Source organism: Spirosoma humi (genome assembly GCF_054776575.1).
This window is the reverse complement of record NZ_BAAHBR010000002.1, coordinates 57,672-115,342: the sequence shown is the minus strand read 5'-3', so window position 1 is coordinate 115,342 and position 57,671 is coordinate 57,672. Positions and strand designations below refer to the sequence as shown.

At 49.1% G+C, this 57,671-nt stretch carries 40 protein-coding genes (2 of these 40 cut by a window edge); 15 read left to right on the top strand and 25 right to left on the bottom strand.

From position 1 onward, the window contains the following. From ACYU8Y_RS02295 to uvrA, 9 genes are all read right to left on the bottom strand, one after another. A protein-coding gene (locus tag ACYU8Y_RS02295) for a DUF4126 family protein (RefSeq protein WP_460933779.1) crosses the window boundary here: on the bottom strand, positions 1-268 show its 5' portion. The gene continues 227 nt to the left of window position 1, outside the view; 268 of the gene's 495 nt are visible here — the first part of the coding sequence; it begins with the start codon at positions 266-268; the stop codon falls past the left edge of the window. A 27-nt stretch (positions 269-295) separates the two neighbouring features. After that, positions 296-1,384, bottom strand: coding sequence for an NAD(P)-dependent alcohol dehydrogenase (locus ACYU8Y_RS02290; RefSeq protein WP_460933777.1), 1,089 nt, complete (start codon positions 1,382-1,384; stop codon positions 296-298). An 88-nt stretch (positions 1,385-1,472) separates the two neighbouring features. Then, entirely contained in the window at positions 1,473-2,519 is a 1,047-nt protein-coding gene (locus ACYU8Y_RS02285; RefSeq protein WP_460933775.1) for an SDR family NAD(P)-dependent oxidoreductase, read from the bottom strand. Positions 2,520-2,552: 33 nt separating this feature from the next. Then, positions 2,553-3,710, bottom strand: coding sequence for a zinc-dependent alcohol dehydrogenase (locus tag ACYU8Y_RS02280; RefSeq protein ID WP_460933773.1), 1,158 nt, complete (start codon positions 3,708-3,710; stop codon positions 2,553-2,555). A 242-nt stretch (positions 3,711-3,952) separates the two neighbouring features. Beyond that, positions 3,953-5,236, bottom strand: a complete 1,284-nt coding sequence (locus tag ACYU8Y_RS02275; protein ID WP_460933771.1) for a citrate synthase — start codon at positions 5,234-5,236, stop codon at positions 3,953-3,955. Positions 5,237-5,482: 246 nt separating this feature from the next. Then, positions 5,483-6,757: a metal-dependent hydrolase family protein gene (locus ACYU8Y_RS02270; RefSeq protein WP_460933769.1), complete on the bottom strand. Its 1,275-nt coding sequence runs from the start codon at positions 6,755-6,757 to the stop codon at positions 5,483-5,485. A gap of 10 nt (positions 6,758-6,767) precedes the next feature. Then, positions 6,768-7,418: a transposase gene (locus tag ACYU8Y_RS02265; RefSeq protein ID WP_460933767.1), complete on the bottom strand. Its 651-nt coding sequence runs from the start codon at positions 7,416-7,418 to the stop codon at positions 6,768-6,770. 98 nt (positions 7,419-7,516) lie between these two features. Beyond that, complete coding sequence (locus ACYU8Y_RS02260; protein ID WP_460933765.1) at positions 7,517-7,909, bottom strand: hypothetical protein; 393 nt, start codon at positions 7,907-7,909, stop codon at positions 7,517-7,519. 57 nt (positions 7,910-7,966) lie between these two features. Further along, positions 7,967-10,873 carry an excinuclease ABC subunit UvrA gene (gene uvrA / locus ACYU8Y_RS02255; protein ID WP_460933763.1) on the bottom strand — a complete coding sequence of 969 codons (2,907 nt, stop codon included), beginning with the start codon at positions 10,871-10,873 and terminating at the stop codon, positions 7,967-7,969. 112 nt (positions 10,874-10,985) lie between these two features. Here uvrA and ACYU8Y_RS02250 point away from each other — a divergent pair, with 112 nt between their 5' ends. From ACYU8Y_RS02250 to ACYU8Y_RS02235, 4 genes are all read left to right on the top strand, one after another. Further along, positions 10,986-11,606, top strand: coding sequence for a Uma2 family endonuclease (locus ACYU8Y_RS02250; RefSeq protein ID WP_460933761.1), 621 nt, complete (start codon positions 10,986-10,988; stop codon positions 11,604-11,606). A 319-nt stretch (positions 11,607-11,925) separates the two neighbouring features. After that, a complete protein-coding gene (locus ACYU8Y_RS02245; RefSeq protein WP_460933759.1) occupies positions 11,926-12,582 on the top strand; it encodes a DUF3427 domain-containing protein in 657 nt (218 codons plus the stop codon). Between the two features lie 237 nt (positions 12,583-12,819). Then, positions 12,820-13,110 carry an HNH endonuclease gene (locus tag ACYU8Y_RS02240; RefSeq protein ID WP_460933757.1) on the top strand — a complete coding sequence of 97 codons (291 nt, stop codon included), beginning with the start codon at positions 12,820-12,822 and terminating at the stop codon, positions 13,108-13,110. A 746-nt stretch (positions 13,111-13,856) separates the two neighbouring features. Continuing rightward, positions 13,857-14,906: a ribonucleotide-diphosphate reductase subunit beta gene (locus tag ACYU8Y_RS02235; RefSeq protein ID WP_460933755.1), complete on the top strand. Its 1,050-nt coding sequence runs from the start codon at positions 13,857-13,859 to the stop codon at positions 14,904-14,906. Positions 14,907-15,116: 210 nt separating this feature from the next. Here ACYU8Y_RS02235 and ACYU8Y_RS02230 read toward each other — a convergent pair whose 3' ends face one another. Next, complete coding sequence (locus ACYU8Y_RS02230; protein ID WP_460933753.1) at positions 15,117-16,289, bottom strand: glycosyltransferase family 87 protein; 1,173 nt, start codon at positions 16,287-16,289, stop codon at positions 15,117-15,119. A 278-nt stretch (positions 16,290-16,567) separates the two neighbouring features. Here ACYU8Y_RS02230 and ACYU8Y_RS02225 point away from each other — a divergent pair, with 278 nt between their 5' ends. Continuing rightward, a complete protein-coding gene (locus tag ACYU8Y_RS02225) occupies positions 16,568-17,365 on the top strand; it encodes an FkbM family methyltransferase (protein ID WP_460933751.1) in 798 nt (265 codons plus the stop codon). Between the two features lie 23 nt (positions 17,366-17,388). Here the strand turns inward: ACYU8Y_RS02225 and ACYU8Y_RS02220 are convergent, their stop codons facing one another. The 3 genes from ACYU8Y_RS02220 to ACYU8Y_RS02210 all read right to left on the bottom strand — a co-directional run bounded on the left by ACYU8Y_RS02220 (position 17,389) and on the right by ACYU8Y_RS02210 (position 20,039). Next, positions 17,389-18,453: a glycosyltransferase family 4 protein gene (locus ACYU8Y_RS02220; RefSeq protein ID WP_460933749.1), complete on the bottom strand. Its 1,065-nt coding sequence runs from the start codon at positions 18,451-18,453 to the stop codon at positions 17,389-17,391. A gap of 53 nt (positions 18,454-18,506) precedes the next feature. Beyond that, a complete protein-coding gene (locus ACYU8Y_RS02215) occupies positions 18,507-18,965 on the bottom strand; it encodes a regulatory protein RecX (protein WP_460933747.1) in 459 nt (152 codons plus the stop codon). A 75-nt stretch (positions 18,966-19,040) separates the two neighbouring features. Continuing rightward, positions 19,041-20,039, bottom strand: a complete 999-nt coding sequence (locus ACYU8Y_RS02210; protein WP_460933745.1) for a nucleoside hydrolase — start codon at positions 20,037-20,039, stop codon at positions 19,041-19,043. A 131-nt stretch (positions 20,040-20,170) separates the two neighbouring features. Here ACYU8Y_RS02210 and ACYU8Y_RS02205 point away from each other — a divergent pair, with 131 nt between their 5' ends. The 3 genes from ACYU8Y_RS02205 (at position 20,171) to ACYU8Y_RS02195 (ending at position 22,896) form a co-directional block, all read left to right on the top strand. After that, complete coding sequence (locus tag ACYU8Y_RS02205; protein WP_460933743.1) at positions 20,171-21,346, top strand: glutathionylspermidine synthase family protein; 1,176 nt, start codon at positions 20,171-20,173, stop codon at positions 21,344-21,346. A gap of 85 nt (positions 21,347-21,431) precedes the next feature. Beyond that, entirely contained in the window at positions 21,432-21,779 is a 348-nt protein-coding gene (locus tag ACYU8Y_RS02200) for a DoxX family protein (RefSeq protein ID WP_460933741.1), read from the top strand. 424 nt (positions 21,780-22,203) lie between these two features. Next, positions 22,204-22,896 (top strand): TetR/AcrR family transcriptional regulator, encoded by a 693-nt coding sequence (locus ACYU8Y_RS02195; protein WP_460933739.1) that lies wholly within the window; start codon positions 22,204-22,206, stop codon positions 22,894-22,896. Between the two features lie 192 nt (positions 22,897-23,088). Here the strand turns inward: ACYU8Y_RS02195 and ACYU8Y_RS02190 are convergent, their stop codons facing one another. The 5 genes from ACYU8Y_RS02190 to ACYU8Y_RS02170 all read right to left on the bottom strand — a co-directional run bounded on the left by ACYU8Y_RS02190 (position 23,089) and on the right by ACYU8Y_RS02170 (position 36,342). Continuing rightward, positions 23,089-24,444, bottom strand: coding sequence for a vanadium-dependent haloperoxidase (locus ACYU8Y_RS02190; protein ID WP_460933737.1), 1,356 nt, complete (start codon positions 24,442-24,444; stop codon positions 23,089-23,091). A 120-nt stretch (positions 24,445-24,564) separates the two neighbouring features. After that, a complete protein-coding gene (locus ACYU8Y_RS02185; RefSeq protein ID WP_460933735.1) occupies positions 24,565-27,927 on the bottom strand; it encodes a VCBS repeat-containing protein in 3,363 nt (1,120 codons plus the stop codon). Further along, positions 27,924-31,313 (bottom strand): VCBS repeat-containing protein, encoded by a 3,390-nt coding sequence (locus tag ACYU8Y_RS02180; protein ID WP_460933733.1) that lies wholly within the window; start codon positions 31,311-31,313, stop codon positions 27,924-27,926. The genes ACYU8Y_RS02185 and ACYU8Y_RS02180 overlap by 4 nt, the downstream gene beginning before the upstream one ends. Before the next feature lie 230 nt (positions 31,314-31,543). Next, positions 31,544-33,139: a RagB/SusD family nutrient uptake outer membrane protein gene (locus ACYU8Y_RS02175; protein WP_460933731.1), complete on the bottom strand. Its 1,596-nt coding sequence runs from the start codon at positions 33,137-33,139 to the stop codon at positions 31,544-31,546. Between the two features lie 89 nt (positions 33,140-33,228). Further along, a complete protein-coding gene (locus ACYU8Y_RS02170) occupies positions 33,229-36,342 on the bottom strand; it encodes a SusC/RagA family TonB-linked outer membrane protein (protein WP_460933729.1) in 3,114 nt (1,037 codons plus the stop codon). A gap of 485 nt (positions 36,343-36,827) precedes the next feature. Between ACYU8Y_RS02170 and ACYU8Y_RS02165 the strand changes: the two genes are divergently transcribed. After that, positions 36,828-39,785, top strand: coding sequence for an FAD-binding and (Fe-S)-binding domain-containing protein (locus ACYU8Y_RS02165; RefSeq protein WP_460933727.1), 2,958 nt, complete (start codon positions 36,828-36,830; stop codon positions 39,783-39,785). A gap of 205 nt (positions 39,786-39,990) precedes the next feature. Further along, entirely contained in the window at positions 39,991-42,567 is a 2,577-nt protein-coding gene (locus tag ACYU8Y_RS02160; protein WP_460933725.1) for a GEVED domain-containing protein, read from the top strand. Between the two features lie 34 nt (positions 42,568-42,601). Here the strand turns inward: ACYU8Y_RS02160 and ACYU8Y_RS02155 are convergent, their stop codons facing one another. Then, positions 42,602-43,975, bottom strand: a complete 1,374-nt coding sequence (locus ACYU8Y_RS02155; protein ID WP_460933723.1) for an APC family permease — start codon at positions 43,973-43,975, stop codon at positions 42,602-42,604. A gap of 203 nt (positions 43,976-44,178) precedes the next feature. Then, a complete protein-coding gene (locus ACYU8Y_RS02150; protein ID WP_460933721.1) occupies positions 44,179-47,196 on the bottom strand; it encodes a TonB-dependent receptor in 3,018 nt (1,005 codons plus the stop codon). Positions 47,197-47,412: 216 nt separating this feature from the next. Between ACYU8Y_RS02150 and ACYU8Y_RS02145 the strand changes: the two genes are divergently transcribed. Beyond that, positions 47,413-48,768 (top strand): Gfo/Idh/MocA family protein, encoded by a 1,356-nt coding sequence (locus ACYU8Y_RS02145; RefSeq protein WP_460933719.1) that lies wholly within the window; start codon positions 47,413-47,415, stop codon positions 48,766-48,768. Between the two features lie 8 nt (positions 48,769-48,776). Here the strand turns inward: ACYU8Y_RS02145 and ACYU8Y_RS02140 are convergent, their stop codons facing one another. Continuing rightward, positions 48,777-49,790, bottom strand: a complete 1,014-nt coding sequence (locus ACYU8Y_RS02140) for an FAD:protein FMN transferase (protein ID WP_460933717.1) — start codon at positions 49,788-49,790, stop codon at positions 48,777-48,779. A gap of 38 nt (positions 49,791-49,828) precedes the next feature. On the opposite strand from ACYU8Y_RS02140, the gene ACYU8Y_RS02135 reads away from it, so the two are divergent. Continuing rightward, positions 49,829-50,032 (top strand): hypothetical protein, encoded by a 204-nt coding sequence (locus ACYU8Y_RS02135; protein WP_460933715.1) that lies wholly within the window; start codon positions 49,829-49,831, stop codon positions 50,030-50,032. A gap of 56 nt (positions 50,033-50,088) precedes the next feature. Here ACYU8Y_RS02135 and ACYU8Y_RS02130 read toward each other — a convergent pair whose 3' ends face one another. The 3 genes from ACYU8Y_RS02130 to ACYU8Y_RS02120 all read right to left on the bottom strand — a co-directional run bounded on the left by ACYU8Y_RS02130 (position 50,089) and on the right by ACYU8Y_RS02120 (position 53,326). Then, positions 50,089-50,661 (bottom strand): Uma2 family endonuclease, encoded by a 573-nt coding sequence (locus ACYU8Y_RS02130; RefSeq protein ID WP_460933713.1) that lies wholly within the window; start codon positions 50,659-50,661, stop codon positions 50,089-50,091. 53 nt (positions 50,662-50,714) lie between these two features. After that, the gene (gene aroC, locus ACYU8Y_RS02125; RefSeq protein ID WP_460933711.1) at positions 50,715-51,794 is read right to left on the bottom strand and encodes a chorismate synthase; all 1,080 of its coding nucleotides are present in this window, start codon (positions 51,792-51,794) and stop codon (positions 50,715-50,717) included. An 80-nt stretch (positions 51,795-51,874) separates the two neighbouring features. Next, positions 51,875-53,326: a BatD family protein gene (locus tag ACYU8Y_RS02120; protein ID WP_460933709.1), complete on the bottom strand. Its 1,452-nt coding sequence runs from the start codon at positions 53,324-53,326 to the stop codon at positions 51,875-51,877. Positions 53,327-53,446: 120 nt separating this feature from the next. On the opposite strand from ACYU8Y_RS02120, the gene ACYU8Y_RS02115 reads away from it, so the two are divergent. Beyond that, positions 53,447-53,650 (top strand): hypothetical protein, encoded by a 204-nt coding sequence (locus ACYU8Y_RS02115; protein WP_046578814.1) that lies wholly within the window; start codon positions 53,447-53,449, stop codon positions 53,648-53,650. A gap of 102 nt (positions 53,651-53,752) precedes the next feature. Here ACYU8Y_RS02115 and ACYU8Y_RS02110 read toward each other — a convergent pair whose 3' ends face one another. Then, a complete protein-coding gene (locus ACYU8Y_RS02110; protein ID WP_460933707.1) occupies positions 53,753-55,147 on the bottom strand; it encodes an MBL fold metallo-hydrolase in 1,395 nt (464 codons plus the stop codon). A gap of 101 nt (positions 55,148-55,248) precedes the next feature. On the opposite strand from ACYU8Y_RS02110, the gene pbpC reads away from it, so the two are divergent. Continuing rightward, positions 55,249-57,591 carry a penicillin-binding protein 1C gene (pbpC, locus tag ACYU8Y_RS02105; protein WP_460933705.1) on the top strand — a complete coding sequence of 781 codons (2,343 nt, stop codon included), beginning with the start codon at positions 55,249-55,251 and terminating at the stop codon, positions 57,589-57,591. A gap of 68 nt (positions 57,592-57,659) precedes the next feature. After that, positions 57,660-57,671, top strand: partial view of a nuclear transport factor 2 family protein gene (locus ACYU8Y_RS02100; RefSeq protein WP_460933703.1) — the 5' end (the start) only. Its footprint extends 423 nt past the window's final position; the window shows 12 of its 435 coding nt (coding positions 1-12); the start codon lies at positions 57,660-57,662; the stop codon falls past the right edge of the window.

Here is a 57,671-nt window from a genome sequence, read left to right as displayed (position 1 = left end):
AGGTTGCACCCGATGCGATGCGCGTAATAAATTGGGCGGGAACAGTACGATCTGGTGCAGCGGGAAACTTATCGCCGATTAATTCAGCACCGGCTACCACGTTTAAGCCGATCGATACGGGTGGCTGGGCCAGGTAATGAACCGGTTTCTGGGGTTGTTTGGTCGGAATTGTCCGAACCAGCTTATGGCTGAGTAAAGCCGGTGCTACGGCAGCGCGCATTCCGGCAATAACGCCAATTTGAAAGGCGCGTAAATACGATTGAATCATCAGTTCGTTGAGTAATAAGTGGGTTGCTTAGTTTTCGTTTTTCAAGGACTGCATATCGATCACAAAGCGGAAGCGAACGTCTTCATTCTGCATCCGGTCAAATGCTTTGTTAATATCTTGCATCTCGATCATTTCTATTTCAGGAAGAATCGAGTGTTCCGCACAAAAGTCCAGGACATCCTGCGTCTCTTTGATACTACCAATCAACGAACCCGATACGGTACGCCGATGCATGGCGACTTCCATGTTGTTGAGCGGACTTTTGTAAGGGCCTAACAGACCTACCGTTACAAGGGCACCATCGCGTTTGACGACAGTGACATAAGCATTGACATCGAACGGATCAGGAATGGTAATCAGGATCAGATCAAACGATAATTCATGGGCTTTCATGGCCTTCTTATCCGTCGAGATAATAACCTCATGCGCACCGAGTGCTTCAGCGGCAGCCCGTTTATCCTCCGTATGCGTGATTACGGCTACCTCCGCCCCCATTGCTTTGGCCAACTGAACGGCCATATGGCCTAGGCCACCCAGCCCAACCACCCCTACTTTGCTGCCCGCCTGAACGTTCCAATGCCGAAGCGGAGAATACGTTGTTACACCGGCGCAAAGAATTGGAGCGGCTGCCTTAACGTCGAGTGCATCGGGAATCTTCAGCACAAATGATTCTTTTACTACCAGGGAGGTCGAATACCCACCGAACGTATTAAATCCACTTCCATCGGGCTTCATGTAGCCGTTGTAAGTGGCGGTCCAGCTAACGGGCCCTTCGCAGTATTGCTCATCGCCCCCGGTACAGGAATGACACTGACCACAGGAGTCGATCATACAACCAACCCCCACCACATCACCTACGCTGAACCGGGTCACGTCTGTGCCCATTTGAACGATACGCCCGACCACCTCATGGCCAGGGATACAGGGATAAACAGTATTGGCCCAATCGTTTTTAACCTGATGCAAATCGGAGTGGCAAACCCCACAATAGAGCACATCGATCAGCACTTGATCCGATTCGGGTGCCTTTCGCTCGATATCCATGCGGGACAGGGTGCTCAAACTATCGATAAGTGATGCTTTGGCTCCGTAAGCTTTTGTTTTAATGGATTCCATAAAATTGAGTTCGTGTATCCGGGTTTAACGGTCGTGGTTTGTTGTTCATAATCACTTGAGTGAGTACGAACAACAAACCACAAATTAATTAGGCTACTACTTCTTCTACAGCGGCTTTAGCGTTATGATAGGCTCCTTTGACGCTATCGCCAACGGAAGCCAACGCATGCTTGGCTTTGTGTTCTGCCTTACCCGCCTTATAACGGTATTTGAGTTTATCGTACGAACTGATTGGTATCACCGATGAGCGGTTACGGGCCATAAACCAGATAGCGCCGACCACAACCGCCCCTATCGTCAGCGCGAGTGCCGTTTTCTTCTGTTCCTGTTCAGCCTGCTCTTTGGGTGTCATATCGCTACGCACGCTGGCTGCGACCAGTGGATCAGGCAAAATATGAGACATCGCTACCCGAGCTTTATTCATCCAGCCGGCCACAACATGGTCTTTTCCATTCATAAGGGCTTCGTATCCTTCCTTGGCCACCGTAGCCGGATCGGCCGTTTTGTTGGGATCAGCTCCTTTAGCTTCGGTGGCTCCAGCCGTTTTGAAGAAATTGGTGTTCGTCGCACCCGGCATCAACACCGTTACCGTAATATTGGTATCTTTCAGCTCATCGCGAATGGCTTCCGAAAACGATTTGATAAACGCCTTAGTCGCTCCGTAAACGGCCATCAGCGGATTAGGGGCCACAGACACTTCTGACCCTAGCATCAGAATCTTACCTTCGTTGCGACTAACCATGTCCTTTACGTATAACTTGGTCAAATGCATCAACGCTACGGCATTAACCTGCACGATGGATAACTCCTTCTGCAGATCGGTCTCTGTGGCAAACAAACCATACTCGCCAAAACCGGCATCGTTTACCAGCACATCGATTACCATGCCTTTGCCCGTTGTCTCGGCATAAATTTCATCAGGAGCCGTAGGACTTGCCAGATCTTTATTGATCAGGGTCGTTTGCGTTCCATACTGATTATAAAAGCTGCTGGCTAATTGCTCCATGCCTTCCTGATTAATATCAACCAGAACCAGGCTATAGCCATCTTTTGCGAACAGTCGGGTTAATTCGCGGCCAATACCGCTGGCGGCTCCTGTGATCAGAGCGGTTTTACCATTGTTTTGTGTTTCCATCGTTGAGTAGAAGGGGCAAATGCTCCCGTTGAATTAAGGTTTTAAAATAACTTTGGTGCAATCATCTTCTTTCTTTTTAAAAATGTCGTAGCCCCGTGATATCTCCGTCAGGGGCAACACATGCGAAACGATGTCATCCAGTACAACCTTACCCTGCACGACAAGGTCCAGCAGATGGTCGATGTTTTTATGAACCTGCGATTGTCCCTGCTTGATGGTTACGCCTTTATCGAACATTCGGCCCAAAGGGAAATTGTCGAAAGGAGTGCCGTAAACGCCAACAATCGTCACGATACCACCCCGGCGCACAGCCCGGAAACAGGTTTCGAGTACACTATCGGTGCCTTTTTCCAGATTGAAAACGGCTTTAGCTTTATCCAGTACCGACCGGCTAGCTTCCATACCAACCGCATCCACGCATAAATCGGGACCTCGTCCTTCCGTCATGCTGCGTAGGGCCTCTACGATATCGACGTCATTTGGATTAAGCGTCTCGACGTTATTGACCCGTTTGGCGCGTTCCAGCCGGTAATTGACCGGATCGATAGCAATTACGCGTCCCGCCCCCTGCAACCAGGCCGATTTCTGCGCCATTAGTCCAACTGGTCCAGAACCAAATATGGCTACCGTTTCGCCACCTTTGAGTTCACCCCACTCGATAGAACTCCAGCCCGTGGGAAAAATATCGGTCAGAAATAACACCTGTTCGTCTTTGAGTCCTTCCGGCACATGGCGCAGGCTATAGTCGGCGTAAGGAACGCGTACCGCTTCGGCCTGGCCGCCGTTGTAGCCGCCGTACAGGTCAGAATAGCCGAAAAGACCACCGCCTTTTTCGGTTAGCAGACCGCCATCCGGACCGTAATCTTCTTTGTTGGAGTTTTCGCAATGCATCTCCTGGTGGTGCTGGCAGAAAAAGCATTTTCCGCAGGCAATCGTAAAGGGTACCACAACACGATCGCCCTTTTTAAGATTGGTTACGCCCGAGCCGACTTCTTCAACGATACCCATGAACTCGTGCCCAAGTACTTCCGGTCGAAGCTGGGGCAGAAAGCCATCGTAGATATGAAGATCCGATCCGCAGATGGCGGTAGACGTAACACGAATAATGGCATCGCGGGAGTCTTCAATGGTAGGATCATCGAATTGTTCGTACCGGATATCGCCGGGTTTGTGAAATACTGCAGCTTTCATAGTTGAGGTATAAAACGCTTGAACGAATAAGTCTATTAAGGACTGTAACGCGATAAAAAGGTGTTGGTTTAGATAAACCAAGTAGACGGACCAAATTAGTAGAGTAATCACCTAACAGACCACTTGTGGAAAGGAAATGGGACTCTCGATGGACTATAGTTTCTCCGAGACGAGCTAAAAAGCAAAAAGCGCCGACCATAAGGTCGGCGCTTTTTGCTATGGAAGTTAGTTGCCTAACACAATTACCGTTTGTCAAGCGGCACAAACTCGCGTAATGTCGAACCCGTGTAAATCTGACGTGGCCGACCGATTGGCTCTTTTGTTTCGCGCATCTCTTTCCACTGGGCAATCCAGCCCGGTAAACGACCAATAGCGAACATCACCGTGAACATGTTTGTCGGTATACCCAGGGCGCGATAAATGATACCCGAATAGAAATCGACATTGGGGTACAGCTTGCGGGATACGAAATACTCGTCGTTAAGAGCAGCCTCTTCCAGTCCTTTCGCAATTTCTAAAATCGGGTCGTTCACGCCAAGCTTGGCTAATACATCATCCGCAGCTTTCTTAATGATCTTGGCCCGTGGGTCAAAGTTCTTGTATACCCGGTGACCAAAACCAAACAGCCGGAAACCCGTTGTTTTTGCGTTTTTAGCCATCTCTACGTATTTGGAAACATCGCCACCATCGGCTTTGATATCTTCAAGCATTTCAATGACTTCCTGATTGGCACCGCCATGTAGTGGCCCCCACAACGCACTGATACCCGCCGAAATAGACGAATATAGATTAGCCTGCGACGATCCCACAAGCCGCACTGTTGAAGTCGAGCAGTTCTGTTCATGGTCGGCGTGCAGAATAAGCAATACATTCAACGCTTCGGCCACTACCGGATCAACCTTATAGTCCTCAACGGGCAGCGAGAACATCATGTTCAGAAAGTTCGGGATATAATCGAGCGTGTTTTTCGGGTAGTTAGCCGGATGCCCCAATGCCCGCTTATACGACCAGGTTGCAATCGTTGGCAGTTTGGCCAGCAAGCGGATAATATGCCGATCAACATCATCGTCTTTTCCGCTTTCCAGATCAGGGTAAAAGGCGCTCATGGCGCTCACGAGCGAGGCCAGCACACCCATTGGGTGAGCCTTAACCGGAAAACCGTCAAAGATTTTCCGCATGTCTTCATTCACCAGCGTATGCCGACGAATGGCCGTTTCGAAGCTAGTAAATTCTTCCTGTGTCGGCAGTTCACCGTAAATCAATAGATAGGCAACTTCCAGAAACGACGCCTTGGCGGCCAGATCTTCAATAGAATACCCCCGATACTGCAGAATGCCCAGCTCACCATCCAGAAATGTGATGGCGCTTTTGGTGGCACCGGTGTTTTTATAGCCGCGGTCTAACGTAACATAGCCAGTCTGATCACGAAGGTTCGAGATGTCGAAGGCTTTCTCGTGTTCGGTTCCCTCTAGTGTTGGAAATGAATACGTTTTACCATCGACGGTTAATTCAGCGGAGTTTGCCATATAAAAAATCAGGGTAGAGTAATCAGAAACATTAAATTAGGTATTGATTGAGTATCAGGACATAAATTCACAAGAGAGCCTCATGCCGATCGCCTATTTATGCCCTTCAGAACACAGCCATATAGCCAGCGAACTGGTCGGGCGAAATTAGTCCAAAAACATAAACGACAGATGAAATCGTACAAAAAAAGCCGTATTACGTTTGCATTAAAGTGTAACCTAAAGATTTTACAATAAGTTTTCTCGTCACCGCTTAAAGAAATTACCCCCTTTCATCACCATTCGCACCCGCTGTACGTCGGTAATTGTTTTGGTTGGGTCGCCCTCCACGGCCACCAGGTCGGCCAGTAAACCAGCCCGTACGCGCCCCCGGTCAGCCAGGTGAAATACATCGGCATTGGTCGAGGTAACGGAGCGCATGACAGCGAGAGGCTTCATGCCGTAATCGACCATCAATACGAGCTCACGGGCATTATCGCCGTGGCTGAATACGCCAACATCGCCCCCCGCGCAAATAGTTACGCCCGCATCCAGAGCCTGTTTGAACGTAGCCCGCTTTTGTTTCATACGCTCAGGCTCCGCATCCTGCCCTTTCTTCCAGCCGCGATATTGGCTGATGGCGTCGCCCGCGGCTAGTGTAGGACAAAGTGCGGTACCATGTTGTTTCATTAACGCAAAAATTTCGGGCGTTCCGGCGTCACCATGCTCAACGGTTTCGCAACCAGCCAGAATGGCCCGACGCATACCCTCGGCCGTACCCGCATGGGCCACTACACCCCGGCCGCTGCTCCGGGCCACCTCCACAATCAGCTTTAGCTCATCGAGTGTGAAAGTTGGGCGTGCTTCGGCCATCAATCCCCAGCGGTAATCGGCATAGATTTTTATGGCATCGGCTCCTTTGCCAATCTGCCGCCGAACTGCCTGGATCAGCGCATCGTGTCCGTCGGCTTCTTCGGCCCCCTGCGGCACGGCAATGTCGGGGCCAAACCCTTTCGGACCATAGCTCCCCGTGGCAATGAGCGCTTTTGTCACCACAATCATGCGGGGACCGGCGATGATTCCCTGATGGATAGCTTGCTTCAGACCAACATCATCATATTCGGCACCTTCGGTCCCTAAATCCCGTACAGTTGTGAAGCCCGCCTGTAGTGTTTTCTGGGCATGAACCGTTGCGCGGGCTACCCGCAACGAACGGGCTTCTTTCAGTACCTGATCATCCCAGGGCGTTTCGTTGTAGGGGTGCAGCAACAAATGCGAATGCCCTTCGATCAAGCCCGGCATCAACGTCATTCCTTTCAAATCGACCGGTTCGACTCCATCGGCAGATACGGAGGCTGTTGGACCTACCGCTTCGATTTTATCCCCTTTCACACGGACCACCCATCCTTCGTGAACGGTTTCGCCGTCGAAAACCCGGTCGGGGCGGAGCAGGTACCCGACAGCATCTTGCTGTCGGTGTGTAATAAAGGGTTTTGTTGTATATGCCGACAGCAAGATGCTGTCGGGTACAAGCAAGAACATTAGTAGCCACTTACTCAAAGTCATTATAGTCAGGTTTTATGTAAGAGTATTCCCAATCTTGCCACCGTTGGCAGAGGCCCGCTTTTACAGGATTTTGTAAGATATATTGTACAATTCGGCAGAGTTCATTGCGGTCGCGCACGAGCCGGTCGTAGCTTTCGTGCTCCCAGAAAGCACCCGTTCTGTCAAGTAGCTCATTGCACTTATTAGCAGTGAAGCTTTTTAGGCTATGCATCACCTTATCAAGCGTGATACTTGGTTTTGCTTCAGAAGCTGAGTGAAGCGTAAAGACCGCATGTACATGATTTGACATGATGGTAAAAGCAATCAAATCGCACTTTTTTTCGTCAAAATAATGAAGTGCGTTAGCCACGATATGAGCAATTGCATCGAGCCTTAAGTAATGCGGGCCGTTGTCGATTTTATCGAGCACCCTATCATAGCGACCAAAGAACTGGCGATGCAACTTATCCAGTTGATCTGGGTTAGAATCAGGCTGCGTCAAAAGCTGTTTATACTGCCAATCAAACTCTTCCTGTAATGCCTTTTTGATTGATTGCGGCAGCGAATCGGCGAGCCGAAACGTCACAAAGAACGTTCCACCTAACGGCTGAATGTGCGGTAGTTTAGTCCGGTAAAAGTCACGGTAAGGCTCATTCATATATGCCCTTTTTGTACCCGACAGCCTCTTGCTGTCGGCGTGTAAACTACAGAAAACACACTACACACCGACAGCAAGAGGCTGTCGGGTACAATTAATTACCGCAATCGCCGAAGCAGGCTTTCGCCAAATACGAGGACAATCAGCCCAGGGAGCAGGATGGCCCCCGCCCGGAAACCAGCGCCCGTGAGTTTGTAGATACCTGTATTATACTGAGTGAAGCTTTGAAACAAATAATAGGCCGATGCGGCCAGTAAAGCAACGGTGACCCCAATGGATACAGGTTTGCTCAGTTGCCCGATGGCCCAGGAAATCAGCAGCGACAGTCCCACAACAACTGCCACGGTACCCAATGCTTTGGGAAAGGTTTCGAGATACGTATACTCAAAAAAGAACACCCCAGCCTGACCAATCAGGTTGGGGTGTGCCAGCAGCCAGGCGTCCAGAACGACCAGTACCAGTAATAAAATGTAGAAAGAGGAATTACGCATAAATCAATTTTCGCAGGTTGTTTTCGTACCAGCGAAGATACTGGATTTTGCGGCTTCTTACCCCTCCAACTCCATCTTCAAAAACTTGCCGGTATAACTTCCCTTCACCTCAGCGACTTTTTCGGGTGTGCCTTCGGCAATGATGAAACCGCCTTTGTTGCCCCCCTCGGGACCAAGGTCGATGAGATGATCCGATACCTTGATAACGTCCAGATTGTGCTCGATGATTAAGACCGTATTTCCCTTGTCAGCGAGTTTATTCAGCACGTCGAGCAGGTGCGCGATGTCCTGGAAGTGAAGCCCCGTAGTCGGTTCATCCAGAATGTACAGCGTCTTACCCGTATCTTTCTTGGACAACTCTTCGGCAAGCTTCACGCGCTGAGCCTCCCCACCCGATAAGGTTGTAGCGTGTTGGCCGAGCGTAATGTATCCAAGGCCCACGTCGTTCAGTGTACTCACCTTACGAAGAATTTTAGGCTGACTGGCGAAAAAATCAAGCGACTGTTCAACCGTCATATCGAGCACATCGGCAATGGATTTCCCTTTGAAACGAACTTCGAGCGTTTCCCGATTGAAGCGCTTGCCCTTGCAGGTTTCGCACATGACATGAACATCGGGCAGAAACTCCATCTCAATCTTTTTCATCCCCGCGCCTTCGCAATCTTCGCAACGGCCACCCTTCACGTTAAACGAGAACCGTCCCGGTTTGTAACCCCGAATTTTGGCTTCCGGTAGCTCAGCGAATAAGGTCCTGATCTCGGAGAACATACCTGTGTATGTAGCTGGATTGGAGCGGGGTGTCCGGCCAATGGGCGACTGGTCGACCTCGATTACTTTGTCCAAATGCTCCAGTCCGTCCACCGATTTGAAGGGTAATGGCTCCCGTTTCGACCGGTAGAAATGGCGGTTCAAAACCGGAAATAGTGTTTCGTGAATGAGCGATGATTTGCCGCTTCCCGATACACCCGTAATGGTCACCATTCGGCCCAGGGGTAGTTTGAGGGTTACGTTTTTTAGGTTGTTCCCACTGGCGTTCTTGATGATCAAAAACTTACCGTTACCTTTTCGCCGTTCGGCTGGTACCTCAATAGCCCGACGACCACTCAGGTAGTCAGCAGTTGTGCTGCTACCCGCATTGCCGACATACTGGTTTTTCAGAAATTCATCGGGTGTTCCCTGATTAACCACCTGCCCTCCATGCCGCCCGGCACCGGGGCCGATGTCGAGTATGAAGTCTGATTCGAGCATCATGTCTTTATCGTGTTCAACGACCAGAACCGTGTTGCCTAAATCGCGCAGATTTTTCAGCGAATCAATCAGTTTGACGTTGTCCCGCTGGTGTAGACCGATACTCGGTTCATCCATGATGTAGAGAACGCCCACCAACTGGGTACCGATTTGCGTAGCTAGGCGAATACGCTGCGCTTCGCCACCCGACAAGGTACGTAACGGACGATCGAGAGTCAGGTAGTCGAGGCCAATATCGAGCAGAAAACCGATGCGTTTCCGAATCTCTTTCAGAATTTCCTTGCCAATGATTTTCTGGCGATCTGTCAATCGATCCTCCAACCCGTTAAACCATTCCGTCAGTTCGGAAATGTCCATGCGAGCCAGCTCAGAGATGTTTTTCTGGTCAATTTTGAAATACAGCGATTCCTTTTTGAGCCGGGCTCCCGCACATTCGGGACAGGGCTTGATGACCATAAAATCTTTAAGCCATTCCTGAATTTTGTCGGTGCTATTTTCCTGCTGTCGTTTCAGAAAATTAACGATTCCTTCAAACTTAAAGCTGTAATAATCTTCACCAACGTACTTTTTCGAAGGCACCGTGGCTTCTTCTTCCGTACCGTGCATGAGTGCATGCAGCAGTTCTTCCGGAAACTTAACGACCGGCGTGGTCAGGTTAAGTTTGTATTTTTTCAGAATTGCTTCAATCTCTTTGAATATCCACAACTCCCGATACTCGCCCAGTGGCGCAATAGCACCACGGCTAATGCTCAGCGATTTGTCAGGAATAACCGATTCTTCCGTGATTTCCTCAACGACGCCTAATCCGTTACAGACCGGACAAGCCCCGTAGGGCGAGTTAAACGAAAACGAGTTCGGCGATGGCTCATCATAGCTAATACCGGATTCCGGATCCATTAGGTTCTGCGAGAAATAAACCAACTGGCCATTTCCATCCAGCATCTGCATAGCGCCTTTCCCCTGTTTCATCGACGTTTGAATCGACTGGCTGAGCCGGTACCTGTCTTCTACTTTTGGCACGAGTCGGTCAATAACAATTTCGATATCGTGGATCTTGTAGCGGTCCAGTTGCATCTTTGGCACAATGTCCTGCACCACACCATCCACCCGAACTTTCGTGTAGCCCGTCTTGGCAATCTGCACGAATAATTCGCGGTAATGCCCTTTCCGGCTTCTGATAATCGGTGCCAGGAGGGTTATTTTCTGACCGGCGTATTGCCCCAGAATGATGTCGATAATCTGATCCTGCGACTGGCGCTCCATTTTGCGACCCGTTACATACGAAAACGCTTCGCCGGCCCGGGCGTAGAGCAAACGCAGAAAGTCGTAAATCTCGGTCGTTGTTCCCACCGTTGATCGTGGGTTCTTGGACGTTGTTTTCTGCTCAATGGAAATCACCGGGCTGAGGCCGTTGATTTTATCGACATCGGGCCGTTCCATATCGCCGATAAACGAGCGGGCGTAGGCCGAGAAGCTTTCCATGTATCGGCGCTGGCCTTCGGCATAAATCGTATCAAAAGCGAGTGACGACTTACCACTTCCGCTGATGCCCGTTACGACAACCAGCTTGTTGCGGGGAATAACGACGTCAATGTTTTTGAGGTTGTGTTCGCGGGCACCCAGCACTTCAATCTGGTCGTATCCCGTTAGCTCTATATCAGTCAGACCGGCCTGACGCTCGGTCGCTTTTTCTTCTGTCACGTTCGGTTGGCTCATTCTAAACAACAACGTAAAACGGCCGGGGGTAGTTTCCCGGCAGACGACTGGTTTTTACACGAACCATGTGCTACGATTTTCCTATCTTTGGCTATACTGTCCTGAATTTGTTATGGCCGTTGCCTACGATACTCCCCGCCGACCGGCTCCCCGCCCTAAAGGCAAAATTCCTGAAAGCCTGATTTACGAAATCATGGACGGCAAGCCTATCTATCGGAAAGGCTATCGGGACGTATTGTCAGGGAAAAAAACAATCGAAGAAATTATGGGGGCCAGCACCTTGCAGTTAGTCATTGTATCGCATCTTATGAAGGTTATTTTCTCATTTTTAGATGATGATGTCTATTTTGTATTGACCGGCGAACCAGGAGTCCATATCGACCACCGCAATAATCTGGCTAATGATATTGCCATTTATGACCAGACCGTACTAACGCCCGCCAAAATCTCAAAAAAGTATGCAGATGTACCGCCCCGGATTGCTCTTGAAATTGATATTGAGGCCGATGTAACCGACATGACCGAGTCGGGTTATATTTACAAAAAAACGCGTAAACTCTTTGATTTTGGGGTTCATAAACTCATTTGGGTGCTGACCGACGCGCAGGTCATTATCGTTGCTACACCCGAACGGATTGAAACGGTAAACTGGGATAAAGACGTAGAAATCATGGACGGCCATGTGTTTAATATTGGCGCGTACCTGGCAAAGAAGGGAATAACTATCGTTTAATCGAAAGCAACGTAGTTATGCTAATCCCTATTTATAGGACGTATGACAACGGCCAAATTATTGGGGGCGAAACGCCCCCAATTCTCAAACGCACACCCAAAATACAAAACCGTTATTTTCGTACCTGGCTGCTTTCTTCATAGCCATGAAAGTTGCCTCTACTTCATTGTCCCTAAGACTCGTACAGATTGGTGGCATGAAAAAATCAACGGAAACAAACGCTGGGAGGCCGGAAATGAAAGTAAACTTATATCTACCATTAATGAGATACAATAAATATATTTGATCATAAATGTACGATTATCGGCTTCCTCTTTAAATGCTTGTTTCTTTCGATTTAATAATAATAGGCAAAGACTACTCTCGTAAATTTTTAGCAGAAGCGTGGGGCTATGCCGCCTTTCAAGCCCTCGCTCGTGGTGTAGTAACTCCCAAGGGAGACTCAAAAATTATTTTGTTTGTCACCGCTGAAAAACAAGGCTCTTTGGCTAAATACGCCGATAAACTATTAGATGAATATTTACATTGGGAAGTACCAAATGATCACTTTGCAGAAAGTCGAATGGTGAATGCGTGGTCTAATGGCGAAGAAATTCATCTATTCTTCAGAGCGATTCATCATACTGATTTTATATACTTTGGTAAGATTGAGATAGTTAGCATAGAATTAGAGTCTCAGCATCCAAGTAAATTCATATTTCACCTGAATGAGTACTACGCTGATACAACTCACAAAACAGTATCCGATCTTTGGACTAGAAATCAGCTACTAGCTGTTTTTAATTTATATTTAAAATTACCACCGGAAAAATTTGACCCAAATAATAAAGAAATTAAAATATTAGCGAGCTTACTTGGGAAAAGCGATAGCTCTGTTGCAATGAGATTAAACAATTTTGCTTTTGTTGATCCCTACAATAAGCAGCATGGCATGATTGGCTTAGAAGAAGGTGCAGAACAAATACAGTCAATATAGAATGTATTTACGTCTAATAAAGAAGATATAATTTGCGAAAGTGAACAAATAGTAGCTAGTTATCAACAAAAAACACTAGAAGAAATTTATACTAATACTGATTTTCTAGTTTCTGATTTAAAAGGGGACTACAAAATCAGATCTATCAAAACAAGAGTTAATCAAAACGTTTTTCGAAAAATAATTTTAAAAACGTATGCGAATCGATGTGCTATTTCGGGCTTAAACCAACCTGAGTTGTTAATAGCTGGACATATTATCCCTTGGGCTGTCAATAAAGAAGAAAGATTAAATCCAGAAAATGGTATTTGCTTGTCACATTTGTATGACCGCGCTTACGAAACTGGATTGATTTGCATTGACACAGATTATAAAGTGTTAATTTCGAGACGATTAAAAGAAGACGTCTCGAAAGATATTTTTCAGCGATTCTTCGGTCATTTTGAACACAAATCGATTCAACTTCCTAAGACATATCAACCGAGAAAGGAATTTCTCGAGTATCGTTTAAATCGTTTCAACAAATGACTTACGGCACCTTAACGAATCTTGCTTACCCTGAATACAAAACTATAGAGCCAAAAGTTGGCAAAGGGCAACATTGCCTCGCTGGTCAGACCGCCATGCTTATACGGTTATCGAGTTAAGAAAGGCTTTGTCCTTGTAACTCGTTACATCGCAGAACGTACCGATCTAAACGCCTATTCACTTGACCACAATGTTACACCTGTCAGGGCTAATTTGTGTGAAGACGGCAAGTACTACATCGGAAATCAAGTCTTAAAAATTGGTTATCGTGACGAACATTACATGACTATTCTTTTTAGTCTCACAATGTCGTTTGGCATAATTTAGAAAGCAGTAGCCCAAGGACATACGGCTCAGAGTTCTGTATGTTAAACATCATCCCCTTCTAAGAGAGTTTAAAGTAAGGCCAAAGACACTGATTGCGATGACAAGCAGTTAGTAGAAGGCAAATTGCCTTACTGATTCCCCGGGGATTCAGGCCAATTTAACCCACCCTTAACGTTAAGTCGGTTTCTATCTCAAATACTGAACTATTTCAAGAACTTCCTTACTACCCTCTGGTATAGTCTACTGATTACGTGTCCTTTGTCCCTCTCCACTATTTATCTCATGTCGATTACCCTACCAAATTAGCTTGCAGGAGTGGGCAGAAATCGTAATTTTGTTAGCTTGAACTTACTCATCAGTTATCGCTTTAATCAGTCTATCTGGCTGGTTATCTCCACATAAACCGCATTCCAATTGCTATGGTACAGAATGATGTGATCGAACCGATCTTAGAAGAAGACAAAGGCCGTTTTGTGCTGTTTCCGATTAAACACTGGGATATTTGGGAATACTACAAAACCCACGAAGCCTCGTTCTGGACAGCCGAAGAAATTGACCTTGGCCAGGATATGAAGGACTGGAACAGCCTGAACGATGGTGAACGCCATTTTATCTCGCACGTTCTGGCCTTTTTTGCCGCTTCAGACGGGATCGTCAACGAAAACCTGGCGGTCAACTTTCTGTCGGAAGTGCAGTATGCCGAAGCCAAATGTTTCTATGGATTCCAGATTATGATGGAAAATATCCACTCAGAGACATATTCGTTGCTAATTGACACCTACATTAAAGACGCGTCCGAAAAAGACCGGCTTCTGAATGCCATCGACACGATTCCGTGTGTGCAGAAAAAAGCGGAATGGGCATTGCGCTGGATCGACAATGGTTCGTTTGCCGAGCGGCTCATTGCTTTCGCCGTTGTCGAAGGCATTTTCTTCTCAGGCTCGTTCTGCTCCATATACTGGCTAAAGAAACGAGGCATGATGCCCGGCCTGACCTTTTCGAACGAGCTTATCTCACGCGATGAGGGCCTGCACCGTGACTTTGCCTGTATGCTCTACACAGATCACATCGCCAATAAACTGCCCGAATCGCAGATCTACGACATCATCCGTAACGCGGTCGAAATTGAGCAGGAATTTGTGGCCGATGCCCTTCCCGTATCGCTTATTGGCATGAACGCCGAGTTGATGAAGCAGTACATTGCTTTCGTGGCTGATCATCTGCTCACGACTCTTGGACTACGGAAACTGTACAACGTATCTAATCCATTCGACTTCATGGATATGATTTCGTTGCAGGGAAAAACAAACTTCTTCGAAAAGCGGGTTGGTGAGTACCAGCGGGGCGAGGTTATGTCCAAGTTCAAAGCCATGAAAGCAGCTGCTTCGCAGCCACAGGGCGTTGAAAATCCAGTGCCTATCGCCGTTGTCGAAGAGCCAAAAGGCATCACGTTCGACGCTGATTTTTAAAAATTGGTAAACAAAAGAAAGAAAAGTCCCAATCTGAAATTACTCCAGATTGGGACTTTTCTTTCTTTTGACCACAGTTCGTACACGGCTCCGCACAGTTTTGTGCCGAACGATACAGACTTTAATAAACTAATTAGTGAACGTACCGAGATAAACCACTACGTGGCTGAGAAAATAGACACCTTCGCGGATTACCAATTGTAGTAAGAACTATATGGCCGGTACTACCGACTGCTCTTTTCCGGCAGGCTGAGTCCATATCTGATACTGAACTCTTCCCCATACCAACAGACAAGCGAGTGCTTTGACATTATATGGCTGAAAGACTTGTTTCTGAACAACTTGCGGAAACAGATCCGTTGGCGAAAGCGAGGTGAACACGATGACCAGCGCCAAGAGTATTTTGTCAAGTTGTGTAGGTGTTGTAAGGGTCACCCACCAAAGAGCAACGCCAGTTACCGCTAATACATACGTAGGCGATTCCGCCATTTTATTGAAGACGATAATAAACAGGAAAAAGTAGGCGATCATACGCCGTTGAAATAATTTGTTATGCCAAAGGCTAAATCGAAGGAAGGGCAAGAGGAAAAGTGTTGCGCCAATCGATTCGATAATCCGGTAGTTTTCGTCTGTCTTGGCCATGCCGAACCAGGCCTGGGCTATACCCATTACTGAAACTTGTAAGCCTAGTTTACTGACGACAACAACATGAAACCACTCCTGGTATTCAGCCAATAAATGGTTGAGCGGAATAAGGGTTAACGGAGCAATACCGAACAGAACTATCCAACAAATCATGGCTAAAATAAACTGCGGTTTTCTGGGATAGAATAAAAAGAAACCTGCCGCTGCCATCCCGTAAAACTTAATAAAACCGCATAAAACGAAGAAAAAAGCGGCTTGCCAGACGCGCTCGTTTCGCAGGAAATACAACCCGAGCAACATGGAGCCGACAATAAGGTTGTTGCTTTGAAGATTTTGGGCCGTGATGAGCGCTTCAAGTATAATAATAAGGAGAGCAACCCGCCGTTGAACAGCGGGTTCTTTTTCATCGGACAAATAGAACCAAACGCCAGCCAGTAAGACAACGGTATTCAGCAGGTTCCACAAGATTGTTCCCAGCCAATCAGGCAGGTAGTAAAATGGGCCCATAAGCCAGGCAAACGTGGGACTGTACTTGTAATTATCTTCGTATAAATTCGGGTGTAAACCGTATATACTTTTATCTAATAGCAGGTTGTGAAATGGCCGGGCAAACATCAGGTAGTTATTGTATTGATGCAACAACAAGTATTGATGGACGGCAACCAGACAAAAAAGGCCAATGTAGAGCCGTATTAAACGGGGTAAGGTAAAATAGTCCAGTAATCGTTGAAAACGCATAGGTAGTCAATATGTCCTGTAAATTTAAACAGGTTTGATAAACTTACTAACTCACTCTTCTGAAGGAAACGTTGCTACCCTATTGGCAAAATCAACGTATGAAGGTGACCCGCGACTTTACCGTTGTATTATGTGTACTAGTAGTTTACTCAGAAATGCCCCCGGTTCATTAAGCAGACATAAACCGTTCGGCGGGCTTTCTTCCTTGAATTACAGTTTATTGTAGGATAGCTTCAGTTAATATTTTTTACTTTGTAGTTCATTACACGGACCAACGCATGGCAGTAGAGGGAATTAGCCGGTATTTCAGGCTGTGGAAACATATTGCAAATCCTGGCGAATACCTACTCCATAAAGTAGCCCGCCATAAACAGGACTTGTTTTTCACTACGAAACCGTTTCCCATTCGTTTTGAGGTGCCTCCAAGTCTTTACCTGATATTCAAAGAGATATTCATGGTAGATGTCTATGAGATGGACGACCTGGTTAGCACCTTACCCAAGGCGCCAGTCGTAATTGATATTGGTGCCAATGTCGGTTTTTTCGACATTCAGTTGTTGTCCAAAATTGAGAAGGCAACTATTTACGCCTATGAACCCGTACCGGCTAATGTAAAAACCCTGCAGCGTACGCTGCAACAGAACCCCCGACTTGCGCAGAGTATATACCTTTTTTCAATGGCCGTAACGGGAACGCCCATCGACCAACTGGAACTCTTCATTGAAGCCGAAGACAAGAGTCAGGTTGTGGCTTCTGTCTTTTCCGCCTTTCATGCAAACAATGGCCAAAAAATCATGGTGCCCTGTATAACCCTTACCGACATCATTGAGAAAAATAATCTGGCTGCCATCGATTTACTGAAAATGGACTGCGAAGGAAGCGAATACGATATTATCTACAACACCAGTCCTGAGCTAATCAGGCGGGCGAAAAAGATGGCAATCGAAGTACACAACCTGGACGAGCACCTGAACAATATCGATGCCTTTGACCGCTACATTCAGTCGCTGGGCTACACCACTACCCGCTCGCCTATCAACTCGTTTTGTTACGCACTGGAAGCCACGCGCCAGTAAGATTGTCACCCCGTCGGGCGTAGTCAGGGGTTGGGTATTCGCATAAGATCCTGATAGAGTTTCCAGTATTCGGTGGCAGCAATTTCCCACCGGAATTTCTGACTTTGCACCCGCAGACGGTCCGGCATTGCGGCATCATTTCGATACATTTCCATACCTTTCCCAAAGGTTTCGACCACTGTTTCAGCATCGAATGACGGGAAATAGAACGCTTCAGAACCGCCTACCTCCGGCAAACTTGTCAGGGTAGAACTAAAGACAGGCTTCCCGAAAGCCATCGCTTCAACGACAGGAATACCGAAACCCTCCAAAAGGGAAGGAAATAAAAATGCATCACAGTGGGTATAAAACCACCATTTTGTCGATTCACTGATGGGCCCCGGCATCAATAGTCGATTCGACACGCCCAGTTGCTGTGCCTGCTCACGGATTGTCTGGCTATAGTCCGGCTTGTCGGGACCAGCCAGCACTAGCCAGTAATCGGGATTAGCCGCCAGGATGGGCAGCATGGTGTGCACATTTTTGTAGGATTGCAGCATGCCGATAAAAAACAGGAACGGACCACCCGGCTCAACGGCCGGTGGCGTCACAGGAACCTGTTCCGGAATATCGACTCCACAGTAAATAACGTTCACGGGAGTTTGATCAGGAACTACCAACTGCCGGCGAACATCCTGCGCTACGTAAGCTGAAATTGTCGTTATGGCTTGTGCCTGATTGATCCGTGCCTGATACCGTTTCTTACGGCGCTCTTTGCGCTGGACCGAGTACTGGGTAAGCGCCAGATAATTAAGGTCCAGAATCGTATACATAAACCGGGTTGACCGAATCGGATAAATGTATGTATCCTGATACAGGCAATGCCAGATGTCGAATTTCCAGAAACGCCATATCCGATTCCAGCGACTGGCGATTCGGTACGTAACCGACGGCCCAAAAATACCCACCTGATCACGGGTAACCAAAAACGTCAGTTCCCAGCCGGGTGGTTTCTGGCGTACCAGTTCGCGGCCCAAATGTAAACAAAGCTGTCCGAGACCACTGGTCAGGTTGGCCATCCGTTCAGTTTCCAGAAATAGTCGAGGCATTAGGTGAGCAAATGAATGAATCAAAAATTAAAAATCTTACGGTCGGGCAGGCTCTACTCCTCGCCGTTCAATACGGTAAATATCAACTCCGATTCGTACCCTTTGCTGAGCGCATAACGAACGAGCTTCTGTTTCACAACGAGTGGATTGTCATCGCGCAGGCTTTGCCGTTTTTTAGTCAACAGATCGGCCAGTGTTTCGCGGTAGTCGTCCGGCGCAATTTCTTTCATGGCCTGATCGAGGTTATACCCCGAAATACCACGCTGCTGCAATTGTTGCTTGATCTTGCGCCGTCCCCAGCCTTTTACCCGAAATTTACCACCCGCAAACGATTTGGCGAACCGCTCTTCGTTCAGGTAATTCTGCTGGATTAATTCGGCAATGACCTCCTCGGCATCATCGCCCGAAACGCCCCATTCTTTGAGCCGCTCCCGAACCTCCTGCTGAGTGCGTTCCTGGTAGGCGCAAAACATAGCCGCTTTGCGAAGCGCGTCCTTTATTAAATCTGTCATATAACAAGAAAACACAAACGAGCCCAAAATCACTCGGTCTAACCCAAATAGCCGGAAGTATTTATGAGCTGGAAGCTACTTCCGGGGTTGATGCTGCATGAGGGTGTTGATCAGTTTCTCCACTTGAGAAACGGGCATTTTAACGACCAGATACTGATGCCCTTTTCCCGAACTGTCCCATCCATTTGACCCATCCGGATTCATGGTCAATCGGCCCGACTTAACAGTGTAATAAGGCTCATACCCGTTCACGCCAACCAAAACGGCGGTCTGATCCCAGCTCATCCGCCCGTTTTTATCTTCAGCCGCTTTGGGCAACGAAATCCGGAATACATCTTTCACGGGGCTATGCTGAATACGAGCGTTTTGCGTAAGTGGCAAGCCCGAATGAATCTGCTCGCCAATTTCAAATCCACTCATCAGGATCGGTGTCGGCCAGTTGGAAAATACAATTCTTGAGGATGTACTATCTCTGAATACGTTATACTCCCGACCCGCCGGAAATTTACCCGCCATGCTAACCACTTGTTTGATCTTTTGGGCAGCCAACGCTTTGCCCGACAAATTGGAATACTGATCGGCTGGGGAGTTGAGCAGATCAGCCAGATTTGTCAGAAAGCCAACCGTAATGACGGTAACACTATGGTCAGGCTGTTTGGCCAGAATCTGGCGATATAAAGCCACAGCATCGGGCGTAGCCTCGTTTGACTTAACGGCGTGTGGATAGCGGGCCACCAGTGTATCAGACCAATGCTGCGTGTCTCTGTCACTGATAGCCTTTCCCTTTGGCACACCGATGGGCACATCTGGCCGATTGAAGTATGTATTCAATACGCTCAGTACCGGCGCAACGTTCGAATAATTGGTGCTGGCTATAGTGGCCAGAATCCTGGCCTGGCCTACATCAGCGAAGGCGTGTAGCATGGTTATAGCCCCTACGTCGTCGTAATCGGGCCCCATATCGGTATCGAAAATAACAGAAACCGGTTGACTTTTGGTGGCCGGCTGTCCATTTACTCCACCGACTGTCAGGCAGAGTAACACGCCAACTAAAAATAAATACGTTCGAATCATTTGGTTAAGCGAGATTTACAGAACGATTAGGAACGATCGCAGGGCACGGCAGTGATCCTGGCCGTTCCAACACGAATTACGGTTTGTTTTTTCAGTAATCGTAATCCACCTACTCTAATTTATTGATGACGATGATTTTGCTAAAGAAACTAACGACACAACCCGATGCCCAGTTGCGAAACCTAGGTTGGGATTGGATGCTTGGTCAGGATACAGCTCCTTACTTGACTAATGAAGTTGTTACCGTAACACCGGCCGAAGCCGATGCCTATTATGAAGCCGCCAACGAATTGTTCGAGATGTTCATTGCTGCCGGGCAGCATGTGATCGACGAAAATCGTTTTGCGGAGCTGGGTATTCCTGCCAACCTTGTTGAGCTGATTACCCTGACATGGAATGATGACCGACACATTCATCTGTACGGCCGTTTCGATCTGGCCGGGGGCGTTGGGAGCAATGCCAACATCAAACTTATTGAATTTAACGCCGATACAGCCACTTGCCTGCCCGAAACGGCCGTTGTGCAACATGCGCATTTGCGGGCAAACGGTCTTGATGAAAGTCAGCAGTTCAACTCACTGTTCGAGACATTGACTGGCCAGTTTGAAGAATTGCTGGCGGTAAATCCGGACTTACAACCTACACTCCTCCTTTCGGCCATTCGGGACGTTCCCGAGGATGATGCCAATGTGGCTTTACTGGGCGAAGCCGCTCGTGAAGCAGGCTTCGACATAGAGCTCGACTTTGTCGATAATGTCGACTTTTCGGCGGAAGAAGGCATTTTCTGGCAGAATCCTAAAAACGGAGAATTCGAAAAACTGGATTTTTGGTTCAAACTCGTACCCTGGGAGTCGATCGCCGAAGAAGAACCCGAATTACTTCAAATCCTGACCGAAATTGTCCGTAAGCGGCTCGCCGTCGTGCTAAATCCAGCCTACACGCTCCTCTTCCAATCGAAATATATTCTGAAAATTTTGTGGGAGTTATACCCCAATCACCCCCTTTTGCTCGAAACAGACACCAAACCGCTGGTTGGCAAGCCCTGCGTTGAAAAAGTCTTGTTTGGACGGGAAGGGGCCAATACGCGCATCCTGAACACCGATGGCAGCGAGCGCCAGACTACAGAAGGCGACTACGGCGACTATCCGAAAATCTACCAGGAATACGTTGAGTTTCCGAAGGACCAGGCCGGTAACGCTTACCAGGCGGGTGTCTTCTACGCGGGCGAAGCCTGCGGATTGGGCTTTCGGCGGGGTGGTCTGATTCTGGACAATACAGCCGGCTTTGTGGGGCATATTATTGAGTAAAGATGAAGGAAAAGCGATGGTGGTACCTAATAAACGGATTCGTTTAACTAAGTAGCCTACTTGTACCAAACCCCTCACCATTTCTATGGCTAACCTAGGCCTTTATCTTCAGGCGATTGTCTATATTGCTGCTGGTGCAAACCACTTCATTAGCCCCAAGACTTATCTGGCTATTATGCCGCCCTATATTCCCGCTCACAATCTGATGGTTGTCTTGAGTGGCATTGCCGAAATCGTTCTGGGTATCGGGCTCCTCTTTCCGGCTACCCGAACACTATCGGCCTGGGGACTCATATTCCTGCTAATTGCCGTGTTTCCCGCTAATATCTACATGGCCATGGCAAGTCGCTTCAACAAGCTTCCTGCCTGGCTTCGTTGGGGGCGGCTGCCCTTACAGGGCCTTTTGATCTGGTGGGCTTATCAGTATACATGAACCCTGTTTATTCGCTTTGGGCAAACCGGTTCTATTGGTATTCCGAAGGTATGGTTAACGTTACCAATGCGCTCAATTTGTCTAGTATACCTAGGCGATGAGCATGGCCTACACGTACTTTTTAGGCTATAATTCTCACTTTTTCCCACATCAAGTAAAAATTGACTAGTATACCCGCTAGTTACCTTAATTAGCCAATTTCCGTTAAAATGCAGACTAATTACTGCAACTATAATTAAATAATATAATTAAAAATATCATAAATACAAATAATTGAGATTATTTTTTAACTACTACTTATAATGATGATTCTAGATAAGTTCTATATAGATAAACCATCATTGATAATTCAGTAAATAAAAGTTTACTAAAGTGACTTTGGCAGGTAGACTTAGTCCAAGGGGGTGACATATACTTAATTTCTATGAATACGATTAGTATGGAGACAGACGAGAAAGTAAGACGTAATCGGACAAAGACTACACAACGTATAGTTGAAGCCTTGGAAGAAGTGATCTCGGAGAGGGGATTGGAAGGGGTAGGTGTTAATCGCATTGCAGAGAAGGCGAATGTCAGCAAGGTTCTGATCTACCGATATTTTGGGGGAATGGAAGGCTTATTGGAGTACTATGTGAAAATGGGAAAACTATTTCCGGTCTTTACGCCAGCCATCCTGGACCAAATTCGCCCGCTTCACGACTCTGATGTAGCCAGGATCTGGTATCGTCAGGTTATTCAGACCTATAGATATTTCCGCACGTTCAAGGCAGCCCGCGAAGTGCTCAAGGCAAGTGTCATTGAGAACGATTCAATTGCCGAAACAACAGCCAAAGCTCAGGATGAAGAATTAACCAGGCTCGTTAGTCAACTTTCATTTGTAAAAGGAGCTGACACGCAGGCTATCTCAGCCGTTATCCTTGGTGCCATGACGTACCTGACCATAATGGCCCAAAACGATCGTACAATGATTGGTATTGATCTGCGAAGTGAAGAAGGCTGGCAGCGGATCGAGAGTGCGATAAAAACCATTTACATCTCTCTGAATAAACTGGCTGTTAGTGCAAAAGATGTCCAGCTGGAACTTCAGTCTACCCATATGCCCGTTGCGCAATGGTAAGAAAGATAAGCAGTTTACAACAGATTACCATCTCCTAACTTGTTGAGGTACTCTATTTGTAAACTGCCTATTTTATTTTATCAGCATCATTTTCAAGTATAGCGTGGCTGTTCGTTCAGGTGAATAACGGGATTTGTAACAAGCCAGACCTTCTTTCCCGACCCGTCAATATAGTATGTGGCAACGACGGTTCTATCGTTGCGCTACGCCCGTTTTGCGGGTACGAATTTTTTCGACGACCCACTTCCCTACCTTTTCACCCTCGACCTGTCCGTTCATAAGGGCTGATCGGTAATGAATGCCGCCGTATAACCGGCTGATTGACGCTTCGTCGGCGGCATTTCGGATAGAGGTGAAGGACCGAACGCCATGCCCATAGGCAAATTCTGTAGAATCGGTAAAGGCGATATTATCACCTATCAGATTGGTTAGAACCGTAGCGGCCGCGGTAGAAATAACACTGTGCCCACTAGGGTATTCGGGAAAGGGGGGGGTTTGCAGAAAAGGTGTCCATTTTGGATCAAACGATTTATTGATGACCGTTTCGGGCCGAACCGTTTTGCTGCGGTACTTCTCATCCCAGCAGGATATAAACCCGTCACTTAAAGCAAACGACGTAAGTGCGTAGGCTTCGACGGTTTGCATCATCGTGAGCTTTTGCTTACGGGCAATCGTCTGAGCAATTGCCAGCCAGTGACCACCCGGTGTCATTTTTTTGCTGGCATACATGACGTGCCCCGCCACATTCATAACAAAGGCATTATCGTCCCAGAAATAGGCAATATCCTGCTTTTGTTTGTCGAGGTTTTTACCAATCTGATAAACTTCATCCAGCTCTTTTTCGTAAGGGCTACCCTTGGCCAGGCTATAGGGAAAGGGCCGTGGCGGCATAAACTGATTGCAGGTATCCATAGCCCAGCAACGAAGCTTATTCCATTGAGGCTCAGCCGCGTCCATGTAAGCCGGTGGCGTAGGGACCCACGAGCCTTCTTCATTCGTAACGGTGTGTTTGAATCCTCGGGTTTGTTTGTAATTATCCTTGGCCGCGTAGTCCAGAATATGCTTCGCTACGGCTTCGCCATAGGCCATGGAGCGGTCATACACTTCTTCAGGAACACCGTCTTTTTTGTACTGCTCATAAAATGGCTTTTCGAATTCGTCGTAGAAATCAACCGAGAACGTCAGCGCCCGTGCAACGGTCATAAACGCGCGGGTACTGGCCAACGGGAAGCAGTACTCTTTTCCGGTTTCTGGCTTCGGTCCACTCTGAAATCGCTTTAATTTACCGCCCAGCGACTCGTATTGGGGATCGAAAGGAACGAGCGCTTCGTAGCCAGCTAAGTTTGCATACGAATAAATTCGGCTGGCAACGGGTGGCGAAAAAATGTCGTGGATAATAACTTCCGTTAATTTGTTCAAAGCCGAATTATAATATTCGGGGTTAGCAGCCTTTGCATTGTATTCAGCGGGAGATGCGGGCTTCTGGCAACCGGTTAATCCAACCAGCAGAAAAGCCAGCAGATAGCCAAAGCGAAGCGTATTATTCATAGTGCAGGTGACAAGTTTACGTGGAAATCAATCACACCGTAATTGATTCATTTTTACAAAATTAGTGGAAAATACCAGACCAAATAAAGATTGATCTTACTTACAAAAACAGCGTTTCTCTCACAACGGCCTGAATAGTTGCAAGCCAGCATCGTTTCGGGCAACCAGGATCAACGTACCTATGGCTGTGCGTACCGTGCGAATATCCCGGACTTCGCCAGTAAGCAGAAACCCCGAATCAACGGGCGAGAGCGCTACAAATTTACCATTGCCGTCGTTGCGCAATACCAGGCCATAATTGGCGTCGTAGCGCCCCTGATACGTACTTACGCCATAAAAATTACCACCACCCAGCACGTCCAGATCACCATCCTGATCAATATCAATTGCTTGTAGAGCGAATAATTTTGAGACCTGAGCCAGCATAGGTAACGCATGAACGACAAATTTTCCGTTTACATTTTCCAGGTATACGGATGCAAATTGGTTGACTGTAAGCTCATCGGCTCCTTTCAGATCATCGTCGGAGAAAACAGCGTTGATCGGTTTACCGGCAAAGGATACGTAGTCCGTAAATCGTTTGTTAACAATACTGGGCATTTGCTTACCCAACTCATCTTTAAACGCTAAGGGAAACCATTCTTTGCCACGATTGTAAGCAATAATCTGATCCGTGCTTTGGTTATTATCGACATCTTTCACCCACATCCGCAACTGCGAATCGGGCGTTTTGCGCAGCTTGGTGTTCGTCCCTAAATTACCTACCATCAAGTCAATGTCGCCATCTTTATCAAAGTCGGCCGCAATGATTCGCTGGAAGAACCCATTCAAGGGCGTACTCTTGTCTGTAATGGATTTCACCTCCGAGAGCTTTCCGTTCTCATTGGCAAACATGCGGATTGGCATCCAGTCACCCGCTACAATCAAATCGGCATCGTTATCCCCATCATAATCAGCCCAGACGGCGTCCGTTATCATGCCTGCTTTGCGCAAATCGGATGCTATCTCATCGGTTTTGTCTGAGAAGTGTGGTTGACTACCCTTCTTGCCATCATTAATCAACAAGTAAGAACTCGGTGATTTTCCATAGGCCATGCCAACCACCCGGCCCCCAACAAACAAATCCAAGTCACCATCTTTGTCAATGTCTATTGGCCGAACGCAGCTTTTATTGTCATACATGGGCGGAAGTGCACTGGCCAATCGGCTGAAATTACCCCGACCATCGTTCACATAAAGTCGGTCGAACTGCTCCGGCATTTTGTTATAAAACTCATTGCCTCCCGAAACAACGTACAAGTCCAGATCCTTATCGCCATCGGCATCGAAGAAAACGGCGTCTACATCCTCGTAGACAGAGTCCTTTCTAAAGTCAGGTTGAGCCGATGGAGTAAACTTACCGTTGGGTTGCTGAATCAGTAAACTCCCCGTCTGCCAGCGAGCCCCTCCGGCATAGATATCATCCCGGCCATCCCCGTTCACATCACCCACGGCCAGATGCGGCCCTTCGGTGGAGACTTTGAACGGCATTAACGACTCACGAACGAAGTCGAAATAATCGGCATTTTCGTGATGGTGGTATGGCATTGAATCGGCCTTTGTCACATCAGCGAACAGCGGCTTACCCGGGTCAATGGTGTAGCGATAGGCAGTGCCGTCCAGCCGGGCGTTTGCCTGCCGAAGGGTCACAACCTGATTCGCCTTAACATTCTGCTGAATTTCCATTCGCCCACTTGGCCAGATCACAATAAGCGAATCGACGACCGACCGTTTGCCCAGACCAAACAGTAATTCGGGGGCCACCGCTGATTCGAATCCTCGGGTGGGCATCAACTGCTGAAACTGCAGGGAGTCACTATATTTTAGGATGACTTTAGCCCCCACACCAAATGTGTTGGGCGAATCGCCCTTGAGCCTGACCGTCAAATGCGTATTCGTCGGAAACAACGTCGTTGCCTCATTCCGGTACAATCCGGCGAGATCGTTTATGTTGTTCGTAACCAAGTCCAGATCGCCGTCGTTGTCCAGGTCAGCGTAAGCGGCCCCGCACGAAAGCGTTGGCGTCTCGAAACCCCAGACCGCCGACTTGTCTTCGAACTCAAGGCTGGGTGTTCCCCGATACAGGTAATTGTGAACTTTGCCCTCGGGCATGAGCTGAATTGCTTTATCATCCAGTCGCGAAGAAGCCCTCAATTCGCTCTGCAACGAGCCGTTGGAGATGTATTTAATGTAATCGAGGTTGTTTGGCCGACGGGCAATACCGTTGGCAACGAATAGATCTTTAAGGCCATCATTATCGTAATCGGCCAATAAAGGTGCCCAGCTCCAATCCGTTGCGGCTACCCCGGCCATTACGCCAATATCCATAAATCTTTTTCCAGACAGGCTAAGCTGCAGGCAGTTACGGCTATACTGATTCATGTAGCCATACGAAAGTTTATAGCGATAAATATCCAGCGGATCTTCGCCCTGAGAGGATTTCTCGACGACCTCATCAGCCGGATACATGTCGAGGGTCATCACATCCGGGAAACCATCATTATTCACATCGGCTACGTCGTTTCCCATCGAGAATCGGCTCGTATGCGCAAACGCCTGCCGGACCGACTCAACAAAGCCCCCCTTGTGGTTATTGACGTAATAATAATCATCCTCGTGAAAGTCGTTGGACACATACAGGTCTTCCCAGCCGTCATTGTTTAAATCGGCCACGGCAATGCCCAGGCCATAGCCCATGGCTGCGCCAAAAATACCCGCCTGCTCACTTACGTCCGTGAAATGCGCCCGGCCAGTCTGAACGCCATCGTTGCGAAACAGGTAATCGCCCGATTCGCGATTCCGGTTATTACGGGTCGACACCTTATCGAAACTGCGGGATGTATGAACCGCATGGTTCAGCAGAAAACAATCTAAGTCCCCGTCGTGATCGTAATCAAAAAAAGCAGCCTGGGTAGAAAAACCGGCAAATGCCAGTCCATACTCAGCGGCTCGTTCGGTAAACGTCGGGATACCATCCTTGCCAGGCCCATTGTTGATGTACAGTTCATTAACGCCCTTTAAGCCTTTGAACTGATTAACGGCACACACATATATATCGAGCCATCCATCTCCATTGACATCAGCCATCGTTACACCCGTTTGCCAGTCGGCCCGGCCCGTTGTCCCGCTCTGGGTAGTTATATCCGTAAAAACAAACTTCCCCTTATTTAGGTAAAGTTTGTTGGATCCCTGGTTGGAGACGAAGTAGAGATCGGTCAATCCATCGTTGTTCAGATCACCAACGGCAACACCGCCACCATTGTAAAAATAGAGGTAATCCAGAATAGACAGGCTATCGGTATTACGTAATTCATTGCGGAAGCTAACACCCGTTTGTGCCGAGTCCAGTGGCAGAAAAAGTGGCTTTTCCTGCACCGTTGGCCCCGACGAGCAACCCGCCAGGAAAAGCATGCAACCAGCAAAAACGAACAGGGATCGTATCATGGTTTACCGCCTTTCGAGATCGCGAGGACCTGCGCACGATCGTTATTTTTGGCCAATACAATAAACTGGCTTCCATTTGCCCCACGGGCAGCTAGCATCCGCCGAATCTGCCCACGCACGAAAAAGCCCGTCTGCTCGGGTTTCGTGCCGGTAAACCTCAACTTGCCATCCTTTCCCTGCCCGTTGCCGAGTAATAGCAATCCATAGTTGGCATCATACCGGCCCACTTCGGTCAGCACATCGAAGAAGTTTCCCGTCAACAAAATATCGGTTTTCCCATCGTGGTTATAGTCTCCCGTTAAGATGGCCTGAATGGGCGACGTTTGCGCCTGTATGGGTAAAGCTTCGAGCGTAAAATTACCTTTTCCGTCATTGATCAGGACAGATGTTTCGGCCATTTGAGCAGTCTTCACGGTCATTCCCTCTCGCTGCTGGGCCGAGAAAATATCGGTAAAGCTGGCTTTTGCGTAATCAGTATGCTTTATGTATTTCGTCTTAATGGACGGAATCCGTTTTTGTAAATCAGGCTTTTGCACCACTACACACTCGTGCGCTTTTCCGTCGGGGCCCGGCCGATAGCACGTGATAATTTGTTCATAGGAGCCATTGCGGTCAAAATCATTGCCATATAAATGAGCCGGTTGCGTACCCGTCGCCATCATTCGACTGTTCAGACCAAGGTTGCCAAGTACAAAATCCATATCACCATCATTGTCGAGGTCGGCCGCATGAATCGTATTCCACCAGCCACCCGAATTGGCCAGCATGTCATTTTCGACACGTTCAAACCCTTTCCCCTGTTTATTTTTCAAAATAGTGATGGGCATCCAGTCGCCCACCAGGATCAAATCGGGGTATTTGTCATGATCGATATCCGCCCAGACGGCGTCTTTCACCATACCAATCTCCTTGGCGAATGGCATGAGTTCCGGCGTTGCTTTCCTAAAATTTCCTTTTCCATCGTTTACCATGAACAACTGGTCAGGATTCTGGCCGTACTGCCCCGACACCATCCGGCTACCCACGAATAAATCCTGATCGCCATCCAGATCGAAATCGGCGGCAGCAACACAGGAGTTGTTGTTCAAACTACGCGGCATGGTTCTGTCCCAGGTAAGATTTCCTTTTCCATCGTTTCGATAAAACCGGTCTGCCAGGTATGTAACATCGTCGAATTCGTTGCCACCCGTTGCCACATATAAATCCAGATCATTGTCGCCATCAGCATCAAAAAAGGTGGCCGCGACATCTTCAGAATAGATCGCATCAAGCAGAAACGGCTGTTTCTGGAGAATAAAAGTGCCTCCCGGTTGCTGCACATATAAAGACCGGGGCATATTAGCCGCACCACCCAGAAAAACGTCGTCCAGGCCATCGCCGTTAATATCGCCAACCGCCAGCGCGGGCCCTTCGCGCGAGAGGAGTTGCTTCAACAGACCATCCCGATTGTAGTCGACGAAGTCATTTTCCTTATGCACGTAATCGAGCTTAACGGCCTGCGTTACGTCGGTAAATAAGCGTGTAGCCGCATTTGGTTTGGCAGGTGGCAACGCTATTTGATCCGCATTTTTGTACGACAGTTGCAGCGTAGTATTGATAGCGGGTTTCCGAATGACCTGTTTCTTATCGACACCATTAAAACGGTCGGGCCAGACAACAACGAGCGAATCGATACTTGGCCGCTTCCCTGCCACATCCCCCCCCAAACCAAAGACCATGGTCAGGTCTACCGACGACTGAAATCCCCGGTTGGGCATTTGCTGCAGGTATTGCATTTCCTTACCCTGATAGACATATACTTTGGCTCCAATAGCGTTTGGATTCTGAGCTCCCCCTTTAAGCTGTACGCGCAAAAAAGCCTTCTTCTCTTTTTCTACCGACGTATTTTTGAAGATCGACACGGGCGAATCATTGTTATTCACCACCAGATCGAGGTCGCCGTCGTTGTCCAGATCGCCGTAGGCCGAGCCATTTGAGAAATTAGGCTCGCCCAAACCCCAATCGGCGGCTTTGTTTTCGTACTGCATGCCGTTGCCGGTGTTCCGAAAAGCATAGTTCGGAATGGGGCTAGAACTCATTTTGTTGACATAGTCTTTGTAATCAAACTTTTTGGTCCCCTGGATCATGGATTGCAGATCGGGGTTGTCAGCCAGATAAGCGATATAGTCCTGATCCGTCAAATCTTTCAGGATACCGTTAGCCACAAACACGTCCTTCTTTCCGTCCATGTCCATATCGAACAACAAGGCCCCCCAGCTCCAGTCGGTTGCGCTGGTGCCCGCCATGCGTCCGATCTCCGAGAATGTGCCGTCGCCGTTGTTGAGGTGAAGCATATTTCGGGAGTCCTGATGATAAAAATCACGGGTTTCTTTCAGTTCATTCAGCTCATAGCTATCGAAGGCCGTCGTGGTTTTCAGACGGTAATCATCATCCGGCAACATGTCTGTTACGAAAATATCCAGATTTCCATCGTTGTTGACATCGGCAATATCGGCCCCCATCGATGCCAGGCTGATATGTCCCATCTCGTTCTCGATATCTTCTTTGAAGGTGCCGTTCTGCTGATTTATGTATAAGTAATCGCGCTCGTAGAAATCGTTCGAGATGTAAATATCCGGCCAGTTATCGTTGTTCACATCGCCAATGGTAATGCCCAGCCCGAAACCGATCAAACTACCGTAAATCCCTGCTTCGGCGCTCACATCCCTGAACGGCTTACCTGGTCCTTCATTACGAAACAGCTTATCCCCGCCCAGTCGGTCGCGGGTATCCCGCATGTTAGCAAATCCCAGCCGATCCATGGGCGTGAAGCTATTGTTGAGCAAATACATGTCCAGGTCGCCATCACGGTCATAGTCGAAGAAGGCCGCGTGGGTCGAAAAGCCACCGTCAAACAACCCATATTCCCTGGCTTTTTCGACAAAGACGGGTACGCCGTTCTTTACCCCCTGGTTGATGTATAACTGGTTGCCACGTTCATCGCGGCTACCCGAATTACAGACATAAATATCCAGTAATCCATCGCCGTTGATATCCGCAAAGGTGACGCCTGTCGACCAGAACTTTTTACCGACAATGCCTGCCTTCGTGGTTACATCGTCAAACTTCATCCCGCCTTTGTTGAGGTACAATTTGTTGGCTTCGAAGTTGGAGGTCAGAAACAGGTCCGGCAGTCCATCATTATTCACATCGCCGATCGCGACGCCCCCACCGTTGTAGAAATTGCGGTAGTTGAAAATATTGAAGTCTTTTTTATCCAGACTCCGGTTTACGAAGTCCACCCCGGTTTCAGAGGCTGGTAAATTCTCAAAAAGTGGTTCGGGATCCGTATGACATGCCAGTAGTCCACTCAGGCAGATGACCAGCAAGCCTAATTTCTTATTCATTTTTTCGGTAAATTAATCAAGCTACGTATTCAATCGAAGCCGCCAGTGTGTCAGAATATCGATTTCTATCCCACATGGCTTTTTTTAAAACGTCAATATCTTTCCTCCGTTGATGCAACAACGATATAATTGTTTACTTTTTTATGGCCACCGTCGCTATTTCTATGGCTAAGAAACCAAAACAGCAGCCCAATACCGGGCTGCTGTTTTGGTTTTCGAACCAGGCTCGTTTAGTACCCGGTATTCTGCGGCTGCAGATTGGGGTTACTGTCGATAGCCTGTTGCGGGAATGGGAACAATACGGCAGTATCAGGCGATTTGGTTGGGCGCTGATCAACCGGGTTTGTAAATACCCCAAAGCGAATCTGGTCGCTCCGGCGCCAGCCTTCCCAGTACAGTTCACGGCCACGTTCGGCCAAGATAGCAGGCAGGTCAACGGTTGACAGCGTCGACGCGCCCCGTGTTGTCCGCAGGTTATTTACGATACCAGCGGCAGTCTGCCCCTGCGGATCGGTACCACCGCGCGCAATCGCTTCAGCTTTCATCAGCAGAACGTCCGCATAACGCAGGAACACGTAATCATTGGTCGGGTTATTGTAGCTGAGCGGATTGGGCAGGTACTTGAGCACCCGGATACCGGCCACTTCGTTGGCCAAAGCGATGTTAACGGCTGGCGTGAAGACCAGTGGGTTACCACTACGATCCTTCAACGGAACCAGTGCGGTGCTCCCTGAAGCAGGCGCTCCATACTGCTGACCAACCTGAAAACCAGCGGTCAAACCAGTTTTGGGCGTCAAGTCAGAAGGAGACGCGCTACGGCGTTCGTCGGTTGCTTCGAAGCTGTTATAGAAGTCTGCCAGCGTTGTGAAGCCGTTCCAGGCACCGATGTACTGGTTGTAGTGCTCCGTCATGAAATAACGGTTCTGAACGCTGCCTGGCTGGGCCGTCGAGGTGTTCTGAATGGTAAAAATCAATTCCTGTGAACGGGCATCGTTGTCCCAGTGGAAGTTATCGAAGTATTTACCTTTTGCAGTCAGGGCAAACTTGGCTGAAGAAATCACCTGATTAGCAAAATACACGGCTGAGTCCATATCTGCTTTCGCAAACGTGTAGGGACCCGCCGGGCTGGTTGGGGCGTTGTTATAAACGGCCCGGTTCAGGTACATTTTAGCCAGCATAGTTGCGGCTGCTTCTTTGGTAGCAACGTTAGCTGTTCCAGTGGTATATGTAGGCAGCGCGTTGAAGGCAGCACGCAGATCAGAAATAGCGAAGTTAGACGCAGCCTGACGACTCAGCACGGCTGGATTGGCGTCGGCAGCATCCGTAACTTGACGGACAGGTGTGCGGCCGAACAAATCCACGATGTAAGACGTAAAGAAACCGCGCAGGAACTTTGCCTGAGCAACTAGCGCCTGATTCGATCCTGCGGCATAAACAGCCTGTGTAGCGCGGAAAGCGCCCGTGTTCAAGTCATTCCAGGCATTCAGGACCTCCACGTGTTGCGAGTCCCAGGTGTGCTGGTGCAGTTTACGCCAAACACCAAAATCGTCCCAGTCGGTGCCACGCGTTGGCCCCATCATCTCATCAGAAGGGTGTTCTTCCAATGCGTAAGCACGGCCCTGACTATTGGCAATGGGATACAGGGCCTGATAAGCCCCCTGCAACGTAGCAGCCGGGTCCAATGTAACAGCCCCGAGTGTAGCATCCGTCGATGAAAGCGATCCAAACACTTTATCGTCCAGGTTTGTGCAACCATTGATACCGAACGAGCCAATCAATAAGGTGGCAGTCAGTATTCCAATGGTCTGATATTTAGATACGTTCATTTTGTATAAAAATAAGTAGTGTGTTGTGCCTTCTGTCCATGTCCAACCCATCTGGTCAGTAGATACGAACAGAAGGCCTTTAAGATTGCTTAAAATCCAACATTTAATCCCAGTGTTACCGTACGGGGCGTTGGGTAAGGCGTATAATCGATACCCAGCGATGGAATACCATTACCATTGTTGTTGAACGTAACCGTGTTAACATCTGGATTCAACCCTGTATAGCCCGTGAAGATGAACAGGTTCTGGCCCGTGAGCGACAGCGACAGTGATTTGGCAAAGCCACCCTGAGGTAGGTCAAACCGACGTGAAATTGTCAGGTTCGTAATCCGCACATAATCACTCTTCTCCAGGAAACGAGTCGATACCGAAGCCGGGTTCAGGCCATTCTCTGGGCTGTTTGCCACATCGTAGGTGACGTTGCCAGCATTCTTAAGCGCACCTTTCGCAAACAGGGCGTTGGCAGTGTTGTTGTAAATTTTTCCACCAAACTGACCGTTCACAAAAAGGCTGGCGGTCCACTGACCAAACGTGAAGTTGTTCGTTAAACCTAGGCGCAGTTTAGCAAACGGACTTCCCTGATAATTGGACCGGCCGTTATCGGCATAGGTCGAGTATCCATTGGCATCATAGCCCGTAAAAGTCGGGATAAAGAAGGCAAATGGGGGATAACCGCTGGTAATCCGTTCTGCGTAGGCCCCCGATAGGCCCTGTCCGCTAATCGCGCCCACAGCCTGGTCGGTAGAAATATTCTGGGCTTTAACATCAACGGTGGTCAGGTTAAACAAAGCTTCCCAGCCGAACTGCTGCTTTTGAACTACTTGGTACGTCAAGTTCAGCTCTATACCTTTACTAACGATTTCGCCTGGCAGGTTGATCCATTTGTAGTTAACCGGAGCAGGTTGAGCGTAGAACACCTGCAACAGCGTGTTCGAACCAGCACGGTGATAGTAGTCGATCGAACCAGCAAGTCTGCCTTTCAGCACGCTGAAGTCGATACCAACACCCGTTGTTGTGTTCTGCTCCCACTTCAAATCCGGGTTCGGGTTGTTCTGCTGAACCTGCGCTCCAGTATTGTTATAGGTATAGATGATTTTTGATGCCCCACCGGTAAAGTCCTGGTTACCCACGACCCCGTAGTTAGCCCGGAGTTTCAGATCATCGAAAATGTTCTTCGGAACAAAGCTCTCCTGCGATAACCGCCAGGCAGCCGCCACCGATGGGAAGGTTCCGTATTTGTTGTTGATACCGAAACGCGACGAGCCATCCACCCGTACGGTTGCGGTCAACAGGTATTTTTCTTTGAGGTTGTAATTAACCCGGCCAAAGTATGACTGCAGGTCATTTTGGTTCCGTGTTGAACCACCGCCGATGGCCGTTCCCGTCAGGGTGTTGGCAGACCCAATGTTATCGGCATAATCGATTACCGATTCGTTGAATGGGAAACGGCTGGCAGCTATGTAACTCGTCCGTGTTCCGAAAGTCTGATAGGCAAAACCTGCGACCGCTTCGAGTACACCGGGTCCTACGTTTTTATTGTAGTTTGCCGTGTACTCGACCAGTTTAGACAAGCGATTCAGGTTATTAATATAAGCCGCTCCGCCTAGTCCCGTATTCGGGTCTGCGTACACTGGATTCGTTACCGAGCCCAGAGGAACGTTGAACTGTCCATTCAGACGGGAGTCGATAGTCGTTGTCCGAGTCGAAGTAGAGTTATCTACACCGAAGTTTGCTTTGAGCGACAAGCCATCCATAATGGTCCAGGTCGCACTCACGTTAGCCAGCGTACGATTCGTAACGCCTTTGTCGTGGTAGTAATCCAGCATAGCCCGTGGGTTACGGTACGAACCACCCGCCAATTGATAATAAGACGCGGTATCGCTGCTATTGGCAAAAACCGGGTACGTCGGGTTAGCCTTGATCATAGCCCCGAACAGGTTGCCTAAGGCGCCTGCCTGGTTACCAGTCAATGCATATTGGTCCGTCACTGACGAAGTCGTCGCGTTGACAGCTATCGTTACTTTTTTGTTAAACAGATCCTGCGACGCGTTGATACGACCCGTAATCCGCTTCTGACCTGTTCCTTTTACAAGCCCCTGCTGATCCTGATAACCCAGAGAGAACAGGTAACGCGTATCGTTGGTACCACCGCCAAAGCTGGCGTTGTAAATCTGCGAAACACCCGTACGCAGAATCTGATCCTGCCAGTTGGTCGATGCACCTGCATTCACTGTTGTCAATGTCGGATCACCACCGGCTGCTTTTACACCCGCCAGAAAGTCGGTGGGCGATAGCAGATCGTACTTTTTCAACGACGTCGATACCGCAGCAGAAGCGGAGAAGTTGAATTGTGGTGCTCCCGCTTTCCCTTTCCGGGTCGTAATCAGAACCACACCATTAGCACCCCGTGCACCATAGATGGCAGCCGCCGAAGCATCTTTCAATACCGAGATGTTTTCGATATCGCTTGGGTTCAGGAACGACAGTGGGTTACGAGCCGTTGTTGTACCCGTACCGAAATCGGGCGTACCACTGCTGAAGTCACCCCCATCGAGTGGAACCCCATCAACTACGTACAAAGGTGTATTACCACCCCGCAGCGACACAGCACCCCGAATCTGGATGTTGTTGGCGGCACCTGGCTCTCCGCTGGCCGGTGTGATTTGCACACCCGCGACACGACCCTGCAGCAATTGTTCGGGCGACGAAATAACCCCTTTGTTGAAGTCTTTCGGTCCCAGCGTAGCTACCGAGCCGGTAACGTCTTTTGCTTTTTGTGTACCATACCCAATTACCACCACTTCCTGCAGTGCCTTGGTGTCGTCAACAAGCTTAACATCAACCGTAGCGCGACTTCCAACGGCTATCTCCTGCGTTGTGTAGCCGATGAAGCTAAGTATAATTGTTGCATTATCCGGCACATCCGTTAGTGTGTACACACCATCCGCATTGGTGTTTGTCCCCCGTGTCGTTCCTTTGATCTGAACGCTAACACCGGGTAAGCCAAAACCGGTTGGATCCGATACTTTCCCTGTTACAGTGCGCCCTTGCGCCCACGCTGAGGTGTTACCCAGCAACAGTACCATTAGCAGCATCGCCAAAAAGCTAAAAAAAGCCTTTTGAGTTGATGCCTGGGGTTGGCAAACACCAACCTGACCTACGTTACCACCGAAGTGACTCAATTTGTAGGATTTGTCCATCATAGGTTTGCAGTAAAAATGAATAAATATTGATTCGCAATGTGATTGAGTTTTACCCTTGCATTCTCGGCTGATTCCAGGTGCACGATTCTACAAAAAGGATGTGTCTACGCACTTGGTTTCTATTAACTTGGCGAGAATTTATTGAATAAAACCTGAACCAGTCGGCGAATTACATCAGGATAAGACGAAAATACAAATGCAATGAGGTTAAAATGCGAGTAATTCTTGGCAAAATCGTATCAAAATATTTGTTAAAATAAATAGCCTATTTAATATTATTCCACGTTTTTGCATTATATTACAAATCTTTATCACTTAACTATCAGCAGCTTACGATATAAATCAATTGATCTTAAATATAATTTTATCAGCAAACACCTTGTCCTCATTTTTTACTCTACCAACTCAAAAAAATGTAGTATTTACCTCTACTTTTGTCTAACTATTTCATTGCCTGACAGTCAATACGCAGTTTGTGTGTTTCTATGAGTGTGGAACCCCTTAAAAATTTAGCCAGCCAGTTAACCGGTGATCTCTTCGACGATACAACCTATCGGACCCTGTATGCAACCGATGCATCGGCTTATCGGGAGATGCCCAGCGCCGTTGCTATCCCTAAAACAGTTGACGATCTCAAGACGCTGATCGCTTTTGCGAATGAGCATAAAACGGCGCTGATTCCCCGTACAGCGGGAACATCGCTGGCTGGACAGGTTGTCGGTAGTGGAATCGTTGTCGACGTATCGAAGCATTTTACCCGGATATTGGAGGTCAATCCCGAAGAGCGGTGGGTGCGCGTACAGCCGGGTGTTATTCGGGATGAGTTGAACCAGTTTCTTAAACCTTACGGCCTTTATTTTGGGCCCGAAACATCCACCGCAAACCGGGCCATGATTGGTGGTATGGTGGGCAACAACTCGTGCGGTTCAAACTCGGTTGTGTACCGGGATACCCGTGAACATACGCTGTCGGTAAAGGTGTTGCTGGCCGATGGGTCAGAAGCTGAATTTGGTCCGGTTAGTGGCTGGGACTTTACCAAACAGGTTAGTGAAGCAAGTCGTAAGAATGGGTCAGCTACGCTGGCCGACAAGATTCTTCTGAAGGCAAACGCCATTTTATCGGATGCCGCCAATCAGGAAGAAATACGGCGGAATTTCCCCAAGAAAACCATTGAACGACGCAATACGGGGTATGCGCTGGATGTCTTGCTCGACATGCAGCCGTTTGCCCCGGAAGGTGAGCTGTTCAACATGGCCAAGCTGATTGCTGGTTCGGAGGGGACATTGTGTTTCCTGACCGAAATAAAGTTGAATATCGTTCCACTACCACCTAAGGAAAGCGGGTTGGTATGCGTGCATTGCCATTCCATCGACGAGGCTTTGCGTGCTACGCTGATCGCCCTGAAATACAAACCCTACGCGGTTGAGTTGATCGACGATATCATTCTGGAACGGGCTGATACAAACCCCGAGCAACGAAAAAACAGCTTCTTCGTTCAGAAAACACCCACCGATCATTTTCCAATTATTCTGGTCGTTGACCTATCCCGCGAGACAAGAGCCGAAATTGAGCAACTCTCGGCGGTTATGGTCGCTGATATGCAAGCGGAGAACATGGGGTATCATTATCCGTTACTCTTTGGTGAGGATACGAAGAAAATATGGACGCTTCGCAAGGCGGGTCTGGGCTTGTTGGGCAACTTGCCCGGCGATGAAAAAGCGGTCGCGGTGATTGAAGATACAGCCGTTGACGTTGTTGACCTACCCGATTACATTCGTGATTTCAACGAGATTCTGACCAGGCATCACATGCATTCGGTGCATTATGCCCACGCGGGTTCGGGCGAGTTGCATTTGCGGCCAATTATCAACCTCAAAACGGAAGAAGGCCACCGGCAATACCGGATGATCGCGGAAGAAATTGCCACACTGGTAAAAAAATACGACGGATCATTATCGGGAGAACACGGCGATGGACGGCTTCGGGGCGAGTTTATCCCGAAAATGGTCGGACCGCACAACTATGAATTGATGCGGCAAATTAAGCATACTTGGGACCCGGCCGGCATTTTCAATCCGGGCAAGATCGTTGAAACGCCACCCATGGACACGTTTCTGCGGTATGAAGCCGGTCAGCAAACGCCTGCGTTCAAAACGTATTTCCGGTATAAAGATCAGGATGTTCTCCAGCATGCGGAGCAGTGCAACGGCTCGGGCGATTGCCGTAAAACAGAGGCTTCGGGCGGCACTATGTGCCCGAGCTACATGGCTACCCGCGATGAGAAAGACACAACACGAGCACGAGCCAACATTCTGCGGGAAATGCTCACCCGCTCCCCCAAGGAAAACCGCTTCGATCATGAGGAAATAAAGGCGACGTATGACCTTTGTCTGTCGTGTAAAGGCTGTAAAAATGAGTGCCCATCCAATGTGGACGTGGCCAAACTGAAAGCGGAGTTTTTACAGCATTACTACGAATCGAACGGTATTCCTGTCCGTTCACGGTTGATTGCCAATTTTGCCCGCCTGTCCAGTCTGGCATCTATTGCTCCCTGGGCCTGGAATGGCGTTCTGGGTACGCCTTCACTCCGGCGCATGGCCAATCGGCTGGTTGGCTTTCACCCCGACAGAACAATGCCCATGATGGGTAAAACAACCCTGAAAAAGTGGTTTTCTGACCGCCATAGCGCGCAAAAAACGACGAGGCCATCTGGCCGATCACTCCTGCTTTTCTGCGACGAGTTTACCAATTATAACGACGTTGAGGTTGGGCAAAAAGCCGTTCAGTTGTTTGAGCGCCTGGGTTATACCATCATCATGCCTCAGCATGGCGAGAGTGGGCGCGCTGCTTTATCGAAGGGAATGCTTACCTATGCCAAAACGCTGGCCGAAAAGAACATCCGTTTGTTGAAAGATGCAGTTTCAGCCGAAACGCCACTGGTTGGCCTGGAACCCTCGGCAATATTGACATTCCGGGATGAGTATCCGGACCTGGTTGATGAATCGTTGATTGCCGATGCCAAACGTATTGCCGAACACGCCCTAACCTTTGAAGAGTTTTTAGCTCGGGAACTGGATGCTGGTCATATTAAACCCGAACAGTTCACAACCGAAACCCGGTTAATCAAACTACACGGGCATTGTCAGCAAAAAGCGGTTTCGTCACTGGTGCCGGGCAAAAAGGTGTTGTCATTGCCCAAAAATTACACCGTGCAGCTGATTCCATCGGGTTGTTGCGGCATGGCTGGTTCATTTGGGTACGAAGCCGAGCACTACGATGTCTCTATGAAAGTTGGGGAGCTGGTCTTATTTCCCACCGTTCGTCAACAGCCTGATAGCGTGATTATTGCCGCTCCTGGCACTTCCTGCCGCCATCAGATAAAAGATGGTACAAATCGAAAATCGCAACACCCGGCCGAAATTTTATTTGATGCTCTTTTGTAAACTATAATTCAGGCATCTGAAGCATTATCCGAATAAGGTGACCAATCCAGCCTTATAATCCAATACTGCGTTACGTTGCCTCCGTCAAATGTCACCTGTTCTTATTATAAGATAAACAGTTGTTTTCTACTTGTAAGTACAGGCGCCTAAAACAGGCGTAGTAAGGCATAATTTTTGTAGATATTTTCCTATTAAATGGTTCGAAATGGGAAAATATCTACACTTATTAACTATATGGCTACTGCTACCGTCCGTTCTTCTGGCCCAACGCGCTACCCATACCGATCCTCCTCTATGTGCTGTCCCCGATTTAACAGCAGAACAGTGGAAAGAACTTAATGCACAGGCAGCACAGGCATTGGCCAACAAAAAAGCTTCAAATGCTGCGTTCGCCAGTATCACCTATGTCCCCATTCGTCCCCATATTCTTCGAAGAAGCGATGGTACTGGTGGTATGTCGCTGAGGAGTATCAATCAGGTAATAGCAGTAACGAATAGTTATTACTTGTTGAATGGGTTTGGTATACAATTCTATTTTTGCGGAACCTCCCCCGATTACATCGATAATGACACCGAGTTCAACAGCTTCAGCAATGAAATGCTTGTTACTCAGGGACATGATGTAACAAATGCCATGAATCAGTATTATGTCAACTCCTTTGCTTCAGGCGCGGGGGGCTACGCATACTACCCGGCAAATAGCATTTCTTCGACCCGTTCGTTCATCTTGAATGAGATCAACAATGAGGAAGATATGGGCAACCGGCTGATTCCTCATGAGTTAGGCCACAATTTCAACCTCGTCCATACATTTGGTCAGCGTTCTGGAAATGGCACATTAGGGTCAGGAACCACTCTTGAACTGGTAACGCGGGGGCCCGGAGCCAACTGCACGATAGAAGGTGATTACCTGTGTGATACGCCTGCAGACCCCTACAATGTTCCAGGAGCTAACCTCACCTACATAGATGGTTGTCCACAATACGACCCGAACAGTACGGCCCGCGACGCCAACGGACTACCCTACAACCCGTCTATATCAAACATCATGTCCTATTATTTCCCCTGCGTACACGACTTTACCGCAGGGCAGTATGATCGAATGCAGGCGGCACTGGCTTTACGCCAAACACATACGGCTTACTCACTCGACTGTCCACCGACAGTTGTATCAGCGCCAACCAATCTGGCGGCTTCTATCAGCGGCAGCAGCATCTTGCTGACCTGGCGAGACAACGGAACGAACGAAATGGGTTATTTCATTGAGCGCTCCCGATCTCCGACGTCAGGTTTTTTACCAATTGGTGGTGTAGGGCCCGATATGACTACCTTCACGGATACGAAAATTGTCCCACTAACAACTTACTATTATCGGGTTAAACCATCGAATTCAACGACAGCGAGCATTAGCCAATCAATCAGCATTCGAACACCAAGCTGCCGTCCATCTATTACTTATGCCTGTGATTATCCGGTTGGATTCTCTACGATATCGGTAAATAATGTTGCACTAAGCCAGAACTCAGGTTGCTCACCAAATGGCTACGGGACTTTCACCACATCGACCACTGTGCTGGCCGGCACGTATGTACCTGTATCTGGCAATTTTCTGTACGCAAATTACACCCAGGGCGTAACGATTTGGGCGGATCTGAACCGGGATGGTATTTTTAACGACAATCAGGGCGAGCGTCTGTTTCAAACACCGAATGGCAACGTTATCGGACAATTTATGGGTAACCTCAGCTTACCCGCCAGCCTATCTGCCGGGGCATTATCCATCCGGGTTCTCACGGTTTACTCGACAATTCCTGACAACCCCTGCGGAACGTATTCATACGGGGAGACCGAAGACTACACACTAAACGTAGTCAGTCCTGTTCCTGCTTCGGCCGATCTTAGTCTGTCCCTGCGAAGTAGTAGCCGAACGCTAGCAACGAATCAACTCATCAGTTATTCATTGACTATCCACAACGCCGGCCCCGATGACGCAACGGGTATTAGCTGGCAAAACCGGCTACCGGCCAATGTGAGCTTTTTCAGTGGCGATGCGAATGTTGTCAATTCTGGTACGGCCGTTAGCGGGGGCAATTTATCACTGGCAAATGGCCAGTCTGCTACATTTACTTATCATCTCTTTCCAAGCCGGGGAGGCACTTTTGTGAATGCCGCTCAAATTATGACCAGCAGTCTACCCGACCCCGATAGTCAGCCAGGATCCGGTACCGGCGATGGACAGGATGACGCAGCCTCGGTCGACATTCGTACCTTAGCCAGCACCGGCCTTGTGTATAGTTCGCCAAATCCAAACCAGGTTTCCTTACCGGCAGTTGCATCGAGTCAGCCAGACCCCGATCCAGCCAAAGCGGATCTGTCTCTGGCAATGGCTGTCGATCTGCGAACACCGGCCGTGGGCCAGTCAGTTACCTTCACCGTTAATGTCAGGAATGAAGGCGGCTTGACTGCGACAAACATTATTATCCGGGATACGTTGCGCGGACTAACCTTAACGCAATCGCCTTCCGGTTTTGGTATAGTAGGTACCGGAGCAGGTTACACGATTATCGACGGAACAATTGCCTCATTAGCGGCCAATACAGCCAAGCAGGTAGTCTTCACAGCAATAACCACTTCAGCAGGCTACCTAACCAACGCGGCTCAGATCTGGTCATCGGCGGTAGCTGACCCTGATTCGAAACCAGGTTCCGTAACGCCAACGGCCAACAACCTCAACGGTGAAGATGACATTGCCGCAATAGACTTGCGGGTCGGGCTACCCTGATTTCAGCATGGTGCATCAAACAGCAAATGCCCATCTATTTTTCGAAGGGCCATTGCTTTCGAACGCCCGCCGTGACAAGGAAAGCAACGACTCCTAACCCGATGACGGTTATCCCCGATAACATGAACGTTAGGCCCGTTGAGAAAAAGATAAAGAGCCAGACGCCAATAGCCAGCAGCACAGGTATTGGATAAAGCGGCATCCGGAAAGGGAATTCAGAAGCAGCCCGCCGACGGTGAAGCAGCATCAGACCGATTGCCTGCCCAACAAACTGGATGACGATTCGCATGGCCAGAATGGCCGTAATTACGTCGCCCAGCCGAAATAATAGGCTAAATACGAAGCCCAGCCCGCCCAGAAAAAGCAGCGACACATAGGGGAATTGACGGGTTGGGTGAAGCTTGGCGAATACTTTGAAGAACTGACCGTCCACTGCAGCTGCATAGGGCACGCGTGAGTAACCGAGCAAAACGGCAAAAAGCGAAGAAAAAGCAACCAGCAACACCAAAATCGTAGCGAGTTTCGCGGCACCGGGTCCATAAAGCGTCTCGACAAACGTACTGACGATGAAATTACTATTCTGGGCAATCTGCCAGGGCACAACACTGACAACGCTCAGATTCATAAGCAGATACAAACCTGCGATGCCAACAATCGAGATAAACATACTGACCGGGATATTCCGGGTGGGCTTCTGAATCTCGCTGCCCAGGTGGCAAACATTGTAGTAGCCCAGATAGCAGTAAATGGTTTTGACAGATGCCTGCCCCAACCCGGCAGCCAGTAAGCCGCCACTCACTGAGCCAATTGACTGGAATGTATCGGCCAGGGGAATCCGGGCATTGCTCAACCCGCCAATAATGATCCAGCCAAGTGTCAGCAGAACAGCGCCCCACATAACCAGACCAATTTTACCAATTGAGTCAATCTTCCTGTATAAAAGAGCAATAATGATCAGGACAGCCGCTCCCGACACGCCTTTGCGTTGCCACTCATCCAATGGCATCAGGTACGATGCGTATTGCGCGAAACCAATAGCTCCGGAGGCCATGACCAATGGTGCCTGAATGAGCGTTTGCCAGACGTACAGAAATGACAGCAAACGGCCCCAGCGCCGTTCGCCATAGGAAATTTTCAGAAAATTATAACTGCCGCCAGCCTGTGGAAACGCGGCTCCTAACTCGGCCCAGACAAACGCATCAATCAGCGAAACAAACGCACCCAATACCCAAGCCCACATGAAAAGGGGACCGCCCAGGGTTTTGATCACCAGTGGCAGCACCACGAAGGGACCAATGCCAACCATATCGATCATATTCAACGCTGTGCCTTGCAGGAGCGTCAAATTACGGGGCAAAGCAGCCGATGCGGTATCGGACGGTTGATCTGGAGAAGTAGCGTTACTCAATAGCGTACTGGCTAACAGGCTTTCGTTTTTGCCCTGCACCGATTCAGGCGGCCACGCATGGCACGAATCGCGAACGGGTTCTGACTTATTTGGGAAAGGACAGAAACCGGCTAAAAGTTCGGAAGACGACTGCTTGTGTTGAACAAAAAGTGCCCTGATTTCAACGAAAACAGGGCACTAAAAAAGCGACTAAGCAGACTACTTTAGTTCATCAACTGATCGAATGTCAGGCTGATGTAGTACATCGAGCCAACGCTGGGATTCCCCCAGGCCTGCGTATACAGTTTGCCGGTCAGGTTAGTACCACCCACTTTAAGAATAGACTTGAAGCCGGTAAGTTTTTTACTCACCTGTGCATCGAGCGTGCTGTAGGCCGGAATGATTGTCTGCTGGCGAGCCGTTGCCTCTGTACTACCGAAACTACCCTCCCACAAGAACGAATCCTGCTGACGATACACCACATTGAAGCCAAAACCCGTACCGCCTACATTCCGGTTACCGAACGACAGATTATACCGATATTTTGGCGTATTGAAGAAGGTGACGAATCCCGTCGGAATTTTGTCTTTATCAATCAAATAATTCGACGACACGTTGGCACCAACCGTGTAGTTGCCGGGCAACACATATTCTGCTCCAACGGCCCAGCCTGCATTTTTCAATTGTGTGGGCGAATTGGTTGGGTATGAATACACAGAACGGGTTGATCCGCTGATCAGTTGCAACGTCGAGACGGGATCCGCCAATGACACCGGCGATTTGCCCTGCACAACAATCTGGCTACCCAGGAAGTTCAGGAAACGGTTGTAATAGTAATACGCATCGATAAACAATCTTTTACCGATAAGACCTTTGTAACCAACCTCATACGTTTCTACGCGTTCCGGATCATAGCCCAGGTTCGGTGTTTTTTGCAGAAGAGAAAGTGCCTGCGGCAAAGCAGCCGTTCCGCCCTTCTGTAAGGCTGCACCAAATGCCTGCACAGATTGGAGGGTATATGTCGGGTTGGCATTAAGGTTATATTTATCTTTAAAAAACGGCAACCCGCCAATGAGCCGGGCAGTTGGGGTATTCAGGTCAATATATTGATCCTGGGTGGTAGGTATCCGAAAACCCCGCTGAAACGACGCCCGGAAGTTGTGCGTTTTGGCAACCGTCAGCACGGCCGAAAAACGAGGGCTTACCTGCGCCTTGAAGTTCTGGTTCTTGTCGTAGCGAATAGAACCGGTTAATTTCAAGATGTCGACCAGCGTTTTCGATGCTTGCGCATACGCACCAAATTCGTCGATGGTAAACTCTTTACCATTCTCGTCACGAGCAAACAGTGTACCTTCTGAGTTCAACGCATACCGACGAACGTTTCCACCCACGATCAACTCAACCGTTTTCGGGTCAATCAGCTTTGTGAAGTTGTACATCACCTCGCCATGGTACAGGTTGGTTTTGTCCAGGAACCGGGCGCCGACACCCGTTGCATCGCCTGGAATTGGCTTGCCGGTTACGGCATCGAAGGCCTTCTGGAAACCAGCCGTACCCGGCAACAACCGGCCCTGATCGGCCGCTCCACGAGCCTGATTCAACAGGGCTGTTTGCTGGCTGTTTATATACGTCTGTGCCGCCGACAATGCAGCCTCGGGGGCCTGTCCCGCCCCACGCGCCGTCAGGTAAGCACCCGCGTACCCCAGCAAGGCGGATTGGGCGTATGTTCCAAAATAGGTAGGGAACCACGTGGATGCGCTACCGCTCCAGGCTTCATTGATCCCCTGCCCCAGAATAGCCGTAGCGTAGGCATCTCCCGAGCGCTCCTGTGTGGTGTAAGCCCTGACAAAGAAGTTAGAACCCCGCAATTCAAGCTTGTACTGGCCCAGCTTGAAGCCTTTGATGTAATAGCGGTCAGCACCCGTATAAACGGTTGTTCCGGTACCCCAGTTTGCCTGCACAATGGCTTCTACATTGTCATTCAACCGGTAATGAAGCGCTCCGTTCAGCTTCAGGTTTGTAGCGTTGTAATTGACCAGATCACTTTCCTGATAACCCGTCCGCGAAATATTCAGGTTGGGGATGATGTTATTGAAAATTTGCTGTGGCGTCAATCCCGTTAGTTGCGGTAAGGTGGCGTTGCCCGCTTGTGGAATCTGGGTGGTAGCAATAGCGCCCAGAACAGCCGATGTGCCATTCGCGCCTGTTCCGGGCTGACCATTTCCCAACAGGTTGGAATAAAGATTGGCGCTGGCATCGCCGTAAATATTTACACCATCGTAGCCAGGATTATTGGCTCGGGTGCCGGTCTCCAGGTTGTATCCATTTGAAAACCCCTGATCCCGGTAGTCAGTCGCCTGCCAGTCTTTTGCCGTCAGGTACGAAACGCCAACTTTGATTGCCAGTTTGTTGTTAAACGCCTTTGCGTAGCGAAAAGCGGCATCGTAGAATGGAGTCGTAGCGGTCGACCGGTTGCTGGCATTCATAACGCCCCCTTTCACGTAGGCACTCAGACCCTGGTAAAGAAAAGGGCTTTTTGAATTCATCAGCAGTAAGCCGTTAATCGCATTCGGGCCGTAGAGTGCCGAAGCCGCCCCCGGTAACAGTTCAACACTTTCCAGATCAAGCTCCGACACTCCGGCAATGTTCCCTACCGAGAAGTTAAGGCCGGGCGCCTGATTGTCCATACCATCCAGCAGTTGCACCACCCGTGTATTACCATTTGAGCCAAATCCACGCACGTTAACTGATTTGAACGTCAGGCTTTGAGTACTCATATCCACACCTTTAATGTTCTGCAGGGCGTCGTAGAACGTGGCCGCTGGTGTAGATTGAAACGTGCGGATATCCAACCGCTCAACGGATACCGGCGACTTGAGTACACTTTCTTCCACTCGTGAGGCAGAAACGACAACCTCTTGCCCAATGGTTACCTGTTCTTTCAGGCTTACGTTGAGGTCGGTTCGGTTACCATTAATGACAAATTCCTGCGGTTGAAAGCCCACCGCCGAAACAGCGATTGTGAACGGCGTCGGTGTGGTTGTGGTCAACGAAAAGTTACCTTTCTGATCCGTAATGGTCCCGATAACTTTGCCCTTTACAGCGATGCTAATGCCGACTAATTCTTCTTTTTTCGCATCATCTGTCACCTTCCCGGCAATTCTGGTCTGAGCAATAGCATCGATACTTAAGATGCTGAGCAAACCGAGAAACAGCCTTAAATAAGTAGCATTTTTTCTCATAGATCTATAGTTACAAGTAGGATGTTCGTTACAAACTTATCTCAGGCGCTAAACATACGGATAAGACCCCATTTCGTACAAATTTTTCTTGTAATTAATAAATTACAGTAGCCTCATGTATAAATTGTAGGTTTCATTTAGCGCGTCAATTAGTAAATTTAAATTTGTATTCCCTTTAGTATCAGACAACTTTCTCAACCGAAATTTCTTCTATATATGACAACTGAATCGAACCAGGCACGCCGGGATTTCCTTAAGGCATCTGGCCTGCTAACCGGTAGTGCGCTGCTAGGAAGTCTGCCTTTCCAAACCAAAGCAGCGGGCAATCCAGGTTACCATTTTTCGGTAAACGATACCATAAAAGTGGCGTTGATCGGGTGTGGAGGCCGTGGCACGGGGGCCGCTCAACAGGCGCTGAACACCAAGCAAAATGTTAAAATCGTAGCCCTGGCGGATGCCTTCCGTGATCGGCTGGATGATGCCTACAAAGCCTTGACGGAACGGGGCCTCAAAGCAGCCGATGGTTCACCCAAAGTAGATATACCGGAAGATCATAAATTTGTGGGGTTCGATGCCTACAAGCAGGCGATAGCCCTGGCCGATGTCGTTATTCTGGCGACACCGCCGGGTTTCCGGCCCAGCCATTTTGAGGAAGCCGTTCGCCAGAACAAGCAGGTATTCATGGAAAAGCCCGTTGCAACCGATGCACCGGGCGTTCGGCGGGTACTGGCAGCGGCAGAAGAAGCGAAACGAAAAAAACTGAATGTGGTGGTCGGGCTGCAACGGCGGTACCAGCCAAGCTACCGCGAGATGATCAAGCGCATTCACGATGGGGCTTTGGGCGATATCGTAGGCGGCCAGGTGTACTGGATCAGTGGTGGCGTTTGGCAGAAGCCTCGCAAACCCAACCAAAGTGAAATGGACTACCAGATGCGCAACTGGTATTATTTCAACTGGCTCTGTGGCGACCACATAAATGAGCAGCACGTTCACAACATCGACGTCGCGAACTGGGTAAAAAACAGTTATCCGGTTTCCTGTCAGGGAACGGGTGGCCGGCAGGTTCGGACGGGTAAAGATTACGGCGAAATTTTCGATCACCACATCGTCGATTTCGTTTATGCCGATGGTACGACTATCAATAGCCAATGCCGCCACTACGAAGGAACCTACAGCCGGGTAGACGAAATGTTCCTGGGCACAAAAGGGAAGGTAGAAGGCATGGAAAAGAAGACCAGTGCCCTGCTAGGCTACAATGGCCAGCCTATTTACAGCCATAACGCCAAAAGCGATGGTAACCCCTACCAAATTGAGCACGACGAACTGTTCGATGCGATTGCCAAAGGCCAATACAAGTTCTCGGATGCCGAACGCGTAGCCAAGAGCACCATGACTGCCATTATGGGCCGCATGGCTACCTATTCGGGCAAAGTTGTCAAGTGGGATGAAGCCCTGAACTCACAAATCGATCTTTTCCCGGACAAACTTGCCTGGGATGCCATGCCGAAAAGCCTACCCGATGCGAATGGATTATACCCCATTGCTGTGCCGGGCAAAACGGTAACGGTATAAAATGGAAATTAAGTGAAGGGGGCCGATTGCCATTTGCGTAATCGGCCCTTTTTATTTTCCAGAATCAACAGTTTCACACCCGGAAAACGCTTCACCAGCCAACGGCTTTTGCGAAGGCCTGCTACACTGAAAACTTTCGTGAGCGCATCGGCCCGGTAGCCATCGGGTGCCCATACCGCGGCCTGAACAAAGTGCCGAAGGCCTAATCCTGAACGCGGGTCCATAATATGCGAGTACCGCTGACCTTTGTTTTCCAGGAAGCGATAGGTATCGCCGGAGGTGGTTATAGCTGCTTTTCGAAGTAAAATTGTTGTCGTGTCGGCATCACCGGGTTTGCCTGAGCCAATGCTTACCCGCCAGCCCGGGCTTCCCGGAGGTGCCTCGTCGGCCAGAATATCCCCGCCAATGTCGACTAGCGACGATTGAATACCGAATCGGTGAAGCGTTTTCAGGGCTTCATCAACGGCAAACCCCTGTCCTATGCCACCCACATCCAGCCGCATGCCCGCTCGGCGCAAACGCACGGAACGGGTCAGGCTGTCCAACTCCATAAGCTTGTACCCCACCGCCTGTCGGGCTCGGCGCCGTTCTTTATTGGTTGGAAACTCTTTCCGTCGAACGGCCCGTCGCCATAGTAAAGACAAAGGGCCAACCGTTGGATCGAAGCGCCCGTTCGAGTGGCTGGCAATCCGTTTTCCTTTTTGTAAAACGGCAAACAGATCGGCCGACACGGGTACCCATTTCCGAGAGCCCGCCATTTTTGATAGCTCATTTATTTCGGAACCGTCCAGATAATCGCTCATAATTTGGTTGAGCGAGTCCATGCGGGCATTGACAGCCGCATTAGCCCGCTGGGCCGTCAGACTATCCGGTGCATAAAAAATGACATTGAACTGCGTGCCCATCAGTCCCCGGCGGAACGAAAAACGAGCCAAGCCGGGTTGTGCAATGACCAGTTCCGGCACAAGGCTAACAGCAAGGATCAGGCTGGCAAGGAAGCGAAAAGAGGAACGGGTGTTCAAAATAGTTGTGCAGGCAGTCATTCAGAATTGACCAACCAATGGTTACTATCAAAAATAAATTTATCCTGCTGGCAGCCGGTTTCTGGCTTACAGGCCTGGCCCTAACGCTGGCAGGTGCTTATGGTAAAAGCCACCAATGGGAAGCAACAGGTACACTACTAACCATCGGCATTTCAGCGCAGGCCATTGGCTTTGCTTTTTTGGGCTTCGCCATTATGCAGGCTGTCTTCAAGAAAAAATAAATCGAGCCAGCCAATTAATGGACGGCATTGCCTGCCGCTGATCGACAGGCTTGTGATTAGGATTGAAACAAATCCTGAATGACAAACTGGAAGTCAGGTACAACAGGCGTGGCCGAACACACATCCTGGCCCTTATAGACTTTAATGTCGTCGGGCGAAGTATAAGCGTATATCTTCTGCTGTTTCGGCGCGATATACCACACCAGTTTAACACCCGCATCGAAATAATCCTGTACTTTTTCGAGCACATCATTCTGCGGTTCAGAATCGGAAAGTATTTCGATTGTAAAAGTTGGCATTACACGTTCTCCTGCCCGTGTTGCTTTTATTTGCTCTCTACTGAAAAAAGCCAGATCAGGCACTCGTTTGCGAAACGCATCCACATACGAATCGAACTCGGTGAGTAAATTACCACCTTGCTCAAAAGCGCCAGATTTTATGAACTGACGCACTAAAAAATCAACAATAAATAACTCCTCCTGCTTCATGGGTGGCTTTTTGATAATACGCCCCCGTACAAACTCGTAGTTTGCATCGGTTTTTTTACGCGCAAGCCACTTCTCAAACTCAGTAACTGTCTGCGGAGCCGATAGGCGTTTTTTACGAGAAGGCGTTGCTGTTGTTTCCATGTTGAGCATTGCTGGTTAGTCAAAGATACCAATTTTGATTGGATCGAGGCAGTTTACACCTTGGCCGCTTTGTTTCGCAAATACATGTCGACCAGCACCAGAGCGGCCATAGCTTCGACAATGGGAACGGCACGGGGAACCACGCAGGGGTCATGCCGACCTTTTCCCGATACCGTTACAGGCTGTCCATGCACGTCGACACTGTCCTGGTCCTGCATAATGGTGGCAACGGGTTTGAAAGCCGTTCGAAAATAGATATCCTCGCCATTGCTGATTCCTCCCTGAATGCCCCCCGACTGGTTTGTTTTGGTGCGAACCCGCCCGTTTTCATCCATATAGAATTCGTCATTGTGTTCAGAACCAAGCTGTTCTACACCGTCGAACCCGCTACCGTATTCGAAACCTTTCACCGCATTGATACTGAGCATGGCTTTACCCAGTTCGGCATGGAGCTTATCGAACACAGGTTCGCCCAGACCAGCGGGCAGGCCCGTAACGACGCAATCGACAATGCCGCCAATGGAATCGCCCTGTTTACGAATGCCATCGATGTACTGAAACATCTGCTCAGCCGTTTCAGGATCAGGGCAACGAACGGCATTCTCTTCGGCAAGCGCCAGATTTAGCTCGGAATAGGTTTTTTCGAGCTTCAGTTTACCAACCTGCGAGACGTACGCGGTAATCTGGACACCCACCTGAGCGAGCAGTAATTTAGCCACGGCCCCGGCCGCGACACGGGCTGCGGTTTCGCGCGCCGACGACCGGCCCCCTCCTCTATAATCCCGCGAGCCGTATTTGGTCTGGTAGGTGTAATCAGCGTGGGAGGGCCGAAACTGCTCCGAAATATGCCCATAATCTTTACTCCGCTGATCGGTATTCCGAATGACCAGGGCAATAGGGGTTCCCTGCGTGTAACCCTCAAAAACGCCGGACAGCACGTCAAACTCGTCGGCTTCGCGCCGTTGGGTTGTAATCCGCGATTGGCCAGGCTTCCGCCGGTCCAACTCCTGTTGAATAAAATCAGTATCAAACGCCAGCCCTGCGGGGCAGCCATCAATAACAACACCAATGGCGGACCCGTGCGATTCACCGAATGTAGAAATCTTGAATAATGTTCCGTACGTACTACTCATGCTACCTAGTTTGGAGTTTCACCCCCGATTAGTAACCAAAAGACAAGCTGTCTTTCAGCTGTCCATTTTGCTTCTTATGTCTATTTTCTAACCAATACAAAAACCATCCCCAGCAACATTATCAAAATCAATACGTTCGCTACTGACCGAATAAGTACCGGTACGCTAACGGGTTGCCGAGTGCTGTCCATTCGGTCAATGCCAGCGTAAATCGAATTGACCAGCGGTGCCCCCGGAACAGTTTCGCCGTTCGTAACCACTGAACTACCGGCCACGGCCGCGTTCGTTGCAACGCCCGATCCGCTGCCCCCCACCTGAAGCTGTAACTGCGGCCGAAGCGTATCATAACGCCCCGTTTGCGGGTCGAAATAAATCCACTGAAAATAATTCGCCAACGAAACCGGCCCATTCTGGTGCGGCACAATGTAATACGTAAACGTTTTCCGACCCGTTATTTCATTGCCGCCATGCGTAATTGTGTGCTTTGCTTCTGGCGGAAAGACATCTATTTCGGATCGCCCACTCAGTAATGCAGGTTCTGGTAAAGTGGCTATATTACCCTTTCCTGAAACAGAAAACGTATAGCGTACACTCTTTCCAGCCACTACACGCTGCCGCTCCAAGGATTCTTCCAGCCGAAACGTTCCCACCGGTACGCGGCCTCGCAAGGGATGAGTCGGCAACGACTTAACGCTGATCGTAAGAGGCCGACTGGTAAAAACGGCCGTTTCGGGTTGGGAGGCTGGCGGACCAATAACCGGCCGACGGTTTAGTTGAAGCGACACCGCAGGAATACGCAACGATTGATTGGACAATGGAAAGAATACCGACTGAAAAATCCGGTACTCTCTAAACTTCTTTTTACGGATGACAACCGGAATCGGCTTCAGGTCATTGATCGGCATGTTTTCCTCCCAGGAATTGGCCGGACGAATCTTTTTAACGATTGCCTGTAGCTGTTTATCGAGCGCCTGAAAGCTAAGTTCGTAGGGATAATTGTCAGCGACAAAAAACGACAACGTCAGTCCTACCTCAGCACCGGTATAGATAGCTTGTCTGGATGCCCGAAGTGACAAAAATGCCGCTCCTTCGGGTACTACCGCTATGGTATTGAGTGTTGCACTACCCGGTACTGACAAATTTGCCGATGCCTGGACAAGTAGAGTCGCTCCTTCCGACCGTACTGTTTCACCATTTACCATAATTGAAAAGGGAGGCAGTCGGAAACGGCCGGGTGATTTTGCCAGGTAATTCTGCGTAATAACCTGACTAATAGTCGTTTTTCCGCCTGATTCGATTGGCGTTACACTGGTCGATGTGCCTTTTTTGAGAAAACCCGCGATGTCAGGAAACGTAACTGTGGCACGCGTTTCGCTGTTCGGAATGATGAGCGAAATGGTAAAGGGCCGTTCAATCGGAAAAGTTGTTACGCCTAATTCAATAGATGACAGATTATCAATAGATTGCCCAAATCCCGAGAAGAGGAAACAAAAAAATAATACAACAACTTTTCGGAATATTACAAGAAACATTATTAATTTTGAGCAACAATGTATGAAATCAGCCGTTACGAATTAAGGTATCAAAGATAAGAATGAACTGTCCAACCTCCCTTACTATCCTAGCTTCTTCAACCGAAAATATGTTACCCTATGCTTTCCATGCTTGAGTATATCAAAACGATCCTTCAGAAGGTCAGTTTTGATAAAAATCTTTTTGATAAAGAGCTGGCTAAAGCCATCAAAATGCTCATTCCAAAAGAGGTAAAGCAACTTAAACGCTGGTGTTACGTCCAGTTTGGCAAAATGTATCGTGCTGTTTTAAATCGTCGTTTCGCTCGGGTACGGTTCACCTGACGGTGTTCCTGTTTTCGCAAACACAAATCCCCCGGCTTGCAAGCCGGGGGATTTGTGTTTTACGGGGATTATATAAAAGCTGCGCCTACATTGAAAACGGCATTACAAGCTTACTTTCTGGCGCATCTCCGGAATCTCGATGTGCTGAAATCCAGCTGCCTGCAAATGCTCTTTCCAGATCAATTGCTTTTCATAGTCGCCGTGCACGAGAAATAACGATTTAACCTTGGCCGCATCCTGGCAACTCAGGAAGTGAAGCATCTCCCGATAATCGCCATGTGCCGAGAAGGAGTCCATAATGGCAACCTGAGCAACAACGGCATACCGCTCGCCGAAAATGGTCACTTCTTTGTCGCCCCGCTTCAGGGCACCACCTAAGCTGTTAGGAGAGGCATACCCAACGAGCAGAATGGTTGTATTGGCCTTGCCGATGTTGTTCTTGATGTGATGCTTGATCCGGCCAGCTTCGGCCATACCCGACGGCGCAATAATGATACAGGGCTCCTTCAGATCATTGATCGCCTTCGATTCCTCGACATCGGTAACGTAGTGCAAATTGGGAAACTGAAAGGCGTCACCATCTTTCTTGATATATGCCAGAATATCGGGATTGAAATCTTCCTCATGATCGCGCATAACATCCGTAGCTTTTACCGACATCGGGCTATCGATGTAAACGGGTAATTTCGGCAATCGTCCTTCGCTCGATAACTGATCAAGCGCGTAAATCAACTCCTGCGTCCGGTCGACGGCGAAAGCCGGAATGATCAGTTTCCCCCGCCCTTCTACGCAGGTTTGCTGCACAATACGCAGTAAATGGGCTTTCATGTCAGGCTCGGCTTCGTGAAGTCGGTCGCCGTAAGTCGATTCGCAGATGATGTAATCAGCCTGGGGAAACGGCTGGGGCGAACGCAGAATTTTATCGTCGGGACGACCAATGTCGCCACTAAAGAATAGTTTTTTCTCCACCTCTCCTTCCCGGATCGTCAGGCTGACCGATGCACTCCCGAGCAGATGCCCTGCATCGGTCAATAGAGCCGTCACCCCATCGCAAATAACAAAGGGTTTGTCATAATCGACAGCCTGCATCTGATCAAGTGCCTTTTTTACATCATCTTCATCGTATAAAGGCTCAATTGCGGCCTGCCCCCGCCGGGTACGTCGCTGGTTGACCCGCTCAAGATCGCGCTCCTGAATTCGGGCGCTGTCCATGAGCATCACCTCACAGAGGTCAATTGTGGATGAAGTCGTGTAAATTGGTCCCTGAAACCCCTGCCGTACCAATCGGGGAATCAGCCCGGTATGGTCGATATGGGCGTGCGAAAGCACCATATAGTCGACCTGTGCCGGATCAAAGCCAAACTGCTGGTTAAGCTCGTCGGTATCAATACCCTGAAATAACCCGCAATCGAGCAGAATCTGTGTACCGCTGGTGGTGGTAATCAGGTGCTTACTGCCCGTTACCGTTCGGGCTGCACCAAAGAATTGAATGGTCATTTTCTACGTAAGGTTTCGTTGGTCAAGGAATGCAGGCATTCTTCTCTGAGACCGAAGGATACCGAGAAGTAACACACTGTATGGCAATGTTCGGATTACTAATGAGCTATGTACGCGGTATCATCAACCGGTTGTGGCAATACCGTCTGATGAAAACCCTTCTCGTGGCGCTATTGATTTTTTTCGGCCTGGATTTTTTCTTTCCCATCCGGAACCGCGTTCCCTACTCAACCATCATTACGGCCCGTGATGGCTCTATTCTACACGCCTTTCTGAGCCGCGACGACAAATGGCGAATGTATGCCGAGCTGGACGAAATTACGCCCGCTCTTCGCAACGCCATCCTGTTCAAAGAAGATAAATATTTCTGGTACCATCCGGGTGTCAATCCTATAGCGATGATCCGGGCCGCTGCCCGAAACATACTCACAGGCCGACGCACGTCAGGTGCCTCGACCATTACCATGCAAACCGTTCGGCTGCTCGAACCACGCGAACGCACCTATGCCAGCAAGTTTGTCGAGCTATTCAGAGCCCTGCAACTTGAACTCCATTACTCGAAGGACGAGATTCTGCAGTTGTACCTGAATCTGATTCCATACGGCGGCAATATCGAAGGGCTCAAATCGGCGTCATTGCTGTATTTTGGCAAAGCACCGGCCTTGCTGAGCCTGGCCGAACTGACAACGCTGACCATTATTCCAAACCGGCCATCGAGCTTACGATTGGGCATACATAACGCGCTTGTCGTGCAGGAGCGAAACCGCTGGCTGCGCCGTTTCCGAACGAGCCACCTTTTTGGTGAAACCACCATCGCCGACGCCCTGAACGAACCCCTTACGGCTTACCGGCGGGAAGCACCCCAACTGGCTCCGCACTTGTCGCGTCGGCTGCGCCGGGAAAACCCCAATGTACCCATTGTTCATTCAGTTCTTGCGCCAGCGATCCAGTCGACGACTGAGCGGCTGGTCCAGCAGTATGCCAAACGTATTCGAGCCTACAATATCCACAATTCGGCCGTGTTAATTGTGGATAACCAATCTCGTGAAGTCGTTGCCTATGTCGGCTCAGCCGATTTTGGTAATGCGTTCGACGGCGGACAGGTCGATGGTGTCCGGGCAGTCCGGTCGCCGGGTAGTGCCCTAAAACCATTGCTATATGGCTTGGCGTTCGATGCGGGCATCATTACGCCCAAAACAAAACTGGCTGACGTGCCTACCAACTTCGGCGGCTACGAACCCGACAACTACGACCGACGATTCAACGGCCCCGTTACGGCAGAATTTGCACTGGCCAACTCACTCAACATTCCGGCGGTTGCTTTATTGAAGGAAATAGGCACTCCGACGCTTGTTTCAACGCTCCAGAAAGCGGGTTTTTCAGCCATTCGGAAACAGGCAAAAGCCCTGGGCCTGTCCATGATTCTGGGCGGCTGTGGCGTTACGCTGGAAGAGATAACTCGCTTGTATACGGGTCTGGCGAATGCGGGCCGGGTAAGTCCTCTGCAGTTCAGCTCGTCGGAACACCGAACGGAGCCAACTCCTCTCCTCTCCCCCGAAGCCGCCTATCTTGTTACGCATACGCTTACCCAAATTACCCGCCCTGACTTACCGAACAATTTCGACAATAGCTATCACCTGCCACGGATCGCCTGGAAAACCGGCACCTCATACGGTCGGCGCGACGCCTGGAGCATTGGGTACAATCAGCGGTACACGGTTGGGGTTTGGGTTGGCAATTTTTCGGGTGTGGGAGTGGCTGAGCTGAGTGGAGCCAACACAGCGACGCCGTTACTGTTTCAGCTTTTTAATGTGCTGGATTATAATTCACCGGCGGGTTGGTTCAAGGTGCCGAAAGCAGCCTTCAAACTAAGCAGCCGACTTATTTGCCCCGAATCGGGCGACGTTCCAGGGGAGTTCTGTCTGAATCCGGTAACCGACTATTGCATCATGGGCGTTTCCCGGTATCGGCGATGCCAGCACCGGACAGCCGTTTTCACCAACGGCGCCAGTACACTTTCTTACTGCGCTCACTGCCTGCCCGATTCTGGCGCCGTTCGTCGGGATTATCCAAATCTATCCCCCGAGATCAGGGCGTTTTACCAGAGCCAAAATATCCCGGTTGAAGCCGTCCCGCCCCATAATCCAGCTTGTGAACGCGTGTTTGGCAGTCAGAATGCCGGTCAGGCGGGACCCGTAATCACAAGTTTGAATGACGGAAGCGAGTACTTCATTAATCCCAAACAACAAACCGAGTTAGAACTGGCCTGTCAGGCTCCGACGGGTGTACAAACGGTATTCTGGTATTTGAACGACAAACTATACCGTCGGGCAAAACCAACGGAAGCCGTCTTTTTCAAACCACGACCCGGGCAGCTAAAAGTTTCCTGCGCCGACGACCGGGGACAGAGCCGGGATATTCGGGTGATTATCAAAAATGAGTAACGGTCTACCGATTTTGCTTTTCCATAATTTATGGACACTTTCCCCGCAAAAAGTTAATTAACTACGCAATGAACTACGCT

Excerpts from the sequence above, each read along its gene's own strand:
- ACYU8Y_RS02290 (WP_460933777.1), bottom strand. The coding sequence starts at position 1,384 with ATGGAATCCATTAAAACAAAAGCTTACGGAGCCAAAGCATCACTTATC.
- ACYU8Y_RS02285 (WP_460933775.1), bottom strand. The coding sequence starts at position 2,519 with ATGGAAACACAAAACAATGGTAAAACCGCTCTGATCACAGGAGCCGCC.
- ACYU8Y_RS02280 (WP_460933773.1), bottom strand. The coding sequence starts at position 3,710 with ATGAAAGCTGCAGTATTTCACAAACCCGGCGATATCCGGTACGAACAA.
- ACYU8Y_RS02275 (WP_460933771.1), bottom strand. The coding sequence starts at position 5,236 with ATGGCAAACTCCGCTGAATTAACCGTCGATGGTAAAACGTATTCATTT.
- ACYU8Y_RS02270 (WP_460933769.1), bottom strand. The coding sequence starts at position 6,757 with ATGTTCTTGCTTGTACCCGACAGCATCTTGCTGTCGGCATATACAACA.
- ACYU8Y_RS02265 (WP_460933767.1), bottom strand. The coding sequence starts at position 7,418 with ATGAATGAGCCTTACCGTGACTTTTACCGGACTAAACTACCGCACATT.
- ACYU8Y_RS02260 (WP_460933765.1), bottom strand. The coding sequence starts at position 7,909 with ATGCGTAATTCCTCTTTCTACATTTTATTACTGGTACTGGTCGTTCTG.
- uvrA (WP_460933763.1), bottom strand. The coding sequence starts at position 10,873 with ATGAGCCAACCGAACGTGACAGAAGAAAAAGCGACCGAGCGTCAGGCC.
- ACYU8Y_RS02250 (WP_460933761.1), top strand. The coding sequence starts at position 10,986 with ATGGCCGTTGCCTACGATACTCCCCGCCGACCGGCTCCCCGCCCTAAA.
- ACYU8Y_RS02245 (WP_460933759.1), top strand. The coding sequence starts at position 11,926 with ATGCTTGTTTCTTTCGATTTAATAATAATAGGCAAAGACTACTCTCGT.
- ACYU8Y_RS02235 (WP_460933755.1), top strand. The coding sequence starts at position 13,857 with ATGGTACAGAATGATGTGATCGAACCGATCTTAGAAGAAGACAAAGGC.
- ACYU8Y_RS02230 (WP_460933753.1), bottom strand. The coding sequence starts at position 16,289 with ATGCGTTTTCAACGATTACTGGACTATTTTACCTTACCCCGTTTAATA.
- ACYU8Y_RS02225 (WP_460933751.1), top strand. The coding sequence starts at position 16,568 with ATGGCAGTAGAGGGAATTAGCCGGTATTTCAGGCTGTGGAAACATATT.
- ACYU8Y_RS02220 (WP_460933749.1), bottom strand. The coding sequence starts at position 18,453 with ATGCCTCGACTATTTCTGGAAACTGAACGGATGGCCAACCTGACCAGT.
- ACYU8Y_RS02215 (WP_460933747.1), bottom strand. The coding sequence starts at position 18,965 with ATGACAGATTTAATAAAGGACGCGCTTCGCAAAGCGGCTATGTTTTGC.
- ACYU8Y_RS02210 (WP_460933745.1), bottom strand. The coding sequence starts at position 20,039 with ATGATTCGAACGTATTTATTTTTAGTTGGCGTGTTACTCTGCCTGACA.
- ACYU8Y_RS02205 (WP_460933743.1), top strand. The coding sequence starts at position 20,171 with ATGATTTTGCTAAAGAAACTAACGACACAACCCGATGCCCAGTTGCGA.
- ACYU8Y_RS02200 (WP_460933741.1), top strand. The coding sequence starts at position 21,432 with ATGGCTAACCTAGGCCTTTATCTTCAGGCGATTGTCTATATTGCTGCT.
- ACYU8Y_RS02195 (WP_460933739.1), top strand. The coding sequence starts at position 22,204 with ATGAATACGATTAGTATGGAGACAGACGAGAAAGTAAGACGTAATCGG.
- ACYU8Y_RS02190 (WP_460933737.1), bottom strand. The coding sequence starts at position 24,444 with ATGAATAATACGCTTCGCTTTGGCTATCTGCTGGCTTTTCTGCTGGTT.
- ACYU8Y_RS02185 (WP_460933735.1), bottom strand. The coding sequence starts at position 27,927 with ATGATACGATCCCTGTTCGTTTTTGCTGGTTGCATGCTTTTCCTGGCG.
- ACYU8Y_RS02180 (WP_460933733.1), bottom strand. The coding sequence starts at position 31,313 with ATGAATAAGAAATTAGGCTTGCTGGTCATCTGCCTGAGTGGACTACTG.
- ACYU8Y_RS02175 (WP_460933731.1), bottom strand. The coding sequence starts at position 33,139 with ATGAACGTATCTAAATATCAGACCATTGGAATACTGACTGCCACCTTA.
- ACYU8Y_RS02170 (WP_460933729.1), bottom strand. The coding sequence starts at position 36,342 with ATGATGGACAAATCCTACAAATTGAGTCACTTCGGTGGTAACGTAGGT.
- ACYU8Y_RS02165 (WP_460933727.1), top strand. The coding sequence starts at position 36,828 with ATGAGTGTGGAACCCCTTAAAAATTTAGCCAGCCAGTTAACCGGTGAT.
- ACYU8Y_RS02160 (WP_460933725.1), top strand. The coding sequence starts at position 39,991 with ATGGGAAAATATCTACACTTATTAACTATATGGCTACTGCTACCGTCC.
- ACYU8Y_RS02150 (WP_460933721.1), bottom strand. The coding sequence starts at position 47,196 with ATGAGAAAAAATGCTACTTATTTAAGGCTGTTTCTCGGTTTGCTCAGC.
- ACYU8Y_RS02145 (WP_460933719.1), top strand. The coding sequence starts at position 47,413 with ATGACAACTGAATCGAACCAGGCACGCCGGGATTTCCTTAAGGCATCT.
- ACYU8Y_RS02135 (WP_460933715.1), top strand. The coding sequence starts at position 49,829 with ATGGTTACTATCAAAAATAAATTTATCCTGCTGGCAGCCGGTTTCTGG.
- ACYU8Y_RS02130 (WP_460933713.1), bottom strand. The coding sequence starts at position 50,661 with ATGGAAACAACAGCAACGCCTTCTCGTAAAAAACGCCTATCGGCTCCG.
- aroC (WP_460933711.1), bottom strand. The coding sequence starts at position 51,794 with ATGAGTAGTACGTACGGAACATTATTCAAGATTTCTACATTCGGTGAA.
- ACYU8Y_RS02120 (WP_460933709.1), bottom strand. The coding sequence starts at position 53,326 with ATGTTTCTTGTAATATTCCGAAAAGTTGTTGTATTATTTTTTTGTTTC.
- ACYU8Y_RS02115 (WP_046578814.1), top strand. The coding sequence starts at position 53,447 with ATGCTTTCCATGCTTGAGTATATCAAAACGATCCTTCAGAAGGTCAGT.
- ACYU8Y_RS02110 (WP_460933707.1), bottom strand. The coding sequence starts at position 55,147 with ATGACCATTCAATTCTTTGGTGCAGCCCGAACGGTAACGGGCAGTAAG.
- pbpC (WP_460933705.1), top strand. The coding sequence starts at position 55,249 with ATGAGCTATGTACGCGGTATCATCAACCGGTTGTGGCAATACCGTCTG.